This window comes from Neisseria sp. P0022.S009 (assembly GCF_051956675.1).
Lineage (GTDB): Bacteria > Pseudomonadota > Gammaproteobacteria > Burkholderiales > Neisseriaceae > Neisseria.
Window position 1 is genome coordinate 1 of record NZ_JBQCXE010000009.1, and the last position, 57,671, is coordinate 57,671.

At 49.2% G+C, this 57,671-nt stretch carries 53 protein-coding genes (1 of these 53 running past the window's edge); 31 read left to right on the top strand and 22 right to left on the bottom strand.

What is annotated here, in order from left to right; all coding sequences use genetic code 11:
* The 6 genes from ACTHUG_RS10290 to ACTHUG_RS10315 all read left to right on the top strand — a co-directional run.
* Nucleotides 1–979: DUF2345 domain-containing protein (locus ACTHUG_RS10290; protein ID WP_440422241.1), on the top strand; the 979-nt coding region annotated here is incomplete at its 5' end.
* A gap of 3 nt (nt 980–982) precedes the next feature.
* Nucleotides 983–2,500, top strand: coding sequence for a hypothetical protein (locus ACTHUG_RS10295; protein ID WP_440386667.1), 1,518 nt, complete (start codon nt 983–985; stop codon nt 2,498–2,500).
* A gap of 116 nt (nt 2,501–2,616) precedes the next feature.
* Nucleotides 2,617–3,591: a PoNe immunity protein domain-containing protein gene (locus ACTHUG_RS10300; protein WP_440386666.1), complete on the top strand. Its 975-nt coding sequence runs from the start codon at nt 2,617–2,619 to the stop codon at nt 3,589–3,591.
* Between the two features lie 66 nt (nt 3,592–3,657).
* The gene (locus ACTHUG_RS10305) at nt 3,658–5,358 is read left to right on the top strand and encodes an RHS repeat-associated core domain-containing protein (RefSeq protein WP_440386665.1); all 1,701 of its coding nucleotides are present in this window, start codon (nt 3,658–3,660) and stop codon (nt 5,356–5,358) included.
* Between the two features lie 9 nt (nt 5,359–5,367).
* Nucleotides 5,368–5,730, top strand: a complete 363-nt coding sequence (locus ACTHUG_RS10310) for a hypothetical protein (RefSeq protein ID WP_440386664.1) — start codon at nt 5,368–5,370, stop codon at nt 5,728–5,730.
* A 265-nt stretch (nt 5,731–5,995) separates the two neighbouring features.
* On the top strand, nt 5,996–6,151 hold the full coding sequence (locus tag ACTHUG_RS10315; protein ID WP_440386663.1) for an RHS domain-containing protein: 156 nt from the start codon (nt 5,996–5,998) through the stop codon (nt 6,149–6,151).
* Nucleotides 6,152–6,448: 297 nt separating this feature from the next.
* On the opposite strand, the gene ACTHUG_RS10320 is transcribed toward ACTHUG_RS10315, so the two are convergent.
* Nucleotides 6,449–6,823 (bottom strand): MTH938/NDUFAF3 family protein, encoded by a 375-nt coding sequence (locus ACTHUG_RS10320; RefSeq protein WP_440386662.1) that lies wholly within the window; start codon nt 6,821–6,823, stop codon nt 6,449–6,451.
* Nucleotides 6,824–7,029: 206 nt separating this feature from the next.
* Here ACTHUG_RS10320 and ACTHUG_RS10325 point away from each other — a divergent pair, with 206 nt between their 5' ends.
* The 3 genes from ACTHUG_RS10325 (at nt 7,030) to ACTHUG_RS10335 (ending at nt 9,408) form a co-directional block, all read left to right on the top strand.
* Nucleotides 7,030–8,337: a homoserine dehydrogenase gene (locus ACTHUG_RS10325; RefSeq protein WP_440386661.1), complete on the top strand. Its 1,308-nt coding sequence runs from the start codon at nt 7,030–7,032 to the stop codon at nt 8,335–8,337.
* Nucleotides 8,330–8,764: a hypothetical protein gene (locus ACTHUG_RS10330; RefSeq protein WP_036490891.1), complete on the top strand. Its 435-nt coding sequence runs from the start codon at nt 8,330–8,332 to the stop codon at nt 8,762–8,764. Before ACTHUG_RS10325 ends, ACTHUG_RS10330 begins: the two co-directional genes overlap by 8 nt.
* A gap of 149 nt (nt 8,765–8,913) precedes the next feature.
* Nucleotides 8,914–9,408, top strand: coding sequence for a hypothetical protein (locus ACTHUG_RS10335; RefSeq protein ID WP_070822153.1), 495 nt, complete (start codon nt 8,914–8,916; stop codon nt 9,406–9,408).
* Nucleotides 9,409–9,454: 46 nt separating this feature from the next.
* Here the strand turns inward: ACTHUG_RS10335 and ACTHUG_RS10340 are convergent, their stop codons facing one another.
* Both ACTHUG_RS10340 and ACTHUG_RS10345 read right to left on the bottom strand, forming a co-directional pair.
* Nucleotides 9,455–10,171, bottom strand: a complete 717-nt coding sequence (locus ACTHUG_RS10340; RefSeq protein ID WP_003746659.1) for an S-methyl-5'-thioinosine phosphorylase — start codon at nt 10,169–10,171, stop codon at nt 9,455–9,457.
* Nucleotides 10,172–10,237: 66 nt separating this feature from the next.
* Nucleotides 10,238–11,308: an AI-2E family transporter gene (locus tag ACTHUG_RS10345; RefSeq protein WP_440386660.1), complete on the bottom strand. Its 1,071-nt coding sequence runs from the start codon at nt 11,306–11,308 to the stop codon at nt 10,238–10,240.
* Between the two features lie 203 nt (nt 11,309–11,511).
* On the opposite strand from ACTHUG_RS10345, the gene purM reads away from it, so the two are divergent.
* A complete protein-coding gene (gene purM / locus ACTHUG_RS10350) occupies nt 11,512–12,546 on the top strand; it encodes a phosphoribosylformylglycinamidine cyclo-ligase (RefSeq protein WP_440386659.1) in 1,035 nt (344 codons plus the stop codon).
* A gap of 58 nt (nt 12,547–12,604) precedes the next feature.
* Here purM and ACTHUG_RS10355 read toward each other — a convergent pair whose 3' ends face one another.
* The 10 genes from ACTHUG_RS10355 to recO form a co-directional block, all read right to left on the bottom strand.
* The gene (locus ACTHUG_RS10355; RefSeq protein ID WP_440386658.1) at nt 12,605–13,816 is read right to left on the bottom strand and encodes an acetate kinase; all 1,212 of its coding nucleotides are present in this window, start codon (nt 13,814–13,816) and stop codon (nt 12,605–12,607) included.
* A gap of 213 nt (nt 13,817–14,029) precedes the next feature.
* Nucleotides 14,030–15,199, bottom strand: a complete 1,170-nt coding sequence (gene prpF / locus ACTHUG_RS10360; protein WP_440386657.1) for a 2-methylaconitate cis-trans isomerase PrpF — start codon at nt 15,197–15,199, stop codon at nt 14,030–14,032.
* Nucleotides 15,200–15,313: 114 nt separating this feature from the next.
* Entirely contained in the window at nt 15,314–17,920 is a 2,607-nt protein-coding gene (gene acnD, locus ACTHUG_RS10365) for a Fe/S-dependent 2-methylisocitrate dehydratase AcnD (RefSeq protein WP_440386656.1), read from the bottom strand.
* Between the two features lie 400 nt (nt 17,921–18,320).
* Nucleotides 18,321–19,475, bottom strand: coding sequence for a bifunctional 2-methylcitrate synthase/citrate synthase (prpC, locus tag ACTHUG_RS10370; protein ID WP_440386655.1), 1,155 nt, complete (start codon nt 19,473–19,475; stop codon nt 18,321–18,323).
* Nucleotides 19,476–19,560: 85 nt separating this feature from the next.
* Complete coding sequence (gene prpB, locus ACTHUG_RS10375; protein ID WP_036490908.1) at nt 19,561–20,436, bottom strand: methylisocitrate lyase; 876 nt, start codon at nt 20,434–20,436, stop codon at nt 19,561–19,563.
* 764 nt (nt 20,437–21,200) lie between these two features.
* Complete coding sequence (locus ACTHUG_RS10380; RefSeq protein WP_440386654.1) at nt 21,201–21,623, bottom strand: hypothetical protein; 423 nt, start codon at nt 21,621–21,623, stop codon at nt 21,201–21,203.
* A gap of 1 nt (nt 21,624) precedes the next feature.
* Complete coding sequence (locus tag ACTHUG_RS10385; RefSeq protein WP_440386669.1) at nt 21,625–22,425, bottom strand: NUDIX domain-containing protein; 801 nt, start codon at nt 22,423–22,425, stop codon at nt 21,625–21,627.
* A gap of 154 nt (nt 22,426–22,579) precedes the next feature.
* Nucleotides 22,580–22,957 carry a holo-ACP synthase gene (acpS, locus tag ACTHUG_RS10390; RefSeq protein WP_036490916.1) on the bottom strand — a complete coding sequence of 126 codons (378 nt, stop codon included), beginning with the start codon at nt 22,955–22,957 and terminating at the stop codon, nt 22,580–22,582.
* Between the two features lie 88 nt (nt 22,958–23,045).
* Nucleotides 23,046–23,774 carry a pyridoxine 5'-phosphate synthase gene (pdxJ, locus tag ACTHUG_RS10395; protein ID WP_311477782.1) on the bottom strand — a complete coding sequence of 243 codons (729 nt, stop codon included), beginning with the start codon at nt 23,772–23,774 and terminating at the stop codon, nt 23,046–23,048.
* A 68-nt stretch (nt 23,775–23,842) separates the two neighbouring features.
* Nucleotides 23,843–24,586: a DNA repair protein RecO gene (gene recO / locus ACTHUG_RS10400; protein WP_440386652.1), complete on the bottom strand. Its 744-nt coding sequence runs from the start codon at nt 24,584–24,586 to the stop codon at nt 23,843–23,845.
* A 139-nt stretch (nt 24,587–24,725) separates the two neighbouring features.
* On the opposite strand from recO, the gene ACTHUG_RS10405 reads away from it, so the two are divergent.
* Both ACTHUG_RS10405 and ACTHUG_RS10410 read left to right on the top strand, forming a co-directional pair.
* Nucleotides 24,726–26,183, top strand: a complete 1,458-nt coding sequence (locus tag ACTHUG_RS10405) for a patatin-like phospholipase family protein (RefSeq protein ID WP_440386651.1) — start codon at nt 24,726–24,728, stop codon at nt 26,181–26,183.
* A gap of 100 nt (nt 26,184–26,283) precedes the next feature.
* Nucleotides 26,284–27,018 (top strand): epoxyqueuosine reductase QueH, encoded by a 735-nt coding sequence (locus ACTHUG_RS10410; protein ID WP_049331023.1) that lies wholly within the window; start codon nt 26,284–26,286, stop codon nt 27,016–27,018.
* A 51-nt stretch (nt 27,019–27,069) separates the two neighbouring features.
* Here ACTHUG_RS10410 and ACTHUG_RS10415 read toward each other — a convergent pair whose 3' ends face one another.
* Entirely contained in the window at nt 27,070–27,402 is a 333-nt protein-coding gene (locus ACTHUG_RS10415; protein ID WP_440386650.1) for a stress response protein, read from the bottom strand.
* Between the two features lie 392 nt (nt 27,403–27,794).
* Here ACTHUG_RS10415 and nrdA point away from each other — a divergent pair, with 392 nt between their 5' ends.
* The 5 genes from nrdA (at nt 27,795) to yfaE (ending at nt 32,305) form a co-directional block, all read left to right on the top strand.
* Nucleotides 27,795–30,074, top strand: a complete 2,280-nt coding sequence (nrdA, locus tag ACTHUG_RS10420; RefSeq protein ID WP_440386649.1) for a class 1a ribonucleoside-diphosphate reductase subunit alpha — start codon at nt 27,795–27,797, stop codon at nt 30,072–30,074.
* 97 nt (nt 30,075–30,171) lie between these two features.
* Complete coding sequence (locus ACTHUG_RS10425; RefSeq protein ID WP_161799802.1) at nt 30,172–30,336, top strand: hypothetical protein; 165 nt, start codon at nt 30,172–30,174, stop codon at nt 30,334–30,336.
* 21 nt (nt 30,337–30,357) lie between these two features.
* A complete protein-coding gene (nrdB, locus tag ACTHUG_RS10430) occupies nt 30,358–31,491 on the top strand; it encodes a class Ia ribonucleoside-diphosphate reductase subunit beta (protein WP_155811698.1) in 1,134 nt (377 codons plus the stop codon).
* A gap of 75 nt (nt 31,492–31,566) precedes the next feature.
* Nucleotides 31,567–31,944, top strand: coding sequence for a DUF6979 family protein (locus ACTHUG_RS10435; protein WP_440386648.1), 378 nt, complete (start codon nt 31,567–31,569; stop codon nt 31,942–31,944).
* 61 nt (nt 31,945–32,005) lie between these two features.
* Nucleotides 32,006–32,305, top strand: a complete 300-nt coding sequence (gene yfaE / locus ACTHUG_RS10440; protein ID WP_003686421.1) for a class I ribonucleotide reductase maintenance protein YfaE — start codon at nt 32,006–32,008, stop codon at nt 32,303–32,305.
* A 77-nt stretch (nt 32,306–32,382) separates the two neighbouring features.
* Here yfaE and ACTHUG_RS10445 read toward each other — a convergent pair whose 3' ends face one another.
* From ACTHUG_RS10445 to gshA, 7 genes are all read right to left on the bottom strand, one after another.
* A complete protein-coding gene (locus ACTHUG_RS10445; RefSeq protein ID WP_440386647.1) occupies nt 32,383–32,952 on the bottom strand; it encodes an acetate uptake transporter in 570 nt (189 codons plus the stop codon).
* Nucleotides 32,953–33,087: 135 nt separating this feature from the next.
* Nucleotides 33,088–33,837 carry a type I 3-dehydroquinate dehydratase gene (gene aroD, locus ACTHUG_RS10450; protein WP_440386646.1) on the bottom strand — a complete coding sequence of 250 codons (750 nt, stop codon included), beginning with the start codon at nt 33,835–33,837 and terminating at the stop codon, nt 33,088–33,090.
* 27 nt (nt 33,838–33,864) lie between these two features.
* On the bottom strand, nt 33,865–35,706 hold the full coding sequence (uvrC, locus tag ACTHUG_RS10455) for an excinuclease ABC subunit UvrC (RefSeq protein WP_440386645.1): 1,842 nt from the start codon (nt 35,704–35,706) through the stop codon (nt 33,865–33,867).
* A gap of 64 nt (nt 35,707–35,770) precedes the next feature.
* A complete protein-coding gene (gyrA, locus tag ACTHUG_RS10460) occupies nt 35,771–38,542 on the bottom strand; it encodes a DNA gyrase subunit A (RefSeq protein WP_440386644.1) in 2,772 nt (923 codons plus the stop codon).
* 127 nt (nt 38,543–38,669) lie between these two features.
* A complete protein-coding gene (locus ACTHUG_RS10465; RefSeq protein WP_003746615.1) occupies nt 38,670–39,152 on the bottom strand; it encodes an acyl-CoA thioesterase in 483 nt (160 codons plus the stop codon).
* A gap of 117 nt (nt 39,153–39,269) precedes the next feature.
* On the bottom strand, nt 39,270–40,340 hold the full coding sequence (gene corA / locus ACTHUG_RS10470; RefSeq protein ID WP_440386643.1) for a magnesium/cobalt transporter CorA: 1,071 nt from the start codon (nt 40,338–40,340) through the stop codon (nt 39,270–39,272).
* Nucleotides 40,341–40,441: 101 nt separating this feature from the next.
* Nucleotides 40,442–41,800: a glutamate--cysteine ligase gene (gene gshA, locus ACTHUG_RS10475; RefSeq protein WP_440386642.1), complete on the bottom strand. Its 1,359-nt coding sequence runs from the start codon at nt 41,798–41,800 to the stop codon at nt 40,442–40,444.
* 264 nt (nt 41,801–42,064) lie between these two features.
* Here gshA and leuC point away from each other — a divergent pair, with 264 nt between their 5' ends.
* From leuC to leuB, 7 genes are all read left to right on the top strand, one after another.
* Entirely contained in the window at nt 42,065–43,474 is a 1,410-nt protein-coding gene (gene leuC / locus ACTHUG_RS10480; protein ID WP_188212001.1) for a 3-isopropylmalate dehydratase large subunit, read from the top strand.
* 125 nt (nt 43,475–43,599) lie between these two features.
* On the top strand, nt 43,600–43,854 hold the full coding sequence (locus ACTHUG_RS10485; protein WP_222571518.1) for a hypothetical protein: 255 nt from the start codon (nt 43,600–43,602) through the stop codon (nt 43,852–43,854).
* A gap of 113 nt (nt 43,855–43,967) precedes the next feature.
* Complete coding sequence (locus ACTHUG_RS10490; RefSeq protein WP_003686332.1) at nt 43,968–44,333, top strand: VOC family protein; 366 nt, start codon at nt 43,968–43,970, stop codon at nt 44,331–44,333.
* Between the two features lie 45 nt (nt 44,334–44,378).
* Nucleotides 44,379–45,020: a 3-isopropylmalate dehydratase small subunit gene (leuD, locus tag ACTHUG_RS10495; protein WP_049322418.1), complete on the top strand. Its 642-nt coding sequence runs from the start codon at nt 44,379–44,381 to the stop codon at nt 45,018–45,020.
* Between the two features lie 64 nt (nt 45,021–45,084).
* On the top strand, nt 45,085–45,546 hold the full coding sequence (locus tag ACTHUG_RS10500) for a YhcH/YjgK/YiaL family protein (protein ID WP_440386641.1): 462 nt from the start codon (nt 45,085–45,087) through the stop codon (nt 45,544–45,546).
* Nucleotides 45,547–45,584: 38 nt separating this feature from the next.
* Nucleotides 45,585–46,448: a DUF1444 family protein gene (locus ACTHUG_RS10505; protein ID WP_440386640.1), complete on the top strand. Its 864-nt coding sequence runs from the start codon at nt 45,585–45,587 to the stop codon at nt 46,446–46,448.
* A gap of 66 nt (nt 46,449–46,514) precedes the next feature.
* Nucleotides 46,515–47,585, top strand: a complete 1,071-nt coding sequence (gene leuB, locus ACTHUG_RS10510) for a 3-isopropylmalate dehydrogenase (RefSeq protein ID WP_440386639.1) — start codon at nt 46,515–46,517, stop codon at nt 47,583–47,585.
* Nucleotides 47,586–47,710: 125 nt separating this feature from the next.
* Here leuB and ACTHUG_RS10515 read toward each other — a convergent pair whose 3' ends face one another.
* Nucleotides 47,711–49,120 (bottom strand): DEAD/DEAH box helicase, encoded by a 1,410-nt coding sequence (locus tag ACTHUG_RS10515; protein ID WP_440386638.1) that lies wholly within the window; start codon nt 49,118–49,120, stop codon nt 47,711–47,713.
* A 340-nt stretch (nt 49,121–49,460) separates the two neighbouring features.
* Here ACTHUG_RS10515 and ACTHUG_RS10520 point away from each other — a divergent pair, with 340 nt between their 5' ends.
* From ACTHUG_RS10520 to purL, 7 genes are all read left to right on the top strand, one after another.
* Nucleotides 49,461–49,856: a glycosyl transferase gene (locus tag ACTHUG_RS10520; protein ID WP_070849955.1), complete on the top strand. Its 396-nt coding sequence runs from the start codon at nt 49,461–49,463 to the stop codon at nt 49,854–49,856.
* 14 nt (nt 49,857–49,870) lie between these two features.
* Nucleotides 49,871–50,815, top strand: coding sequence for a class I SAM-dependent methyltransferase (locus tag ACTHUG_RS10525; RefSeq protein WP_440386636.1), 945 nt, complete (start codon nt 49,871–49,873; stop codon nt 50,813–50,815).
* 112 nt (nt 50,816–50,927) lie between these two features.
* Entirely contained in the window at nt 50,928–52,109 is a 1,182-nt protein-coding gene (locus tag ACTHUG_RS10530; RefSeq protein WP_440386635.1) for an aspartate aminotransferase family protein, read from the top strand.
* 265 nt (nt 52,110–52,374) lie between these two features.
* Complete coding sequence (locus ACTHUG_RS10535) at nt 52,375–53,046, top strand: hypothetical protein (RefSeq protein WP_440386634.1); 672 nt, start codon at nt 52,375–52,377, stop codon at nt 53,044–53,046.
* A gap of 265 nt (nt 53,047–53,311) precedes the next feature.
* A complete protein-coding gene (locus ACTHUG_RS10540; RefSeq protein ID WP_440386633.1) occupies nt 53,312–54,247 on the top strand; it encodes a dihydroorotate oxidase in 936 nt (311 codons plus the stop codon).
* Nucleotides 54,248–54,338: 91 nt separating this feature from the next.
* A complete protein-coding gene (rep, locus tag ACTHUG_RS10545; protein ID WP_440386632.1) occupies nt 54,339–56,339 on the top strand; it encodes a DNA helicase Rep in 2,001 nt (666 codons plus the stop codon).
* Nucleotides 56,340–56,645: 306 nt separating this feature from the next.
* Nucleotides 56,646–57,671, top strand: partial view of a phosphoribosylformylglycinamidine synthase gene (purL, locus tag ACTHUG_RS10550; protein WP_440386631.1) — the beginning only. 2,871 nt of this gene lie beyond the right edge of the window; only the first 1,026 of its 3,897 coding nucleotides appear in the window; the start codon lies at nt 56,646–56,648; the stop codon falls past the right edge of the window.

Sequence of the window (57,671 nt, forward strand, 5' to 3'; positions counted from 1 at the left end):
TGTCAGTGCACAAAACCAGGATGCCAACGGCAAAGTGCTGGATATGGACGATGCCGTCGCCCAACTCGAACAGGCACTCTCCCTGGCCAAAAGCCTGAACAAAGCCGCCCAAACCGCCAACAACCACCACACCGATGAAGAAACCCAAAGGGGCCGTCTGAAAGACGCCCTCAAAGACCTGAAAGAGGCCGGTTTGATCCAAACCGCCCCGGCCGGTATAGCCACCGCAACAGAGCAAAGCCAACTGCATACCGCCAATGAAAACATCCACCTTATCAGCGGCAACCATACCGACATTACCGCCGGCCAAAGCCTGACCGCCCATGCGGCAGAGAGCCTTAACCTGTTTGCGCAAAGCAACGGCATCAAGATGCAGGCCAATCAGGGTGCAGTCACTGTACAGGCACAGAATGACGAATTGCAGCTGAATGCTTTGAAGGACGCAGCGTTAACCAGCAGCGCAGGGAAAGTCACCATTGCGGCGAAGGAAGAGATTCTGATCACCTGCAAAGGGGCGTATATCAAGTTGAGTAACGGGGAAGTTGAGATCGGAAGTCCGAAGGTGGTGCGGGTGAGGGCGCCGTTGGTGGTGGGTGGGGCGAATGCATGGGATTTGGATTTAGCTGGGTTTTCCATGCATAAAAACGACTTTGAGATTTTTTATCACGATGCGAACTTGATGCCTATCGGTAACGCCCCTTATAGAGTGGTGCTGGCAAATGGAAAGGAATATACGGGTAAGCTGGATACAAATGGAAGGGCAGTATTGAAAGATATCAATATCAGTCCCGCCAACGTTTATTTCGGCTATTCCGAAGATCCTGTCGATTTGCCTTCCATCGAAGATTTTGAACAGGATTTCTCCGCAAAGGCGGTTATTGGTCAATTGGCGGAGTTTGATTTGCAAATACCGGAGGATAAACTTTCAGAAGTGATTGATTTGCTTCTAGACTCCGATCTAGATTACGAGGATGATTAAACTATGAGTATCACATTGACCAGACAGGAAGAAGAGGCAGTTAAAAACCTGCTTCTAGATATGGCGACAGCCATCCCGCCGTTGAATGTGGTTGCGGGCATTCGGGACATTACATCGACAGGATGGGACTTATATCGTCAAAACTATAAAACCCCGGAAGAAGAAAATGAACTCAAACTACAGCTTATTCTGGGCATAGTCTGCCTGATACCCGGAGCAGGTGCGCCGGTTAGAACGACGTTCAGACAGTTGATACGTAATCCTGACTTTTACGGTCCGTTGATGTTTGAAATCATCACAAGGATTATTGAGAAGGCCAATGTATTGATGGTGAGAAACAATTTTCGTCCAATTCCCGTCAATCCCGAAGCCTTTTTGATGCAGCTTATCGATATCAGTAGGTTGGAGCGGGAGTTGGAAAGTGCGAGAAAAGCGGCATTGACTTCGGCAAAAGATAGTGTATTTGGGCGCTGGTTCGATGTATCCGGCACCATCAATGCCTGTTTTGATTTTGTAAAAAGGAATCTGTCTAGTTGCCTGATTCTACTTTCCCGCTATATCCGAAAAGCGATTACCAGAAGCAAGGATCGAAGCAACAATAGCGGTGCGCGACAAATACAGCCAAAGATTTCGCCGCAACCCAAGAATCTGCCGCCGAACCATCCTGCAGCAAAATCGCATCCGCCCAAGCCACCTAGATCAAACAAACCGAAGACAAATGGAGGAAAGGAAAACAACCGACCTTCTAAACATACTACTTCCGGAAAAATGGCGGAACAAGTGAAAGCAAGAGAACCCTCAAGATGGAAGGCATTCGGCGGCGGGGTCGGCGAGCACATCGCCGACTACTACTGTTTGGAAAAACTTGGTTGGGGTAAAGGAAATTGGATAGCACACGACAAACATACGGCGGGAAGTTGGAAACCCGATGCGAAAGAGAGGAAGCTTAACGACAAGGGCAAACTGAAAAAGCTGGCGATAGCAGGTAGCGACAAAGGCATAGACAGCTTTTGGCAGGCAAATCCGGCAACCAACGGCGGCAAACCCTATGCCGTAATCGAAGCGAAAGGGTCATTTACTGCATTGGGTACGGACTCCCAGATTGCCAAGAGGCTGGGCGTATTGTCGGAGAAGGAAGGCGGAAGGCACGTGGTGCAAATGGATCATGTGTGGATTCAGGAACGGATTAATGATTTGTTTAAGAAAGGACAATTGCCAATATCAGTACAGGTCGATTTTCAAAAAATTATTGTTAGATCAAAATGGAAAGTTTTATACCGTCGCCACATCATCTATACTGCCCTGAATATCCCAGATACCGTCGGCTGGCAGCATGCAGACGCGTTATTGAACGGATACGAAGAAACCAAACACCGAAATCATAACGATATATCGGTTAGACATATCGACAACGAAAGGCATATCGACCGCATCATCGCCATCCGTCGGCGCGATGCCCGAAATGAGGAAAAACGCCATAACCAATCCAAACCCACCAACCGACCGAGAGGTAGAAAATGACAGAAAACACAATACAGTACGACCGCAATAAAGACCGCCAGGGATTGTTTAAAGAAGAGTTTTTTAGACAGTCATATCAAAATAATCTGTGGTTACTTAATGTAGCATTAGAAGGAATGCATGAATTTCCAACGTCACCACCAGAAACGGTTGTCGATTCATTATATGTATTGACCATAGCAGAATACACCGCAGGTTATCCGATAGAGATCGTCCGCGAACGCTTTGCCCAGGCAATCGAATACAGCCGCCTGTGTTTGGAAATCGATGAAAAATATCCCGTGGACGATCCCGAACTGATCGAAGAAGGTTGGACAATGTCCGTTTGGGGCGGAGGGGCGAGTGGCAGAGATTTTCTGGTGAACGCCATCGGCTTGTGCCTTCTGTTTGAACAGGCTGACTGGCTGGAAATTATCAAACGGTGCTATGAATTGGACGGCTTTATTGATACATCTTTTAATGCCTTGATCAATATGGTTATTCCGATGGATTTTGATCCGAAAGCCAAATTCCGGCGCGGTGGTCATAATTTCCGCAAACCCCTGCTACAAGCAATCATGGCGGAGAGCAAGGAAGAAACCCTGAAACACCTCAACGCCTATCTCGCCGGTTGGTACGACGGCAACCGAAAAATCGGCAATCCCCTCATCGACACTCATTTGGAGCAAGATCCCGAATACGGTGGCTATATCGGCTACTGGAGCTTCGAATCCGCTGCCATCGCCTATTTGAAAGACTTGGACGATACCTCCTTGCGGCAATACCTGTACTACCCCAAAGATATGGTGGATTGGGCTCGGGAGCAGAAACTCAAACGGGAACAGGAACAAGACTGTGACGGTAATCTCCCCCTGTTGCTCAATGCAGGCACACACGCCCCGTTTTCAGGAAGATACGGTATAAACAATTTCATTGGGCATGAGATCCAAATCAAGCAGGGCGAGCTTCTGCCTGCCGGACAAGTCAGTGCGAAGAGGGATGAGAAGGGTAATCCTATTTTTCGGGAAGATACCGTTTGGAGATTGCTCAAACGCGAAGACAAAGGCAAAGTCCGTTTCAGCGAAAAAGAATTGGAAGAGCTTCAAAAGTAAAATATAAACGAAACGATAAAAAGGTCGTCTGAAATCATATCGGGTTTTCAGACGGCCTTTTGCATAATGCACAAGAGTAGCCGCCACCAATACTTCTACGACAAACTCGGCAACCTCATCAGGGAATACCGCCACGACAGTCTGGACGGCACAGCCCGAAGCCACGTCTGGCATCACCGCTACGACGCATTGGGCAACCGTACCGAAACCATCCGTCCCGACGGGCAGCGTATCGGTTATCTCCACTATGGCAGCGGCCACCTGCACGGTATCACCCTCAACCGTAACGAAATAGCCGCCTTCGAGCGCGACAAACTACACCGCAAAACCGAACGCACCTTTGGCAAACATATCCGCCAACAAACACAATACGACCCCATGGGCAGAATCCTGCAGCAAATCCACAACCGCAGCCGGCGCGAATACGGCTACGATGCCGCCGGACAACTGACCCATATCCAAAGCAAAGGAGGCCAAACCCAATACCGCTACGATCCCATCGGCAGACTGATCGCCGCCGTCACGCCCGATTTTAGCGAAACCTTTGCCTTTGATCCCGCAGGCAACCGTCTTGACCTAAGCGGCAACAAACAAGATCAGGCAGACCAAACAAACAGCCAAGAAAAACCATCCCTAAACAAAGTCTGGGGCAACCTGCTTAAAGAGTACGCAGGCGTACACTACGACTACGACCAACGCGGCAACTTGATCCGCAAAACCCGCAATGGAGAAACTACAGACTACCATTGGAACGGCTACAACCAACTCATCAAAATAGAAAACCGCAACGGCAGTACCGAATACCGCTACGATCCGTTGGGCAGGCGTACTACCAAAATCCGCACCGGGGAAACCACCGTCTACCACTGGCAGGAAGACACCCTTGCCATCGAAAGCACAAACGGACAAAACACCCATTATCTGTTCGAACCCGGTACATTCGAACCGCTGGCGCAATTTCAGACGGCCTCGCCGATAGGCATAGAAAGGGAAGACAAACCCGCCGAACCGTACAGCTACGACCCCGAAACCGATCCGCTGCTGAAAATCCCGCCCGAACCCCAAGAGCAGTCCGAAACGCAGCCCGACTTGATTTATTACCAACTCGACCATCTCGGCACGCCGATTGCCGCACACAATGCAAAAGGCGAAGCCGTATGGACGGTCGAATACGAAGCATGGGGCAGAATCCGTAACGAAACCGTTTCAGACGGCCTCAAAGCCAACATCCCGTTCCGCTTCCAAGGTCAGTATTACGATGAAGAAAGCGGGCTGCACTACAACCGTTTCCGCTATTACGACCCTGAAATCGGGCGGTTTGTAAGTCAGGACCCGATTGGATTATGGGGTGGGGTGAATCTGTTTGAGTATGCGCCGAATCCGACGTTATGGGTCGATCCACTGGGGCTAAAATATCGCTCAATAGGAAGAAGTCAAAATGTTTTGTCAGGTAAGGATAGAACCAATAAAAGTACACAAAATTTAAGTGAATGGAGAAGAAAAATCTGTAGAAGTAAAATAGCAGAAGAAAGACTTAAATTTCTTGGAGATAATTTTGTGAAAATTGCTCCCGGTAAATGGAGAAGCATAGATGGAAATAGGCAATTTAGAATAAAACCTGATGATTATCTAGGTACTCATGGCATGGGAAAACCAGTAATACCAAATACGCCACATGTACATTTTGAGTTTTTGCAACCAAAAGGAAGTAGTATTCACTTCAATGTAGTGAAAAATATACATGTTCCATTAGACTGTTGTTGTTAAGAGGAAATTATGAATCTAGAAATTAGGCGTGATACCATCTATTGGTATATCAAGGCTATTTATTTGCAAGAATTAATTTTTGCTTTAAATAAAGAGGGAAATTATTGGAGTACAAATGTTTGTCTAACAAAGAAAAAAAGAGACTATCATTTGTTATTGCGGATTTTTCTAAATCCAAATGATGAGGATGAATTTAATATAACTGATAGTTGTTTTACTATTTCAATATCTGAAGATACTTTTTCTTTGTTACAAGAATATAATTTATTACTTACCAAGTATGGTACTCCGTTTTCACATGAATTAAATGATTTATGTTTTATCCAATCTGGGAAATGGTTTAGTTGTTATATCTATATTGAAAATGATTAGAAATTTATTGTATGTTACAGGTTAATCTGTAAGCCGCAAACTCAAAAAGTTATATGAAATATTTAAGTTAGAAACTCATAACTATTATTAAGGCCGTCTGAAAAATTCCTCCTCTTTTCAGACGGCCTTTTCAGTTAAAAATATCGGATCGCCATGAAGTAAAGACATTCGGGCGTCCACCGAACTGTACGGCTACGACCCCGAAACCGATCCGCTGCTGAAAATCCCGCCCGAACCCCAAGGGCAGTCTGAAGCGCAGCCTGAATTGGTTTATTACCAACTCGACCATCTCGGCACACCGATTGCCGCACACAATGCCAAAGGCGAAGCCGTATGGACGGCGGAATACGAAGCATGGGGCAGAATCCGTAACGAAATCGTTCAGCCGGCCTCAAAGTCCACGTTCTGTTCAGTATCATGATGAAAAGAACAGGCTGCACTACAACCGTTTTGTTATTACAACCAAAAGAATGCTGGATGAAATTGAAAAAAACCGGGGATTTAACAACAAGGGATTTGTTGAGAAAAGGCTGGGGGGATATAAACAAAGAGGCCGTCTGAAAAACCTTTCAGACGGCCTTTTATATTTAAATTCTGTAAGTATTTGTACTAATGAGAGAAAAAGGAGTTAGCAGACTAAAATACTAGCATTATGAATTTAACATAATATAAATTATGCGAACTTGGACTAGCGTGATGCAATAGTCTTTTCTACAAATTATGGCCACAACCAAGCCCATGTGCTTCGGCCTTCGCCTTGCAGTAAAACTAAAGTTCGGCAAGCTGAGGCTGTATTCATGCATTCGAGGCCGACTCCGTAAGTTGATAAGGCTACGGCAATTTTGGGATGCATGAATTGTTGTTTTGCTCCGGTACCGATAATGATGACTTCAGGACGGTTTTCTGCTGCCTCAATTGCTGATACAAAAATTTGTTCGTTTAATTCTCCGATGGTCGCTTGAGGAATGATGCTAATTTTGCCACCTTGCCAGCAAATGGGTTTTGAGTATGTTTGTTCACCAATTTGCAATATGCCTTGCGAGGGTGAAAAAAATGATGTGGCTTCGGCGATATGATTTTCTGTAATTTTCATGGTAATTCCTGTTTTTATGGCGGAACAATTTTTCAGACGGCCTCTGGAAACTTGCAAAAAAAGGTGCAAAATCAAGCAATATCAGGTAGGATTCAATGTTTGACCTTGTGCATTGATGCTTTGCTCTGAATTGACGATTGCAAGCGATTATAACAAGCCTTGGTTTTTCGTGATTATTTTAAAGTATCGGCTCAAAAGGAGACACAATGAAGCCAGTAAATATCGGTCTTTTAGGTTTGGGTACAGTCGGTGGCGGTACGGCTACTGTATTGCAGGACAATGCTGCGGAAATCAGCCGCCGTTTGGGACGTGAAGTCCGTATTTCTGCTGTTTGCGATTTGAGCGAAGAAAAAGCCAAACAAATTTGCCCGAATGCTGCTTTTATCAAAGATCCGTTTGAGCTGGTTCAGCATCAAGATGTTGATGTTGTTGTTGAATTGTTTGGCGGTACCGGTATTGCCAAAGATGCGGTATTGAAGGCGATTGAAAACGGCAAACATATTGTTACTGCCAATAAAAAACTGCTGGCTGAATACGGCAATGAAATTTTCCCTTTGGCGGAAGAAAAAAATGTGATGGTGCAGTTTGAAGCTGCTGTTGCCGGCGGTATCCCTATTATCAAGGCTTTGCGTGAAGGTTTGGCTGCGAACCAAATCCGCAGTATCGCCGGTATCATTAATGGCACCAGCAACTTCATTCTGACTGAAATGCGCGAAAAAGGCAGTGCATTTGCAGACGTACTGAAAGAAGCTCAGGCTTTGGGCTATGCTGAAGCTGATCCTACTTTTGATATCGAAGGTCATGATGCCGGCCATAAAATTACGATTATGAGTGCATTGGCATTTGGTACGCCGATGAACTTTTCTGCCTGCTATCTGGAGGGCATCAGCAAACTCGATAGCCGCGACATCAAATACGCTGAAGAGCTTGGCTACCGTATCAAATTGTTGGGTATTACCCGTAAAACCGACAAAGGCATCGAGTTGCGTGTACACCCTACTCTGATTCCTGAAAGCCGTCTGTTGGCTAACGTTAACGGCGTGATGAATGCTGTCCGCGTCAATGCCGATATGGTTGGTGAAACCTTGTATTACGGTGCAGGCGCCGGTGCATTGCCGACTGCTTCTGCCGTGGTTGCCGACATCATTGATATTGCCCGCCTGATTGAAGCGGAAACTGACCATCGTGTCCCTCACTTGGCATTCCAACCTTCGCAAGTTCAAGCGCAAAATATTCTGCCTATGGATGAAATCACCAGCAGCTACTATCTGCGCGTTCAAGCAACTGACGAGCCGGGTACTTTGGGTCAGATTGCCGCCCTCTTGGCCAAAGAAAATGTTTCTATCGAGGCTTTGATTCAAAAAGGTGTGATTGATCAAAGTACTGCCGAAATCGTGATTTTGACTCACACAACTGTGGAACGTAATGTCAAACGCGCTATCGCAGCGATTGAAGCATTGAGCTGCGTAGATGCTCCGATCACCATGATCCGCATGGAAAGCCTGCATGACTGAGCAACAAACAGACAGGCCGTCTGAAGAACAATTGGCGGCCAGAAAGAAAGCCAAGGCAAAAATCCGTACCATCCGCATTTGGGCATGGGTAATTTTGTCTTTGCTGGCGCTGACCGCCCTGCTCTCGCAATGCGCCATGAACAAGCCGCAGATGAAACAAAATGTGGTGGAGTCTTGCGTGAAAAACATTCCTTTCGCTGAAAAATGGCAAGCTGATTTGAAGGCAAAAGGTTTGGATGCGCAAAACGAGAAATTGGCTCAAGACTATTGTGTCTGCATGTGGGATCAGCCTTTAAGCAAACTCTCTGACGAGCAAATCCGAACCTTCGGTAAAATCAGCCCTGAGGAGCAACTCAAACTTTTGGGTGGCGCGGAAGCTTTTGAAGCACGCGATAAGCAATGCGTGGCTGATTTAAAGGCTGAGTAAACCAATATCTATTTAATTAAACCAAAGCTACAAGGCCGTCTGGAATTTCAGACGGCCTTTCTTATATTAAATTAATAGTAATAAGAATTGATTTCATTATATTTTAAGTTTAAGATAGCTTGGTTAATTGCTTTTCTATGGTTGTTGCCATGCGTTACCACTTTCCTATTGCCGTTGATATTTATGATTTTTTGTATACTGGCCGGTTTGATTATTTGGAAATCGGACAATCGGCAGAGTCTATTTTGCAGATGTTCCCTGCGCCTGATTGCGTCCCTAAAGGCTTGTTGGTACAAAAAGGCTGGAATATTTGGCTTTATGGCGACATCGAGCTGCATTTCTCCGACAATCGACTGACTCAGATTCGTGCTGATTTTCAGCCTGATGCGGCCTTAAGTGGCGGCCGTTGGGTAAAGTTAAATCCGTGGTTTTTCGCAAATGGCTGCCTTGATGTGTATGCCGTCATTCAACGTTTGGTGCAACGAAATATTGATTTTATTAAAACGGAAACGCATACTAATTTAATTTTGCACTTGCAAAGCGGGGTTGAATTGATTTTTGAAAAATGTCGGGGCATGCAACTTGCCTCGTTCCGCAAACAAAAAGCCTCCCTGCCCTACTGGGCGCGTGAAACAGCTTCTTAAATAAAACAATGCCGTCTGAAAACCTCATTTCGGACGGCATTATCAGTTACAAACCATTCAATAATTGTCGGATTTTGGTCATTGTCATAGAAACCTGTTCGTTACAGCCTTCATTCCCTTTCCCATTATCAAAACAATCAATGCTGCTGACGCTGCAAAAGTGGGCATAGGCCATTTTCAACTCCCTGGCCAAAACGGCTTCTGGCATACCGGTCATCCCGAGTACATCTACCCCGTCACGGCGATAACGGGCGATTTCGGCATGGGTCGGGCGGCGCGGGCCTTGTAGACAACCATAAACGGCAGCGTCGTAAATCGGCACATTGTGCGCTTTCGTGATATTCAATAATTCTTGCCGCAACTCATTGCTATAAGGGTTGAAAAAATCGGTATGGACAACCGGGCATTCTTGGCCTTCAAAAAAGGTATCTTTGCGGCCATAAGTATAGTCGATCAAATCGTCCGGCAACACCAGGCTGCCGTTTTCAAAATCAGGATTGATGCCGACGACTGAAGAAATGGCAATGATGTTTTCAACGCCTAAAGAATGTAACGCCCAGATATTGGCGCGATAGTTAATTTCATGCGGCGCGATGGTATGGCTGAAGCCGTGTCGTGCAAGGAAAACAATGTCCAAACGCCCCAACCTGCCGAATAAAATAGGACTGCTGGTTAAGCCGTAAGGGGTGCGGACGATTTTTCGTTCGGTAATTTCGAGCTCCGGCAGTTTGGTCAAGCCGCTGCCGCCGATAATGGCTAACATATAAACTTCCTTTATTATCAATGGCCGTCTGAAACTTGGATTTCAGACGGCCTTAATATCATCGATTTATTTATGTTTGTAGAAATGGCTGCCGAAATAAGCAGATGCGCCTTCACGCAACAGAACCAGCGTCACAGCAGCAAGCGGCAGACCGGCAAGCATACCGACAAAACCCATCAGTTGCCCGAAAGCCATCAACGAGAAAATCACCCAGAAAGGCGACAGGCCGATGCGGTCGCCGACGATTTTAGGCGTAATGAAAAAGCTTTCCAAGAATTGTCCGACACCGAATACAGCCCAGACCATCAATAAGCCCTGCCATGAGCCATATTGCAAAAGCGCGGCAACTGTCGCCAGCAAAAGGCCGGTAAATGCACCCAAATACGGGATAAATACCAAAATACCGGCAATCATACCGATGGCAAAGCCGGAATCCAAACCGACCAGCATCAAGCCCAAGCCATAGACCAAGCCCATAATCATCATAACCATCAGCTGACCGCGCAGAAATTCGCCCAAAACTTCGTCCATATTACTGCTGATACGCGTGTAGGTTTCGATAAAACGGCGTGGAACCAGTTTACTGATTCCAGAAGACCAACGTTTCCAGTCCAACAAGAAGTAATACAGCAACAAAGGCAGCAACACCAAATTGCTGATGCCGCTGATGACGTTACCGCTCTGACGCATCAAGGTAGGAATCCACGCTTTGAGCGTATTGCTCAACTCATCCGTATGCGACTGCAACCATGCGATGATTGATTCTTGATCGATTTGAATATAATCCCCGCTGACACTGTTGAGCCACGGCAGCAATTTGTTTTGAACAAAGCCTACGATTTGCGGCAGGCGTTCGGCCAGATTATTAAACTGATTTAACAGCATAGGTATAATAATCAGCATCAACGCCAGTAATATCAGCAAAGCAAGCGCCATAATAATCATAGAGGCCGGTGCGCGGCGGATACGCTTCAATTGCAGCCATTCGACCAAGGGATTCAAAACATAGGCCAAAACGGCAGCCACAATAAACGGCGTCAAAACATCGCCCAAAGCATATAAAAGCCAAATAAAGGCTGCGATGACGCAAGCCATAATAATCCACGGTTTTGCCCCGCGCGCTTTCTTTTGATACATAAAAAGGTATTTCCCAATTGATGTTTAAGGTTTTCGAAATCAATAAGCAGTATAACAGATTCACAAAGGCCGTCTGAAAGCGCGACGGCTATTAAGATAAAATAAAAATTGTTGACAATAATGCCAAAAAATTCAGCCTGAATCCTCCAATTTAAGATAAAATACGCTCCGACAATCTACCCATACCCGAATAAGGAAATCCAATGAGCACTTCTTTGAGCTATCGTGACGCAGGCGTGGATATCGACGCAGGCGATCAACTGGTCGAAAACATCAAACCTTTTGCCAAACGTACTATGCGCCCTGAAGTGTTGGGTGATTTGGGCGGTTTCGGCGCTTTGGTCGAAATCGGCAAGAAATACAAAAATCCGGTATTGGTTTCCGGTACGGACGGCGTCGGCACTAAGCTGAAACTGGCTTTCGACTGGGACAAACACGATACGGTCGGCATCGATTTGGTTGCCATGAGCGTCAACGACATTTTGGTTCAAGGCGCAGAACCTTTGTTCTTCTTGGACTATTTCGCTTGCGGCAAGCTGGATGTTGCCCGCGCGACTGATGTGATTAAAGGTATTGCCCAAGGCTGTGAAGAATCCGGTTGCGCTTTGATTGGCGGTGAAACAGCCGAAATGCCGGGCATGTATCCCGAAGGCGAATACGACTTAGCCGGTTTTGCCGTCGGCGTGGTTGAAAAAGAACGCGTGATTAACGGCCGCGGCATTCAGGCCGGAGACGTTGTTTTGGGCTTGGCCTCCAACGGCGCACACTCCAACGGCTATTCCTTGGTACGCAAAATCATCGAGCGCGACAATCCCGATTTGGACGCGGAATTCGACAACGGCAAAACTTTGCGCGAAGCCATCATTGCCCCTACCCGCCTGTATGTGAAACCTATCCTTGCCGCTTTGGAAAAATTCACCATTAAAGGCATGGCCCATATTACCGGCGGCGGCATTACCGAAAACGTACCTCGCGTTTTGCCTGAAAATACTGTTGCGCAAATCGATGCCAAAGCGTGGGAATTGCCTAAATTGTTCCAATGGCTGCAAAAAGCGGGCAATGTGGAAACCCAAGAAATGTACCGTACGTTCAACTGCGGTATCGGCATGGTCGTTATCATTGCCAAAGAAGATGCCGATGCGGTACAGGCATTCTTGAGCGAACAAGGCGAAACCGTTTATCGTTTGGGCGTTATTCGTGAGCGCAACGGTGACGAACATCAAACCCAAGTGGCTTGATTTGAGATCCAATGAAAAAGTGCGGATGATGAATCCGCACTTTTTTGTTTACACTGCCCTAGCCTACTTCTTCCAAAAAGCCGGCCAATTGCGCCGTATCGTGGGCAATCATCAGCTCTTCATTGGTTGGCACAACCAAAACAGCCGGAGAAGAACCGGTCGGACTGATAATGCCTGAATTGCCGTAACGTTTTTCCATATTGGCTTTGGTGTCGATGTGTAGACCCAAGAAATCAAGATAGGAAACGGTTTTGGCACGGATGTTGCGCGAGTTTTCGCCGATGCCGCCGGTAAATACGAGCGCATCTACGCCGCCGCAAGCCACCGCCATCGAAGCAATATATTTGGCAAGGCGGTAGGTCATGACTTCCAAAGCCAAACGTGCACCTTCATGACCTTCGTCCGCCGCGATTTCCAAAGAACGACAGTCGTTGGAAAGTTCGGAAATACCGAGCAATCCTGATTTTTTGTTCAACATTTCATCAACTTGGGCAACATCCAAACCGGCATGGGAAGTCAGATAGCTGTATACGCCCGGATCGATGTCGCCGCAACGTGTACCCATTACCAAACCTTCGATCGGCGTGAAGCCCATACTGGTGTCAACGGATTTGCCGTTTTTAATGGCGGTAATGGATGCGCCGTTGCCTAAGTGGGCAATAATCATACGGATGTCTTCCAGCGGTTTGCCCAAGATGCGTGCGGCTTCCGGGGCAACATAACGCATACTGGTACCGTGGAAACCGTAGCGGCGGAAAGCGTATTTTTTACGCAATTCGCGTGGAACGGCATAAGTGTAGGCACGCTCCGGCATGGTTTGGTGGAACGAAGTATCCATCACGCCGACATTGGGCAGACCGGGGAAATGTTCTTGCGCGGCCAAAATACCGTTGATATTGGCAGGGTTGTGCAGCGGAGCAAGAGGAATGCAGGCTTTGAGTTCGTCCATGACCGCCTGGTCGATCAAAACAGATTCATTGTATTTCTCGCCACCGTGGGCAATGCGGTGGCCGATGGCTTTAATGCGGTCGTGCAGGCCGTGTTTTTCAAGCTCTTTCAACAGCATACCTACGGCACCGGCATGATCGTTACGGCCGGTCAAAGCTGTTTGGCATTTTTTGCCGTCTTTGCTGAACGTAATCACTGCTTCGGGCGTACCCAAACGTTCGCCGAGACAGCTTAAGAGAACTTTACCGTTTTTACGGTCGATAACGGCACCTTTGAGTGAAGAGCTGCCGCAGTTCAGAACAAGAATGAGTTGGTTGGACATGGTGTTTCTCCTTTGAATTTTTGATTGTTTTTTTGGCCTCAGGCCGTCTGAAAAGAGCAAGAACATTTGAGAGCTTTCCAGATTGCCTTTGGTTTGGTGTTTAGTCAGGCTTTATGCCCAACCCTAATCTCCATTGCAGGTATCGCTACCTGACTAAAATCTGCTTATTTGGTTTTCAGACGGCCTTGTTTAATGCTGCGGCCGTCTGAAAACTTAAAAGCAATCTTCCGGCACTCGGACTTGTCCTTCCATAATCACGCGTGCGCTACGACTCATGACTGCTTTGGTGGCCGTCCATTGTCCGTCCTGACATTCGGCGGCTGCACCGACACGCAGCGTGCCTGAGGGATGGCCGAAACGGACTTCTTTACGCGCTCCGCCTCCGGCTGCAAGGTTGACCAGCGTACCGGGCACGGCGGCGGCGGTAGCGATGGCAACTGAAGCGGTGCCCATCATGGCGTGGTGCAATTTGCCCATGCTCAGTGCGCGTACCAATAAGTCGATGTCGGCAGCTTTGACGGTTTTGCCGCTTGAAGCGGTGTAATCGGCCGCAGGGGCGACAAAAGCGACTTTGGGCGTGTGCGCGCGGGTGGCAGCTTCGGATACATCGCTGATCAAACCCATTTTCAGCGCGCCATACGCGCGGATGGTTTCAAATTTTTCCAAAGCCGCGGCATCGTTGTTGATGTCGTCTTGCAACTCTTTGCCTGTGTAGCCCAAATCCGCAGCATTCAAGAAAATGGTTGGAATGCCGGCATTGATAAGCGTGGCTTTCAGACGGCCTATATTCGGTACATCAATTTCATCGACCAAATTGCCGGTTGGGAACATACTGCCTTCGCCGTCGGCCGGATCAAGAAATTCGATTTGTACTTCGGCTGCAGGGAACGTTACGCCGTCTAGCTCAAAATCACCTGTTTCTAGAACTGAACCATTTTGCATCGGCACATGGGCGATGATGGTTTTGCCAATGTTTTTCTGCCAGATTTTGACGGTACACAGACCGTCTGAAGGGATTTTGGATTTATCGACCAAGCCTTGCTCGATAGCAAATGCGCCCACGGCGGCGGTCAGATTGCCGCAGTTGCCGCTCCAATCGACAAATGGTTTGTCGATGGAAACTTGCCCGAACAAGTAATCGACATCGTGATCGGCGCGTTCGGATTTGTCCAAAATTACGGCTTTGCTGGTGGACGAACTGGCATTACCCAAACCGTCTATCTGCTTACCGTAAGGGTCGGGACTGCCGAGTACGCGCAAGAGGATTTTGTCGCGAGCCTCGCCTGCTTCCTGCGCCGCGGCCGGCAGATCGGTACGTTTGAAGAAAATGCCTTTGGATGTACCGCCGCGGTAGTAAACGGCTGGAATTTTAATTTGCGGCATTTCGAGTTCTCCTTTGTATTTTTAGTATGTTTTTCAGACGGCCTCTCAAACATTCAAGGCCGTCTGAAAACCTTTTGAAGCGTAGCCTGGGCTTTTGACGATGCCCGATTTACCTTACGCCGCGTTCCCTTCCAAAAAATCCTGTGCAAACCGTTGCAGCACGCCGCCGGCTTCATATACCAATACTTCTTCTGCGGTATCGAGGCGGCAGGTCACGGGGACTTCTACGGTTTCGCCGTTTTTGCGGTGGATGACGAGGGTCAGGTCGCCGCGCGGTTTGCGTTCGCCGACCACGTCGTAGGTTTCCGTGCCGTCCAGTTGCAGGGTGTGGCGGTTGGTTCCGGGTTTGAATTGCAGCGGCAACACGCCCATGCCGATGAGGTTGGTGCGGTGGATGCGCTCGAAACCTTCGGCGGCAATGGCTTCCACGCCCGCCAGCCGCACGCCTTTCGCCGCCCAGTCGCGGCTGGAGCCCTGTCCGTAGTCCGCGCCGGCGATGATGATAAGTGGCTGTTTGCGGTTCATATAGGTTTCGATGGCTTCCCACATGCGCATGGTTTGGCCTTCGGGTTCAACGCGTGCCAGCGAACCTTGGCGTACGCTGCCGTCTTCGTTTTTCACCATTTCGTTAAACAATTTGGGATTGGCGAAGGTGGCGCGTTGGGCAGTGAGGTGGTCGCCGCGGTGGGTGGCGTAGGAATTGAAGTCTTCTTCGGGCAAACCCATTTTTGCCAGATATTCGCCTGCCGCACTCGCCGCCAGAATCGCGTTGGACGGTGAAATGTGGTCGGTGGTGATGTTGTCGGGCAGAATCGCCAGCGGTCGCATACCTCTTAATGTGCGTTCCCCTGCCAATGCGCCTTCCCAGTAAGGCGGGCGGCGGATGTAGGTGGACATCGGACGCCAGTCGTACAGCGGGCTCGGGGCTTTTTGCGCTTTGCCGGTGTCGAACATCGGTACATACACATCGCGGAACTGCTGCGGTTTCACATATTCGGCAACGACGGCATCGATTTCTTCGTCGGTCGGCCAGATATCTTTCAGGCGGATTTCGCGGCCGTCTGCAACGCCGAGTACGTCGTTTTCAATATCGAAACGGATGCTGCCTGCCAGCGCGTAGGCAACAACCAGCGGAGGCGAAGCGAGGAAAGCCTGTTTCGCATACGGGTGGATGCGGCCGTCGAAGTTGCGGTTGCCCGACAATACAGCGGTGGCGTACAAATCGCGGTCGATGATTTCTTTCTGGATTTTCGGATCCAGCGCGCCGCTCATGCCGTTGCAGGTAGTGCAGGCGAAGGCGACAATGCCGAAGCCGAGTTTTTCCATTTCGGGCAACAAGCCTGCTTCTTTCAAATAGATTTCGGCTACTTTTGAACCCGGGGCAAACGAAGATTTCACCCAAGGTTTGCGTTTCAAGCCGAGACGGTTGGCATTGCGTGCCAACAGCGCGGCGGCGACAACGTTGCGCGGATTGGAAGTATTGGTACACGAAGTAATCGCGGCAATAATCACTGCGCCGTCAGGCATTTGGTCGTCTGAAGGCTCTTCGTAAGGTTTAGCCAAGCCTTTGCTGGCTAAATCGGCGGTCGCAAAACGGGCATGCGGATTACTTGGGCCTGCCATATTGCGCGTTACGCTGCTTAAATCAAATTTCAATACGCGAGGATAAACGGCGGTTTTCAAGGCATCTGCCCACAAGCCTGCGGTTTTGGCGTAGGTTTCCACCAATTTCACCTGCGCATCGTCGCGACCGGTCAGTTTCAAATAATCAATGGTTTGCTCGTCGATGGCGAACATGGCGGCAGTCGCGCCGAACTCAGGCGTCATGTTGGAAATGGTGGCACGGTCGCCGATCGACAGGCTTCTTGCACCTTCACCGAAGAATTCGACAAATGCACCAACCACGCGCTCTTTACGCAAGAATTCGGTCAGTGCCAACACGATATCGGTGGCAGTAATGCCCGGCTGGCGTTTGCCGGTCAGCTCAACGCCGACAATATCGGGCAGACGCATCATGGACGCGCGCCCCAGCATCACGGTTTCCGCTTCCAAACCGCCCACGCCTACGGAAATCACGCCTAATGAATCGACGTGCGGCGTGTGCGAGTCTGTGCCGACGCAGGTGTCAGGGAATGCCACGCCGTTTTTGACTTGGACGACGGGCGACATTTTTTCCAAGTTGATTTGGTGCATAATGCCGTTGCCAGCAGGAATCACATCCACATTTTCAAAGGCGGTTTTTGTCCAGTTGATGAAGTGGAAACGGTCTTCGTTGCGCCGGTCTTCGATTTCTCGGTTTTTGCGGAAAGCATCAGGATCGTAGCCGCCGCATTCAACGGCCAAAGAGTGGTCGACGATGAGCTGGGTTTGCACCACCGGATTCACTTTGGCAGGATCGCCGCCTTTTTCGGCAATTGCATCGCGCAGACCTGCCAAATCCACCAACGCTGTCTGACCCAGAATATCGTGACACACCACGCGCGCCGGATACCAAGGGAAGTCGATTTCCTGTTTTCCCTCAATCAGCTGGCCCAGCCAGCTTTGCAGCGTAGGCAGGTCGACTTTGTCTGCGCGGTTGACCAAGTTCTCAGCCAAGATGCGGCTTGTATAAGGCAACTTGTCGTAAGAGCCTGGTTTGATGTCTTCACACGCCTGACGCGCGTCGTAATATTCCAAATCCGTACCGGGCAAAGCTTTACGGTAGCGTTGGTTGGCAGTCATGTCGGTTCTCCTAAATCTATTCTTTTTTTGGTTTTGGGGTTTCAGACGGCCTGTTGATTCGGACCTTCAGGCCGTCTGAAACCATAAATTCGGTTTTATTGCTTGTGATTTGAAATCTATTCGCGGTATGAAAAAAAATTGCCGCTCTGCTACCATCATTCCCGTATAGACGGAAATCCAAACTTAAATCTTTCAGCACTCTTTACAGCAGAACATTTCAATTGTTGAATTTCTGCCTGTATGGGAATGACGACAGCAGAGCAGCATGTTTTCCAAACGGCCGGCTCTCTCTCTCGCATACTGCACTAGGCCGTCGAAAAACGAAAACATCATCTATTCATTGTTTTCAAAAGGCATTTCGAGATGGGCGGGCAGGCGGCCCACCCTGCTGTTACGCGTATCAGCGGTTTTCAATCTCCACGAATGCCAAATCTTCAGGGCCTGTGTAGTTTGCGCTCGGACGGATGATTTTGCCGTCTTTGCGTTGCTCGAGAACGTGTGCGCTCCAACCGGTTGTACGGGAAATTACGAACAGCGGTGTGAACATAGCGGTCGGTACGCCCAATTTTTGGTAGGAAACGGCTGAGAACCAGTCCAGATTCGGGAACATTTTTTTCTCTTCCCACATCACGCTCTCCAAGCGTTCGGCAATGTCAAAGAGGCGCATATCGCCGGTTTCTTTACTCAAACCGCGTGCCACTTCTTTGATGACAACGTTGCGCGGGTCGGAGATGGTGTACACCGGATGACCGAAACCGATCACGATTTCCTTGCGGCCGATGCGTTCGCGGATGTCTGCTTCGGCTTCGTCGGCATTGCGGTAGCGTTTTTGAATATCGTAAGCCACCTCGTTCGCACCGCCGTGTTTCGGACCTTTCAACGCGCCGATTGCGCCGGTAATGCTGGAGTACATATCAGAGCCTGTACCGGCAATCACGCGGGCGGTAAAGGTAGAAGCGTTGAACTCATGCTCCGCATACAGAATCAGTGAAACGTGCATGGCTTTGATGTGTGATTCGCTTGGGCGTTTGCCGTGCAACAGGTGCAGGAAATGGCCGCCGATGGTGTCTTCGTCGCTTTCGACGTCAATGCGTCTTCCGTTGTGCGAATATTGATACCAATACAACAAGATGCTGCCGAGGCTGGCGATCAGTTTGTCGGCGATGTCGCGCGCTTCACTTTCCGGATGGCTTTCACGTTCGGGATGAACACAGCCCAGCATGGATACACCGGTACGCATCACATCCATCGGATGGGTATGTGCAGGCAGGCTTTCCAACACTTTAATCACACGGATAGGCAGGCCGCGCATGGATTTGAGCTTGGTTTTATAAGCGGCCAGCTCGAATTTGTTGGGCAGATGGCCGTGAATCAGCAGGTGGGCGACTTCTTCAAACTCGCATTTTTGTGCCAAGTCCAAGATGTCGTAACCGCGATAGCTCAAATCGTTGCCGGTACGGCCGACGGTACACAATGCGGTATTACCGGCCGCAACGCCGGAAAGCGCAACGGATTTTTTCGGTTTGAAAGTCGGGGTTTGCGTAGTTGCAGTCATGGTATTTCTCCTTTGTATTTTTATGGGTTTTATTTTTTCAGACGGCCAATGCGGATTTGCTGAAAGGCCGTCTGAAAGCGGTTAATCATTTTTGAAACAATTTATCCAGTTTTTGCTCGAATGCGTGATAGTTCAGATGCTCGTACAGCTCGGCACGGGTTTGCATACTGTCAACCACCGCCGCCTGAGTGCCGTCGCGCATAATCGCCTCATAAACATTCAGTGCGGCTTTGCTTGCGGCGCGGAACGATGACAGCGGATACAGCACCAGCGATACGCCGTTTTCAGCCAGCTCGCTTTGGGTATAAAGCGGAGTCGCGCCGAATTCGGTAATGTTCGCCAACACAGGGACTTTCACCGCGTCCGCAAATTGGCGGTACATGTTCAAATCGGTCATGGCCTCAGGGAAAATCATGTCCGCACCGGCTTCCACGCAAGCTTGGGCGCGTTCGATGGCGGCATCCAAACCTTCCACCGCCAGCGCATCGGTACGCGCCATAATCACGAAGTTCTCATCAACGCGCGCATCGACGGCAGCTTTGATACGGTCGACCATTTCATCTTTAGAAACAATGGCTTTGTTCGGACGGTGGCCGCAGCGTTTTTGTGCTACCTGATCTTCGATGTGAACCGCTGCAACACCGGCGCGTTCAAAGTTGCGAATCGTACGCGCGATATTGAATGCTCCGCCCCAACCCACATCGATGTCCACCAGCAAAGGCGTATCCACGTTGTCCGTAATGCGTCGCGCATCGATCAGCACATCTTCCATTGTGGTGATGCCCAAATCAGGGATACCGCAAGAGCAGGCTGCCACGCCGCCGCCGGACAGATAAATCGCCTTGAAACCGCTTTGGGTGGCCAATCGCGCAAAATAAGCATTGACGCAACCGACGACGGCAAGAGGATTCGATTCTTTCACGGCTTGACGGAAACGCGCTCCGGCAGAGTGTTGGCTCATCATATTTCTCCTTTATAGACTTTTATCAGTATCAATCGGCCGGTTCGGTTTTCTCTAAACCAGAAACGAACCGTTTAAAAAGAAACAATCGTTTCAAAAACTGTTTTCAGACGGCCTATAAAATTTCCATTACCAACCATCTAAAAATTTAAAATTAATAAAAACAAATAGTTATCAAAACCATTGAATACAATAAGGCTGAAGCGGAGGTATTTGTTTTTTAAATATTATTAATCAGTATATGAATGCAACAGAGGAAAGAAGTTTTAAAACCCGAAGTGTTTGTGGGAATGCGGAAACTGGATTCGGGTTGAGAGCCTTCAGACCGCCGCGACTGGCAATAAGCAGACGACGACGGGATCGGCGGAGAGAGGGGAAAATCTATAACAAGAGAGAGTGGTTTGATACAGATTCATGATGATGTTCCTTTGTAGTGCGATGTAGTTTTTATTTATGGAAACAAATTTAAAAAATAAAACCAGACTTGTCAAACACTTTTTTCAAAAATTTTATAAAAAATTCAGTTACTAATAAATGATTCTTTAGCAACAAACATAAAAAGCGGACAGTTCCTGCCACATCAAACCCTGATGTAGCCTGGCTTCTGTCCGTTTTGTATTTTTAGTTTATAGTCAGAATGATTGTAAACAATCCACCAAAAAATAATTTATAATTGATTCATTTATAAGGAATTTTTAAATACGCCATCTAAAAAATTAGATTTTTTTTAGCCTATGGCCGTTCAGACGGCCTCTATCGGATGGCTACTTCGCGCTAAATGCCGTCTGAAAAGTCTGTTTGCCAACGGTAATATCGGCAGTGTAATCATGGCGGCCCTCGACACAAAACGGCAAGCGGATTTGCAAAGCCTGCCAGCTTCGCGGAGATTGTTTAGTCAGATTATAGCGGTTGAAGCCCATATCCATGTTTTTCATACTGAAACTGATACTGACCGCGCCCGTATTTCGCGGAACATTCTCTATCACGATATCAAACGGTTCATGCGTATTGATGGATGTTGCGCGTACTTTTGAACCGTCAGGCAATATGCAGCCTTGTATTAAATTACATTCGACTACTTTCGTTTTTGATTGCTGTTGCTGCCACCAATCCAAGAGCAGCAGTTTGGCCGCCGCAAACACAATCAGTAAAACAGCGGCAATCAAAAGCTTTTGATTTTTACTCATTTCAGACGGCCTCAATGTCATTATCGGTCAAAACGGCATGCGCACCCATGCTCTGCCACTGTTCGCGATAAATGGAAAACAGACTTTCCGGAGCTGCCACAATCAGCGGCATCGCCACGCCTTGCGCCAAAATATCTGCAACTTGTCTGGCAGCCGCTTCATTCGCCACTTTCCAAACAACGGTATCCGCATTTTGCACCTGCCGCCATTGTTCGGCATTTTCAATGATTGGCCACACGCCGGACGCTTCTTGCAGCTTGTCTTGCTGCCAATCGGCAAACTCCAGTAATACCGCCGATGCGGTTTGATGAGCCAATCCATATGGCGCAACATGATATTCGCCCATGCTGTTTTGACCGCTGAAGCCGCTTTTCAGACGGCCTTGAAGCTGGCGCGGAATGGATAGGGAGCGTAACAATGCGCTATTGGCTGGCAGCATCGGTGCAACGGTAAAATCCCCTGCTTTTTGCCATGCCCATTTCTGCCCTTCCCTCGATTGGATTTCGCCCGCCCATTGGTCGGCTTCCACCCATAAAAAATGCAGGCGTACATGTGCGTGTTCGTAGGAATGGACTTTGGTCAGCCACGGCGTAGCGGCAAGGATACGGATGCCGAGTTCTTCTTCAAATTCACGTTGCAAAGCTTGAAAATCGCTTTCGCCGGCTTCCACCTTGCCGCCGGCAAATTCCCAATAGCCGGCATAGGGCTTGCCCTCCGGGCGGGAACTGAGCAGGTAGCGGCCGTTTTTGTCGAGCAAAATCCCGGCAACCACTTGCACCAATGGACGTGTGTCTTCAGTCATCATGAGATTATTCTTAATATGCGGCAGGCGGCGACACCTGCCAATTTATGCGTAAAAAAACGATGTCGGGCCTATACGCCCGACCTTCAACAAATACCTAACCCTTCAGGCCGTCTGAAAAGGATGCTCTATTTCAGAATACTTAAATCCGGCCTTATTTTTCCGCAATGACAAAAGCCATGACGGTATCCTCTTCATCGCTCATGCTCAGATGACAGCTTCGGATCCCCTGTTCTTCCAGCCATTTGCTCAAAGCCGGTGCAAAAAACAATTCAGGCTTGCCCAATGCGTCGTGTCCGACACCGATATTGCGGAAGGACACCACGCCGCGTATGCCCGTCCCGACGGCTTTGGCAAAAGCCTCCTTGGCGGCAAAGCGTTTGGCAAGATAGTTGACCGGTTTGCCTGCCTGCGGAAATTCCAACAGCTCTTCCGGACTGAGAATGCGTTGCGCAAATGCCAGTCCGAATTTTTTGTTCAGGCGGATAATGCGTTTGAGGGAAACAATATCCGTGCCTATTCCGTAAATCATGGGTCTGCTCCTTGTTTAAATAGTCAGGCCGTCTGAAAATGCGGCTACCGGCCAAAGCAAACCGCTTTAGCCGGTATGGCTGATGCCCTTAAGGCAGCATTCTGGCCCTGAACATGACTTCCTTCATTTGGCGGACCGCTTCAGGCAGGCCGAGGAAGAGTGCTTGGGAAATCAGCGAATGGCCGATGTTCAGCTCGCGGATGGCGAGAATTTGGGCAATCGGCGTTACGTTGTGAATGGTCAGGCCGTGTCCGGCGTTGACGACCAAGCCCAAATCGCTGGCGTAATGCGCACCGTTTTGAATGCGCTCGAATTGTTTCATCTGCTCGGCGTGGCCGTGTGCATCGGCATACGCACCGGTGTGCAATTCGATAACGGGCGCTCCGACATCATGGGCGGCTTGGATTTGCGCGTTGTCGGCATCGATAAACAAGGACACTCGGATGCCTGCATCGGTCAGGATTTTGGTGAACTCGGCCACTTTATCCTGTTGCGCCAATACGTCCAAACCGCCTTCTGTGGTTACTTCTTGGCGTTTTTCAGGCACGATGCACACATCTTCCGGCATCACGTTGAGCGCGTTTTCCAGCATTTCTTCCGTCAGCGCCATTTCCAAATTCAGGCGCGTGCGGATGGCGTTTTTAACGGCAAACACGTCCGCATCTTTAATATGGCGGCGGTCTTCACGCAAGTGCATGGTAATCAAATCTGCGCCGTGGGTTTCCGCAATCAGCGCCGCTTCGACAGGGCTGGGATAAATCGTACCGCGCGCATTGCGGACGGTGGCAATATGGTCGATGTTTACGCCTAACAACATAATAATGTCCTTTCTTTAAAGTTTCAGACGGTCTGAGCCTGCTCATATTCACAGGCCGTCTGAAAAATTCAACTGCCCCAACCAAACTGCTGCAACTGCTGCAAAACCTGCCGAGACTTGATGCCCTCGGGCAGAAGGTTGTCAATCAAAAGCCGCGTTACTTTCAAAGCCTGCCCCAGACTTTCCTGATGAACGAAACTGCCTTCCCTCAAATCGATTAACGTCGCACCCGATACGGCAACGCCTTTATTGAGCGCGTGAAAGCGGTCGGCCTCGGTCAAGGGTACCACAGCCTCTTCCGGCGTGAGCCAATACGTTTCTTCGCCGTTGATTTCCTTACCGTTGCCGTCATGGAACAAATCGGGGGCAAAGCCCAAGCGTGTCAGCAGCGTCCATTCAAAACGGCGCAAAGCGGCAATGTGGTTGGCCTCGCAGCAGATGGTTTTCATGGTCTCCACCAAAACATCGTAAAGCTCGGGCAACGGGTCTTCACGGACGGTCAATTTCAGCATCAACTCGTTTACATACAATCCGCTGAACAAAGCCCTGCCCTGCGGCTGCGGCCAACCGCCTATCCATTCGGCGCGATGTAAGGTCTTCAACTCTTGCGAACCATACCAAGACGCGCTCACCGGCACAAACGACACCAACACGCCGCGCAATTCGCTCTGCCGTTTGCGTGCGCTTCTGGCCAATAAAGCCACACGCCCATAACGGCGGCTGAAGGCCTCCACCCACAAGCTGCTCTCACGCCAAGGAGCGGAAGCAAGCAGAAAGACGGGTTCGTGGTTGATGCGGTTCGGTTGCGCCATAAGGGTTTGGAAAGATAAAGATTGTGTCGATTATAACGGAAAATCGACACAAAAGGCCGTCTGAAAGGCCTGCTTCTGTAAACAACGCCTGAAAACCTTTATAATCCGTTTTCAATAATTTTCCGATTTTGTTGACTTTATGCCGAAATTCCAGCTCAAATCCACGCTTTCCATACTTTCTCTCGCCCTGTTATCCGCCTGCTCCTTGGTGAAATACCAACCCGTTGCCGGTATTGATGCAGTCGATTTGAAGCAAGGCTACCGCTTTGAAACCAGCAAACTCCAGCGGGAAGACGATGACGATACCTTAATTGTCGTCATGTTTTCAGGCGGTGGAACGCGTGCGGCGGCCTTGGGTTACGGCGTTTTAGAACAGCTCAACCAGCAGCAGGTAACCATCGGCGGCAAAAGAAAATCCTTGCTGGCCAACGTCGATGTCGTCGTCGGCGTATCCGGCGGATCGGTTTTAGCCGCCTATTTTGCATTAAAAGGCGAAGAAACCATCCCATTGTTTTACAAGCGTTTCCTGCATCAAAACTTCCAACGCCAAGTCATCAAACAAGCCTTTTCCATGTCCAATCTGCCCCGACTGGCCTCGCCTGAATACGGACGCGGAGATTTGTTGCAGGAGCAGTTTGAAAACTATCTTTTCGGCAAGGCCACTTTCCGCGATTTGGAAAAACACGGTAAAGGCCCGTTTGCCATCATTTCCGCCACCGATATGGGCATAGGCGAACGCTTCAACTTCACGCAGGAATACTTTGATCCGATGTGTATCGACCTGGGCAACCTCCGCATCGCCCGCGCCGTCGCCGCATCCAGTTCCGTCCCCATGGTCTTTGCACCGATTACCCTAAACAACAACGGCGGACGCTGCAACTACACGCCGCCGATCAAAATCGAAGACGCGGACGACAGCGAAACAGGCAGACAACAAAGCCGCACCATAAAAGAATTTTACGAGCGCTTCCAAAAATACGCAGACGGGAAAAACCGACCCTACATCCACCTGATAGACGGCGGCCTGACCGATAATCTGGGCATGCGCAGCCTTTTGGATATGACGGAAATGTATCCGGAAAAAATCCTGACAAACAAAATCCTGCAAAACAACATCCGCCATATCGTCGTCATCAACGTCAATGCGCAAAACCAAGTCAGCAGCAATTTGGACAAAACTGCGGCCGTTCCCGGTTTCCGCGATGTTGTCTCCTCCATCGTTAATATCCCCATCGACCAAAACTCGCAAGAATCCCTGCGCCGTTTCCGCGCCTTCGTCGATCAGTGGAATAAAGACAAACAGACCGACGGCATCAGCTTCTCCTTCGTCAGCCTCAACCTCAAAGACCTCCCTCCTTCCGAGTTAAGGGAAAAAGTATTGAACATTCCGACCAGTTTTTATCTGCCGCCGGAAGATGTGGACAACCTGCGTACCGCCGCTGCCGAACTGATGAAGCAATCGTTGGACTACCGCAACCTGCTGACAGAATTTGCAGCACACCACAATCCCGACGCCATCTTTGCCGAACCGCCGCCGGACGCTAAAGATTTCAAACCGTTAAACGAAAAAGAAACACAGAAACAATCTGTTCCATAAAGTATTGCTCTGTTAAAATAGAAAAATAGATCTCAACCCCTTCAGACGGCCTCAGAGATAAAGGCCGTCTGAAACAAAATATCAAAAACAGAATACAACCATGACCGAAAAAAACAAGCCTATCGTTACCGATATCGACCGCCCCATCCTCGTTCCGCCCGGCGGCCATAAAAAAGTCCTGCTGCATTCCTGCTGCGCCCCGTGCAGCGGCGAAGTAATGGAAGCCCTGCTTGCCAGCGGCATCGACTACACCATTTATTTTTACAACCCCAATATCCATCCGCACAAAGAATATATGCTGCGCAAAGAAGAAAACATGCGCTTTGCGGATAAATTCGGCATTCCCTTCATCGACAAAGACGACGACTACGAAAACGACCGCAAAGAATGGTTTGCCAAAGCCAAAGGCATGGAATTTGAACCCGAACGCGGTATCCGTTGCACCATGTGTTTCGATATGCGTTTTGAAAAAGCAGCCCAATACGCCCATGAAAACGGCTTCCATGTATTCACCAGCTCACTGGGCATTTCACGCTGGAAAGACATGAAACAGATCAACGGCTGCGGCCATCGCGCTGCTGAGCCTTACGATGACCTGGTTTATTGGGATTTCAACTGGCGCAAAGGCGGCGGCAGCGCACGCATGATTGAAATCAGCAAACGCGAACATTTCTACCAACAAGAATACTGCGGTTGCGCCTATTCCCTGCGCGACTCCAATGCCCACCGCAAATCACAAGGCCGCATCCCCATCAAGCTGGGCGTGTTGTATTACGGCGATGAATCCACCCAATACGAGCCTCAAGCCGAAAACAAAATCATCGTTGAGAAATAAAAATTAAAGGCTGTCTGAAACATTCAGACGGTCTTTATTCAAATCAGCCGATTAACGGCGGCGGAATTTGCCGTGATCAAAATCATCAAATGCCTGATAAGCGGCTTGGCATTGAATTTTTTGCTCGGCATAAGGCAAACCGCGGAACGCTTTTGCCGCTTTATGGTTTTCCCTCAACTCGGCCTTGTTGCCTTTGTAGCGATACCAAGCGGCACGGCGCTCAAGGTATTGCTTGCAGGCAGGATGCAATTTGTTTTTCTTCGCTGGCTGGTGTTTGCTCACATGAGAGCCATGCGGCTTGGCCGCCACCTCGGCAGAATAAGCACCCAAACTCAATATGGCAACCGCCGCCAGTGCGGAACCTAAATTTTTCAGCATTAACATGATTCTTTTCCTAAATAGTTTTTCCATTATATGTTTCGCCTGGGTACCGGCAAAACGCCCATTTTTTATATGACAAAAAATGTGGTTAATTACTACATCATACTACTTGCTTTGCAAAATTTAACACACCTTCCATTTAGACGAAATCTGAATATAAATCTCTTTATTTCATAAGCCTCTAGAAAAATTTTGAACAAATGTGATGCAAACACAAAATAATGCCTGACCGCCACAAACCCACATAAAACCTAGCCTGAGCCATTCCCCTCTTTAATCAACCCCCGAAAAAAGCGCATTGTCAAGTCTAGTTAAACAAAGAAAAATACATTATATTGTGCCGTTCAAAGCAATCAAATACCGTATCTTGTGTTTTTTAATGGGAAGACTGAATAATGAATGCAGCAACGAATATTAAAGTAACCAAACGCGACGGACGCTTGGAAGATATCGATTTAGACAAAATCCACCGTGTTGTTACTTGGGCGGCGGAAGGCTTACAAAACGTCTCCGTATCGCAAGTCGAGCTCAAATCACATATTCAGTTTTACAACGGTATCCGTACTGACGACATCCATGAGACCATCATCAAGGCCGCGGCCGACCTGATCTCACAAGACACGCCAGATTATCAATATCTGGCCGCCCGCCTCGCCATTTTCCACCTGCGCAAAATCGCTTACGGCGAATTCGAACCGCCCCACCTCTACGACCACGTTAAAAAACTGACCGATGCGGGCAAATACGACCGCCACATCATCGAAGATTACAGCCGCGAAGAGTTTGACGAGCTGAATGCCTATATCGACCACAGCCGCGATATGACCTTCTCTTATGCTGCCGTAAAACAGCTGGAAGGCAAATATCTGGTTCAAAACCGTGTTACCCGCCAAATTTATGAAACGCCGCAGTTCTTATACATTTTGGTGGCCATGTGTCTCTTCAGCAAATATCCGAAAGAGACCCGTTTGGATTACGTCAAACGCTTTTACGACGCCGTTTCCACATTCAAAGTATCGCTGCCTACGCCTATCATGAGCGGCGTGCGTACCCCTACCCGTCAATTCTCAAGCTGCGTATTGATTGAATGCGACGACAGTCTGGATTCCATCAACGCCACCACCAGCGCGATTGTGAAATACGTTTCCCAACGAGCAGGCATCGGCATCAACGCCGGCCGTATCCGCGGCTTGGGCAGCGAAATCCGTGGCGGTGAAGCACAACACACCGGCTGTATCCCATTCTTCAAAATGTTCCAAGCGGCCGTTAAATCCTGCTCGCAAGGCGGCGTACGCGGCGGCGCGGCAACCTTGTTCTACCCATTGTGGCACATTGAAGCTGAAAGCCTGTTGGTATTGAAAAACAACCGTGGCGTAGAAGACAACCGTATCCGCCAGCTGGACTACGGCGTACAAATCAACCGCCTGCTGTACACCCGCTTGATCAAAGGCGGCAACATTACCCTGTTCTCGCCGAATGAAGTTCCGGGTTTGTATGATGCCTTCTTCGCCGATCAAGACGAATTCGAGCGCCTCTACACTCAATACGAGCAAGATCCAAACATCCGAAAACGCACTTTGCCGGCAACAGAACTGTTCTCCACCCTGATGCAGGAGCGCGCTGGTACCGGTCGTATCTACATCCAAAACGTTGACCACTGCAACACGCACAGCCCATTTGATCCACGCGTTGCGCCTGTTCATCAGTCCAACTTGTGCATGGAAATCGCCCTGCCAACCAAACCGCTGGACAACATCAACGACCCGAACGGCGAAATTGCCCTGTGTACTCTGTCTGCTTTCAACTTGGGCGCATTGAACAACTTGGACGAACTGGAAGAACTCGCCGACTTGACCGTACGCGCACTTGATGCCCTGTTGGATTATCAAGACTATCCGGTTGCAGCCGCGCGCACCGCAACCATGAACCGCCGCACACTCGGCATCGGCGTCATCAACTACGCCTACTATCTGGCGAAAAACGGCGTACGTTACAGCGACGACTCTGCCCTCGGCCTGACCCACCGCACCTTTGAAGCCATGCAGTATTACCTGCTCAAAGCATCGGTGAACCTTGCCAAAGAATACGGCGCATGCCCGCTCTTCAACCAAACTGTTTACTCGCAAGGCAAACTGCCTATCGACACCTACAAAAAAGACTTGGACGCCGTGTGCAGCGAGCCTTTGCACTACGACTGGGAAAACCTGCGTGCCGACATCGTCAAATACGGCCTGCGCAACTCTACCCTGACCGCACTCATGCCGTCTGAAACCAGCTCGCAAATTGCCAACGCCACCAACGGCATCGAGCCTCCACGCGGTTTGGTCAGCGTTAAAGCATCGAAAGACGGTATTTTGAAACAAGTCGTACCGGAATTTGAAACCCTGAAAGATGCCTACGAAACCCTGTGGCAGCTTCCTGGCAACGAAGGCTACCTGAAACTTGTCGGCGTGATGCAGAAATTTGTCGATCAATCGATTTCCGCCAACACCGCCTACGACCCGGGTAAATTCGAAGGCAACAAAGTTTCCATGAAACAAATGCTGAAAGATCTGCTGACCGCCTACAAATACGGTGTCAAAACCCTGTACTACCACAACACCCGCGATGGTGCGGACGATACGCAGACTGATATTCAGGATGACGGCTGCGCTGGTGGGGCTTGTAAGATTTAAGGGCTAGAGTTTTATTAACAGAACTTCTTCAGGAAGTCTGTAATTAAAATTTAGGCTTCTTGAGGAGGATATTCATCATTATAACTATATGAGTTTTATGGATATTCCTTCAATTATTGATAGTTTAGGACGTAATAAAGACGTAACATATTTGATTGCGATTGTATTAATTTATTCAGTCAAACAGCTCAAAGATGTTCTGTGTCATAAAAATTTCCGAAAAACCGTCAAAAATTTATATAAAGACAAGGATTTAGAATAAATGTCTTGTGAACACTTAACTATGTCATACAGCACTTTTTCCAAAACCAAAAACGATGCGCTAAAAGAGCCGATGTTTTTTGGTCAGCCGGTAAATGTCGCCCGTTATGACCAGCAGAAATACGAAGTATTTGAAAAACTGATCGAAAAACAATTGTCTTTCTTCTGGCGGCCGGAGGAAATCGACGTGTCGCGCGACCGTATTGACTACGCCAATCTGCCCGAACACGAAAAACATATTTTCATCAGCAATCTGAAATACCAAACCCTGCTCGATTCGATCCAAGGCCGCAGCCCGAATGTTGCGTTCTTGCCTTTGGTGTCTATTCCCGAGCTGGAAACTTGGATTGAAACGTGGAGCTTCAGCGAAACCATCCACTCGCGCAGCTACACTCATATCATCCGTAATATCGTGAATGATCCTTCAGTCGTGTTCGATGATATTGTGCAAAACAAATACATCATCGCCCGCGCCGAAGACATTGCCTGCTATTACGATGATTTGATTGAATACACTCAGTATTACAATCTATTGGGCGAAGGCACGCACAATGTCGGCGGCAAGCTCGTTACCGTATCTTTGCGCGAGTTGAAGAAAAAACTCTATCTCTGCCTGATGTGCGTCAACGTATTGGAAGCCATCCGCTTTTACGTTTCATTCGCCTGCTCGTTTGCCTTTGCCGAGCGCGAATTGATGGAGGGCAACGCCAAAATCATCAAACTGATTGCCCGCGACGAAGCCCTGCACCTGACCAGCACCCAGCATATGCTCAACCTGATGCGTGCTGGTGCCGATGATCCTGAAATGGCTGAAATTGCGAATGAATTGCAGGACGAGTGTTTCAACCTCTTCAAAAAAGCAGCCGAGCAGGAAAAAGAATGGGCGGCCTATCTGTTTAAAGACGGCTCAATGATTGGCCTGAACAAGGAAATTCTGGCTCAATACGTTGAATACATTACCAATCTGCGTATGCAGGCGGTTGGCCTTCCTGCCGGATTTGAAGGTGCGACCCAAAATCCGATTCCTTGGATCAACGCATGGCTGTCTTCTGACAATGTACAGGTTGCGCCGCAGGAAGTGGAAATTTCTTCTTACTTAATCGGTCAGATTGATTCGGAAGTCAGCGCGGACGATTTGGGCGATTTCGAGCTGTAAACCGCGTTTCAGACGGCCTTTGGGCGTAACCGGCCGTCTGAAAATCTCTTTTCAATCCTCAAGGTATAACCAAAAATGAAGATTTATGGCGACATTGCGGTAAAAGCAGCTGAATCATATTCTAAATATGAAGATATGGAACAAACTTGGACAGAGATTGCGGCATCATTTCCCATCAAGGAGTCAATTAGAAAAAAAGGATGCCCAAAGAATGCATTTTTGGGATTGTGTCGTGCGGGGTTGGTTAAAGGAATCAACCCGGAAAAAGTCAAAACCAAACATTCCAAAAACGGAGAATATGCCGTTGCAGCGGTCAGCCTTTTAAAAAATGATCCCGAATGGGCAAATCAGAAAAAATCCGTTTTCTGGCGCGAAATTGTGGGTAATGAAAAAAAATATAACAGCCAGCTTCATGTCGTTTTGGCCTTGTGGGAAAAAGGCTTGATTATTTGAATTTATATATTTAAGGCCGTCTGAAACATTGTTCAGACGGCCTCTATGCCCTAAAACACACATGGCACTCATTAGCACACACGACAAAACCTTCCAACTCCAACAAGGCGAAACCTTATTGGAGGGCTTGGAGCGCACTGGACACGAAGTTGAATACCAATGTCGCAGCGGTTATTGCGGTTCATGCCGGGTTAAAATCTTGGATGGGAAAGTCTCTTATGATAATTTTCCGCTCGCTTTTGTCGCGCCCGGAGAAATTTTGCCGTGCTGCTGTCGGGTTACTGAAGACATCAAACTCGATTGTCGGGAGCGCATCAAAGAGCCGGATTTATTTGATGTCGATTTATTTGAAGACAAATAAAAAATGCCGTCTGAACATTGTGGCTGAAATCCTTGATTTCATGTCCACTGTTCAGACGGCATTTTGTATGGTTAAGCTTATTTACGCTCACCAACCGGCAAAACAGTACGGCCGAAAGATTCGTTGATGACCTCTGCCGCTGCCAAGTAGAACGCACCAAGTGCAGTTACCAAGCCTAAGCAACCGCCGATATGGACGATGCTGTGGTTTTGCATACCGTCGCCAATACCCAAAGCAAAGAAAGTCAGCGTCAAGCAAAAGAAAATACCGCTCAATACTTTAGGCTTGGTCAAGGTGGCCACAAACATCATCAGTGAAAACATACCCCATGCGCAGAGATACCAGCCGATAAACGCGGCAGCAGTTTCACCTTTAAAAAAGATGGTAAACAAAGCCCATGTCCACCAGAAGGCGCCATAGCTGATAAAAGCGGTAAAGCCGAACGTATTGCCTTTCTTGAACTCAAACATACCGGCAATAACTTGGGCGATACCACCAAAGGCGAGAGCCATGCCCAAAACTAAACCGACACCCTCTTGAGCAGTAAAAATGCCGCCGTTAATCAGACTGAGCAACCAAGTTGTCAATGCAAAGCCACACAGGCCTACTGGACCTGGGTTCGCCAGGTTTTCTTTAGTAGTAGTCATTTTATTTCTCCTCTAGTTATTAGAAATAGGAAACCCATTGTTACAGGTTTTATTTAAAATTAAAAGAAATAAATTTAAAAAAATCAGGCCATCTGAAAAATATTTTTCAGACGGCCTTAAATATTAATAATTAAACTATCCCAAAATTGCCAAGATTTCCCTTAATTCGTTGGCATCAATTTGGCCGGGGGCCGACGTTTTTTGTGCTGCACCAAAGGTAACAGCCGAGCCGAAAGTCGAGCCGGCCAAGCGGCTGACGGCTCCGATTTTACCCATAGACATAGTAATAATCGGGCGGTCGATAATTTGTGAAACATCATATGTTGCCTGCAATAAAGTCAATACATCTTGCGGCGATTGCGGCATCACGGCAATTTTGCAGATATCCGCGCCCCACTCGGCCATTGTTTTCAGACGGCCTGTAATGTCTGCCAAAGACGGAGTGGCTTGGAAATCGTGATTGCAAAGCAAGGCGGCAGTTTGATACTCATGCGCCAATGCGATGGTTTGTTTTACGCCGCCTTCCTCGGCAAAAAGCTCGATGTCGATAATATCGGCTTGTTTGGAACAGATAATTTTTTCCAATAATTCAAAATAATAGTCGTCCGAACAAGGCGTATTGCCGCCCTCTTGCGCCCTTCTAAACGTAAACAGCAAAGGCTTGTCAGGAAAAGCCTGTCGGGCAATGCCTAATTGCTCGGCAATAAAATCGGCATCAAGCGCTTCTTGAAAAAAATCTGCACGAAATTCAATAATGTCAAAAGCCGTCTCTTTCAATATGCGCAAAGCCTGCGCCAATTCCTGCGTATTGGCAGCCACCAGCGGCACGGCAATTTTAGGCAGACCTTTGCCGATCTCGATATTTTTGATGATGACAGGTTTCATATTGTTCCTTTTTGCTGTTCAAGCCAATCAGTGCAGATGCTCGTAAATGGTTTCCGCCAAGGCTTTGCTGATGCCTTCCACTTTTTCCAAGTCCTCACGGCTGGCGGCAATTACGCCGCGCAGGCCGCCGAATCGGGTGAGCAATGCTTGGCGGCGTTTGCTGCCGATACCGGGGATTTCACTGAGTGAGGAAGTAACGCGTGCTTTGTCGCGTTTTTTGCGGTGGCCTGTAATCGCAAAGCGGTGCGATTCATCGCGTACGGTTTGCAATAAATGTAAAGCCGGGCTGTTGGGCGGTAGGCGGAAAACTTCTCCGGTAAAAGGCAGTATGAGTTCTTCCATGCCGGCTTTGCGCTCTGGGCCTTTGGCGATACCGACCAAAGGAATGTGCAGCCCGAGTTCTTCCCATACGGATACGGCGACGCCGATTTGCCCTTTGCCACCGTCAATCAATACGACATCGGGCCATTTGACGGCCTCGCCGTTGGCTTCGGCTTCCTGCATTTTGCCGTAACGGCGCGTCAACACTTCGCGCATGGCGGCGTAGTCGTCGCCGGGTTTGGCGGTGGTGATGTTGTAGCGGCGGTATTGCGAGGGTTGGATGTTTTGCTCATCGTACACAACACAGGACGCAATCGTGGCCTCGCCTTGCGTGTGGCTGATATCGAAACATTCAAGGCGGTTGAGGCCGTCTGAATCCATGCCGAGGATTTTGGCCAGTTCATCAATACGGTGTTGCTGGCTGCTTTGTTGCAGGCGGCGTTGGGCAATCGCCATTTGTGCGTTTTGTTCCGCCATTTTCAACCAGACTTTGCGTTCGCCTATGGTTTTGGTGACAAATTGCATCTGCTTGCTGTGTTCGCCTTCCAAAGCCTCTTTCAACGGATCGGGAACGGGAAAGTTGCTGATGATGATGTCGGGTTTGCTTTTGCCCAAATAATGTTGGGCGACAAAGGCTTCGGCGTAATCTTGTCCGTTTGGTTCGGGGTCGTTTTTGGTGTCGGGGAAAAAGCTTTTATCGCCGACATGCCGTCCGCCGCGGATGCTGACCCAGTGTACGCAGACCAGGCCGTCTGAAACCGCCAGCGCAAGCAAATCGATATCGTTTGGATTGTTCGGATTTTTGCTGTCGATAAACTGATTACTCTGCATGATACCGAGCGCTTGAATTTGATCACGGTAACGGGCAGCTTCTTCAAATTGCAGATTCGCTGCGGCGGTTTGCATTTTGTGTTGCAAGGTACGCGTCAGTTCGTCGGTTTTGCCATTGAGGAAAGTCGCGGCTTCACGCACGCTGTCGCGATATTCTTCTTTGCTGATGTAGCCGACACAAGGCGCGGTACAGCGTTTGATTTGGTAAAGCAGGCAAGGACGGTCGCGGTGTTCAAACACGCTGTCTTCGCAGGTACGCAACATAAATACTTTTTGCAACACTTGAATGCTGTCGCGCACGGCGTTGCTGTTGGGATACGGACCAAAATATTGGTTGGGTTTCTTCAGCGTGCCGCGGTAATACGCCATTTGCGGATATTGATGGCCGCTGAGCATCAAATAAGGATAGCTTTTGTCATCGCGGAAAAGGATATTGTATTTCGGCGACAGGGCTTTGATGAAGTTGTTTTCGAGAATCAGCGCTTCGGCTTCGGAACGCGTGATGGTGGTTTCGATATGGTGAACCTGTTTTACCATCAATGCGATGCGCGGCGAATGGTCGTTTTTTTGGAAATAGCTGGAAACGCGCCGCTTGAGATTGACCGCTTTGCCGACATACAAAACATTGTTGTCTTCGTCAAAAAAACGGTACACGCCCGGCAGATTGGGCAGATTTTTCAGGAAAAGAGGTAAATCGAACGGTTCGGTTGCGCTCACGGGATTTTCTTTTGGAATAAGCAGGCCGTCTGAAAACTTTTCAGACGGCCTTTTTCATTGACGTTTAAGATTCTTGAGACGGAGTATCTTCAGCTTCTACCACTTGGTTTTCAGCTGCATCGCTTTCTAAAGCGGCTTCATCTTCAGCCTCTTCAGCCACGCGTTCCAAGCTGACCAAGGTTTCGCCTTCATCCAGATTAATCAGACGCACGCCTGCGGCAGCTCGGCCGGTCTCACGGATTTGCTCAACTTTGGTACGAATCAGGACGCCACCGCTGGTAATCAGCATCAGGTCGTCGGTTTCGCTGACCAAAGTGGCGGCAACCAAATCGCCGTTGCGCTCGCCGGTATTGATGGCGATATTGCCTTGGCCGCCTTTATTTTTACGACTGTAATCGGCAATCGGGGTACGTTTGCCATAGCCGTTTGCCGTAGCGGTCAATACTTGTAGATCGCTTTGCTCGGCTTCAGGAGCGAAAGTAATCAGGCTGACAATCTTGCCATCGGCCGGCAGGCGCATACCGCGCAGGCCGCCGCTGCCGCGACCGGACGGACGGACACCGTGTTTGCCGCTTGGCAATGCGTTTTCGGCATTTTCATCATCCAGGCCGTCTGAATCTTCATTTTCGGTTTCGATATCGGCATCTTCTGCTTCGTCGCTGCCAGATTTTTCCCAATATTCGTTAAAGCGGATGGCTTTGCCCAAGTTGGAGAACAACATAATATCGTCCGCACCGCCGGTTTGCGCTGCGCCGACCAAGTAATCGCCTTCTTTAAGTGCGATGGCTTTAATACCTTGGCTGCGGACGTTTTTAAACGCAGACAGCTGGACTTTTTTCACCATGCCTTGTGCAGTGGCGAAGAAGACGTATTGGTCTTCCGGGAACTCGCGGACGGCCAAAATCGCGCTGACTTTTTCGCCTTCTTCCAATTGGATAACGTTGTTAATCGGACGACCACGGCTGTTGCGGCCGCCTTCCGGCAGTTTGTACACTTTAATCCAATGGCACTTGCCCAAATTGGTAAAGCACATCAAATAATCATGCGTATTGGCAACAAACAGGGTTTCGATAAAGTCTTCGTCTTTGGTGGCCGCTGCCTGCTTACCGCGGCCGCCGCGACGCTGCGCCTGATAATCGGTGGTCGGCTGGGTTTTAATGTAGCCACCATGAGTCAGGGTAACGACCATTTCGCGTTGCGGAATCAGGTCTTCATCGGCAATGTCGCCACCGAATGGATTGATTTCGCTGCGACGCTCGTCACCGAAGTTGGCTTTAATGTCTGCCAATTCTTCGCGGATGATTTGGGTAACGCGTTCAGGTTTGGAAAGAATATCCACGAAATCAATGATTTTACTCATCAGATTTTTATATTCGCCGACAATTTCTTCCTGATCGAGGCCGGTCAGGTTGCGCAGGCTCATGCGCAGGATGGCATCGGCTTGTAATTCGCTCAGGTAATACCCTTGGCTGTGCAGGCCCAAATTCTCTGGCAAGCCTTCCGGGCGCATCATTTGCAGGTCTAAATCCGTGCGGCTGAGCATATCTTCAACCAAGCTGCTGCGCCATGGGCGGGACAGCAATTTTTCTTTAGCTTCCGGCGCATTGGCAGATTCTTTAATCAGACGGATGATTTCGTCGATATTGGACAAGGCCACCGCTTTACCTTCGGCAATATGACCTTCATGACGCGCTTTTTTCAGGCGGAACAGGGTACGGCGGGTAACGACTTCGCGACGGTGGCGCAGGAATTCGGACAGGATTTGTTTCAGGTTCAGCAAACGCGGCTGGCCGTCAACCAAGGCCACCATGTTGATACCGAAGCTGTCTTGCAGCTGGGTCAGTTTGTAGAGTTGGTTCAAAACGACTTCGGCATTTTCATTGCGTTTCAATTCGATTACGACACGCATACCGGATTTGTCGGACTCGTCGCGCAGGTCGGATACGCCTTCCAGCGTTTTTTCGCGTACCAATTCGCCGATTTTCTCAACCAGCTTGGCTTTGTTTACTTGATATGGGATTTCATCGATTACAATGGCTTCGCGCTCGCCGTTTTTGCCGATAGGCTCGATATGGGTTTTACCGCGCATGACCACGCGGCCGCGGCCGGTTTTATAGCCTTCGCGCACGCCGCTCAAGCCGTAAATAGTCGCGCCGGTCGGGAAATCGGGCGCTTGGATAATGTTGATCAGCTCGTCGATTTCTGTTTCAGGCTCGTCCAACAAGCGCAGGCAGGCATTGATGGTATCGCCCAAATTGTGCGGCGGGATATTGGTTGCCATACCGACGGCAATACCGGACGAACCATTGACTAGCAGCGCGGGGAAACGGGTCGGCAATACCAGCGGCTCATGTTCGCTGCCGTCATAGTTGGGGCCGAAATTGACGGTTTCTTCTTCAATATCCGCCAACATTTCATGGGAAATTTTTTCCATGCGGATTTCGGTATAACGCATGGCCGCCGCGGCCAATCCGTCAACGGAACCGAAGTTGCCCTGACCGTCGATCAACACATAACGCATGGAGAAGTCTTGCGCCATGCGGACGATGGTGTCGTAAACGGCCGTATCGCCGTGGGGATGGTATTTACCGATAACGTCGCCGACGATACGCGCCGATTTTTTATAGGCGGAATTCCAGTTGTTTTTCAACTCGTGCATCGCGTACAACACGCGGCGGTGTACTGGCTTGAGACCGTCGCGGACATCCGGCAGGGCTCGACCCACAATCACGCTCATGGCGTAATCGAGGTAGCTCTTGCGCATTTCGTCTTCAAGGCTGACAGGCAGGGTTTCAAGTGCAAATTTATGGTCGTTGCGGATGGTTGCGTCGGTCATGATTATCTGTAATTTCGTATGGCAAAAATCTTGTTGATTCTACCACAAAACAAGCAGTTTATGGCTTTTGCGTGAAGGCCGTCTGAAACAGGGTTTCAGACGGCCTTTATTCTTTCTAAGCAATCATTTAAAGGCTGCAAGAAACTTCATTGGAAGCCTGAAGGCTCAACGCTTTGCGTTTTTTGGCCTTTTCATAACGGCAACGTTGGCGCGGTGTATTGATTTCCAATGGCGGCACGGCAACCGGCTTGCCGTCTTCAACGGCAACCATGGTGAAGTAGCAGCTGTTGGTATGGCGAACTTCGCCGGTGCGGATGTTTTGCGCTTCAACGCGGATGCCGACTTCCATAGAAGTGCGTCCGGTGTAATTGATGCTGGCGTAAAAGGTTACCAGTTCACCGACATGGATAGGCTCTTTAAACAAAACTTTATCGACAGACAAGGTAACGCAGTAGTTGCCGCTGTATCGGCTGGCGCAGGAATAAGCGACTTGGTCGAGCAGGCGCAATAATTCGCCGCCGTGGACGTTGCCGCTGAAGTTTGCCGTATCCGGCATCATCAGCTCGGACATGATAAGTTCGTGAGAAGGAAGTTGGCGTGCTTGTTCCATGGTTTGACCTCTTGAAGTGGTTTGTTTTTAAGGCCGCCTGTTATTTCAGACGGCATGTTTTGTAGGAATTTTGATTCTACCGTTTTTGAGTGGAAAAATTCAATCTGCCGCACCTGGTCATAGCCATTTTCTACGAGAGAAGAAAATCAACAGGCAGATAATGATGCACAGCATCACACCCAAAACCATGAAATAGCCGTGATGCCAATGCAGCTCGGGCATATTGTCGAAGTTCATGCCGTAGATGCCGGTGATGACGGTCAGCGGCATGAAGATGATGGTAATAACCGTCAACACGCGCATTTGCTGGTTCATGCGGTTGGATTGGAAGGAAAGATAAATGTCCATCATGCTCAACACCATATCTCGAGAGGCATCAAGCGATTCGATAAGCTGCATATTGTGGTCGTACACGTCGCGCAGATAAACGGTTGATTCTCCTTTGAAAATGGCGAAATCGCCGCGTACGGCCAGCTGGTAAAACACATCGCGCAATGGCAAAAGCGTGCGCCGTAGACGAACGGCATCGCGCTTGAGTCGGTGGATTTTGCCGAGAATGTCGCTGTTTTCGTTTTTAAACAAGGATTTGTCTATGACTTCGACGCGGTTGTTGTACTCTTCCAGGACGATAAAATAGTCGTCCACAATACGGTCGAGCAGGCAATAAGCAAGAAACGCCGTATTTTTGTTCAAAATATTGTGCGGATTTTCATGCATCTGCCGGCGGAGATGGCTGAACAAGCCCAGCGGTTTTTGTTGGAAAGACAACACAAAATCTTTGCCGATAATCACATACACTTGGTCGGAATGGAGCTTGCCTGTGGTGGTGTAATGGTAAACCTGTGCGGCAGTAAACACATAGTTGCCGTAGTCTTCGATTTTCGGGCGCTGCTTGCGGCTGAGAATGTCTTCAATAACCAGCTCATGGATGCCGTAAGGCTCAAGCGCGTGTTTGAGCAAAGCAGCATCATTGATGCCGACAAAATGCAGCCAGTTGATTTGGCCTTCTTGTGGGCGTGCAATATCGGGCAAAGCCTTTCCGGCAAGATAATCATGCTGAACAAAGGTATCGGCGGAATATAAGGTTTGGTGGATGGCGGAACGCGGCGCATTGTCCGTGTTGCTGCGCTGCATGGCCTGCTCTTGCAGATTGTCGTTTGTCTCAACAGGATTGGCTGGTTTATTCATAAAAAGAAATCATGTTTATTGGTTTGAATGGATTGTACAGACATAAAAGGCCGTCTGAAAACTGATTTTCAGACGGCCTGATGACATTGATTAATGCTTTATTAGGCTTGAGGCGCTGTTTGTTCCAACTCTAATGCGGCGGCGAGCAAGGATAAGCGTGCCATTACGCCGTAAACGTAAAGGCGGTTGTGTTCGTTATCCACGTCGCAGTCTTTTTCGGAGCGCGGCATACCGAGCGAGTCCCATTGTTCGAATACGCGTTTGCAGGCTTCGGGGGCTTCTTGGGAGTTGTCGCCGCTGCCGGTGGGAATGCTGTTGGACAGCGGGACGAACACCATGCCGCCGGCGTTGAGGTTTTCGTCCGCTCCGCGTCCTTCGTGCACACGGAAGAAACCGCCGATAACGAAACGGTCCATCATATACACGACAGGTTCACTGACGGCGCCGTTTATGGTTTCATAGGTATAAATACCTTCTTGGACAATGACTTCGCTGACTTCCAAACCTTCTTTGACTTTTGCCATTTTATTGCGGTTTTTACGGTTCAATCCGCGCACTTCATCGGCGGATTTAACACTCATCACGCCCATGCCGTAAGTGCCTGCGTCGGCTTTGACGATCACAAAAGGCTGGTCGGAAATACCCAATTCATCGTATTTGGCTTGAATTTTCGCCAATACGCGCTCTACCGCGCCTGCCAATGCGTCCTCGCCTTCGCGCTCTTGGAAATCCAAACCGCCGATTTTTTCAAAATAAGGATTGATTTGCCATTCGTCGATGTCAATCAGCTTGGCAAATTCGGCGGCAACTTGGTTGTATGCGCCGAAATGCTCAGTTTTACGGCGCGTCGTCCAACCGCCGTGCAATGGAGGCAATACGGTTTGGCTGATGCCTTTGAGAATATCGGGAACGCCGGCGGACAAGTCGTTATTCAACAAAACAACGCAAGGCGAAAAACCGTCGGCAAGGTGGACACGCTCGCGGGTACGCAATAAAGGTTCCAGCAGGATTTTATCGCCCAACGCGGTTTCAAACTCAGTCGGCTCGGTAACTTCCGGATTCAGGCTGCCCAAACGGACTTCATACCCTGCCGAACGCAAAATCTCGCTAAGCGCGTAAACGTTTTGCAGATAGAATGTGTTGCGTGTGTGGTTTTCAGGAATAATCAATACGGATTTTGCCGTTTCACAGGCGCGCTGTACCGCATCTTGCGCGGCAACCGCCGCCAGCGGGATAAAATTTGGATTCAAATTATTGAAGCCACCCGGAAACAAATTCATATCGATAGATGAAATTTTGTAACCGGCATTGCGGATGTCAACCGAACCATAAAACGGCGGACGGTGTTCGTTCCAGTGCGAACGAAACCATGCTTCGATTTTGGCATGATTGGCAAGAATTTTTCTCTCGAATTCCTGAAATTGAGTCAGGTACTCAGGAGCCAGAACCGGTAATTTCATTCTCTATACCTCTTGGTAAATGTGGATATTAAGTGAGAATGATAGAACTTTTTAGTGCATTTCGACAAGCATTCTTTCAGATAAAATGCATCTTTTTGTCAACAATTCTACAATTTGTCTAATTTTTAATAAGAAATTTTGAAACTTTACAACAAATTTTAAAAATTGGACAAATTTCTATTGCACAGCCCCTATAAAAAGCCTAAAATCCGCCCATAAACACAAACCATCATTCATACTTACCAATTAGCAAAGAAACTCATCATGAGCGCACAAACCCTTTACGATAAACTTTGGAACAGCCACGTCGTCCGCGAAGAAGAAGACGGCACTGTCCTGCTTTACATCGACCGTCATTTGGTTCACGAAGTTACCAGCCCGCAGGCATTTGAAGGCTTGAAAATGGCCGGCCGCAAACTCTGGCGTATCGACAGCGTAGTCTCCACAGCTGACCACAACACCCCGACCGGCGACTGGGACAAAGGCATCCAAGACCCGATTTCCAAACTGCAAGTCGATACTTTGGACAAAAACATCAAAGAGTTTGGCGCACTCGCCTACTTCCCATTCATGGATAAAGGCCAAGGCATTGTGCACGTTATGGGCCCGGAACAAGGTGCCACCCTGCCCGGCATGACCGTCGTTTGCGGCGACTCGCACACCTCCACCCACGGCGCATTCGGTGCATTGGCTCACGGTATCGGTACTTCCGAAGTCGAACATACCATGGCAACCCAGTGCATTACCGCAAAAAAATCCAAATCCATGCTGATTTCAGTTGAAGGCCGTCTGAAACCCGGTGTTACCGCTAAAGACGTAGCGCTTTATATCATCGGCCAAATCGGTACGGCCGGCGGTACAGGTTACGCCATCGAGTTTGGCGGCGAAGCCATCCGCAGCCTTTCTATGGAAGGCCGCATGACCTTGTGCAATATGGCGATTGAAGCCGGTGCGCGCTCAGGCATGGTTGCCGTCGACCAAACCACCATCGACTATGTAAAAGGCAAACCTTTCGCACCTAAAGGCGAAGCATGGGACAAAGCCGTCGAATACTGGCGCACGCTGGTGTCTGACGAAGGCGCAGTTTTTGATAAAGAATACCACTTCAAAGCCGAAGACATCGAGCCTCAAGTAACCTGGGGTACATCGCCCGAAATGGTTTTGGACATCAACGGCAAAGTGCCAAACCCTGCCGAAGAAACCGATCCGGTCAAACGCAGCGGCATGGAACGCGCCCTTGAATACATGGGCTTGGAAGCGGGTACGCCATTGAACGAAATCCCTGTCGATATCGTCTTTATCGGTTCTTGTACCAACAGCCGTATCGAAGATTTGCGTGAAGCCGCCGCTATCGCCAAAGGCCGCAAAAAAGCGGACAATGTACAACGCGTGTTAATCGTTCCCGGCTCCGGCTTGGTTAAAGAACAAGCCGAAAAAGAAGGTTTGGACAAAATTTTTATCGATGCCGGCTTCGAATGGCGCGAACCGGGCTGCTCGATGTGCCTCGCCATGAATGCCGACCGCCTGACCCCGGGACAACGTTGCGCCTCCACTTCCAACCGTAACTTCGAAGGCCGTCAAGGCAATGGCGGACGCACCCATCTCGTCAGCCCGGCTATGGCAGCCGCAGCCGCGGTAACCGGCCGTTTTACCGACATCCGCACTATGGCTTAAAACATGTTCAGACGGCCTTTATTTATCAGGCCGTCTGAAACAATACATTGCCCAATTAAGTTTTCCCATTGCGCAAAACGTTTGAAAACCTTCTCAATCAATCGATACCTTGAAAGGAATCTACTATGAAAAAACTGTTTGCATTGGCTGCCGCAGCCTTCATCCTGACCGCTTGTTCCAGCACTTGGTTCGGCGCAAAAGAAGACACCAACCGCAACTGGGATAAAACCAAAGAAACTGCAGAACGTGTAGCCGACAAAACCAAAGAAACCGCTGAACGCGTAGCTGATAAAACTGAAGAAGCCGTTAAAAAAGGCGGCAATGCAGTAGGCCGCGGCGTCAGCCATGTCGGCAACAAAATTGAAGCAGCTACCGAATAATTTGGTAAGGTGGGCCGTCTGAAGCTCCTGACTCCGTTTCAGACGGCCTGATACCTTATTATTACTTTTTATTTGTTCAGACAGTTTCACGATTCCAAGCAAAGGAAGAAACAATGAGTAATCCGTCAAGCTGGTTTGGTATTCACGCTCATGATTTGGATCGAGCCAAAGCATTTTACGAATCCGTATTCGACAAGCCCCTGCAAGACGTTGGCGGCAACGGATTCCGTTTCATCATTTTTCCGGCCGATTACACACAACACGGCACGGCGGGCATGATTTGGCACGACAGCAATGCCCAACCCGGCCACGGTGGAACAACCATTTTCTTCAATTGCCCGGATTGTGCCGAAACCGCAGAAAAAGCCGTTGCAGCAGGCGGCAAACTGTTACAAGAGAAATTTCGCATTGCCAATGGCTTTGCCGCATTTATCGAAGATACAGAAGGCAACCGAATCGGTTTGCACAGCACACGCTAACCCGAATAGCCATAAAATTTCCCATTATTACTATAAGAATCTGACATGAAAGCCTTTACCAAAATTACCGCCATCGTCGCCCCGCTCGACCGCAGCAATGTCGATACCGACGCCATCATCCCCAAACAATTTTTAAAATCCATCAAACGCAGCGGCTTCGGCCCTAATGCCTTTGACGAATGGCGTTACCTCGACCACGGCGAACCGGGCATGGATAACAGCAAACGCCCGCTGAACCCCGATTTCTCCCTGAACCAACCACGCTATCAAGGCGCGCAAATCCTGTTGACGCGCAAAAACTTCGGCTGCGGCTCTTCACGCGAACACGCCCCTTGGGCATTGGACGACTACGGCTTCCGCGCCATCATTGCCCCTAGCTTTGCCGACATCTTCTTCAACAACTGCTACAAAAACGGCCTTTTACCCATCGTTTTGACCGAAGAACAGGTTGACCAGCTTTTCAAAGAAGTTGAAGCCAACGAAGGCTATCAACTCTCCATCGACCTTGCCGAACAAACCCTGACCACCCCTAGCGGCGAAACATTCACATTCGACATTACCGAACACCGCAAACACTGCCTCTTAAACGGCTTGGACGAAATCGGCCTGACCCTTCAACACGCCGACGAAATCCGCGATTTCGAAGAAAAACGCCGCCAAAGCCAGCCTTGGCTGTTTAACGGTTGATATACAAAAGGCCGTCTGAAAAATTTAAGCGTTTCAGACGGCCTTTAATCTACACAAATATATTATGATTACCGACACCATCGCCAACGCCGCCCGCTACGCCGCACTGCATCCTGACTTTGCCGAGGCCTTCCATCTGTTGCAGACCCTAGATTTTGCCAAGCTGCCGGACGGCCAATTGCCGTGCGAAAATCCCAATATCCGTATTTTTATCGGCAGCGAGCCGATGAGGACTCAAGGCGAAGCCCGGCCTGAAGCGCACTTAAAACACATTGATATTCAAACACCGATTGATGGCAGCGAAACATATGGCTGGATAGACAGAAGCCGTCTGAAAAACGGTTTGGGCTACAACGAAAAGCGCGATATTGAGTTTTTCGACTGCGAGCCGGAAACTTGGTTGACCTTGGAGCCCGGCGAATTTGCGCTATTTTTCCCGAATGATGCGCATGCCCCATTGGTCGGCGACAGAGCAAACATACGCAAAGTTGTTTTTAAAATCCGTGTTGAAACCGAATGCCTATAATTTTTCAGACGGCCTTATTTCCTTATCCAGGACACAATATGTCTTTTTTCAGCAGGTTGTTCCGCTCCAAACCTAAATTAATGACTTGGCAGGAATTTGTCGAATACTTTGCCCGTCGTATCCAAGAAGAATTGGATCTTGAGGCGAAAATCGACTGGGGCGAAAACATTGCTTCTTCGCCTATCATCGTCCAGTTGTCCGAAGATGATGAAGCATCGTTCAGCACATATTTGAGCAACCATTACACAAGTTATCTGCAGAATCCCGAGGCCTTGGAAGCTATTGTTGCTGCCAATTTAGCGGTTATCGATAAGATTCAAGACACTGATGCCAGTGTTTCAGCACAACAAATTCTTCCGACGATTAAAAATACGATTTATCTGGAAAACGTCAGACTGATTACAAATACGGACGAAGACGAGCCTGCCGATTACCTGGTATACAAACCGATTGCAGGCGATATCATGTTGCTTTATATGGTGGATACGGAAGAATCCATGCATACGCTTAATCGTGAGCATATGAAAGAGGCCGGTATTGAAGATGAAGACGCCTTGTATCGTACCGCCATGGATAATTTGCGCCAACGGATGAATGGACGTGTCCAAATTCATCATGCCGAAGGTTGGTCATTGACCCAAATCCATTTGGACAACGACTATGATGCTTCCCTGATTTTGCTTTTGGACGCAGTACTTAAAGACGATCCTATGCTGCCGGCCAACCCCGTTTTTGCAGTCCCGGCACGCAACGCCCTGCTCGTTTGCAGCCCGTCCGATGAAGAAGCTTTACAGGCGATGGCGAATATTGCCCTGCAGGCATTTGAAGACTCTGCCTACGCGATTTCTACCCAGCTTTACCAGTACCATAATGGTACAATCAGCGTTTTCAGAGCAAATTGATTTAAGGCCGTCTGAAAAACAGGCGACCTGCCCTTTACCTAAAACCTTCCCATAAGGAAATCCGAAATGACCAAACATATCGCTATCTTGCGCGGCGACGGCATCGGCCCTGAAATCGTTGCAGAAACCGTCCGTGTACTCGACAAACTCATCGAACAAGGTTTGGATGTCAGCTACGAATATGCGCCTTTGGGCGGCGAAGCCTATGACGAATACGGCCATCCTTATCCAGAATTCACGCAAAACCTTTGCCGCAAAGCCGATGCGGTCCTGCTTGGTGCAGTTGGTTCTCCTCAATACGACAATCTCGACCGTCCGTTGCGCCCTGAGCGCGGCTTGTTGGCCATCCGTAAAGACTTGAATCTGTTTGCCAACCTGCGCCCTGCCATCCTTTATCCCGAGCTGGCCAACGCTTCCACTCTGAAACCGGAAATCGTAGCCGGCCTCGACATCCTTATCGTACGCGAACTGACCGGCGATATTTACTTTGGCGAGCCGCGCGGCATCCGTGTTTTGGAAAACGGCGAACGCGAAGGCTATAACACCATGAAATACAGCGAAAGCGAAATCCGCCGTATTGCCCATGTTGCCTTCCAATCCGCCCAAAAACGCAGCAAAAAAGTCTGCTCCGTAGGCAAAGCCAACGTTTTGGAAACCACCGAACTGTGGCGCGAAATTTTTGAAGAAATCGGCAAACAATACCCTGATGTCGAGCTTTCCCATATGTACGTGGACAACGCCGCCATGCAGTTGGTACGTGCGCCCAAACAATTTGACGTGATTGCCACCGGCAACATCTTCGGCGACATCCTCTCTGACGAGGCCTCCATGCTGACCGGCTCCATCGGTATGCTGCCTTCCGCTTCATTGGACGAAAACGGCAAAGGCCTGTACGAACCGTCTCACGGCTCCGCACCCGACATCGCCGGTCAAAACAAAGCCAATCCGCTGGCGACCGTATTGTCTCTTGCCATGCTGCTGCGTTACAGCCTGAACGACGAAACACGCGCGCAACAAGTTGAAAACGCCGTACAAAAAGTACTGCAACAAGGCTTGCGTACCGGCGATATTTACGAAGAAGGTACCAAACTGGTTTTCTGCTCCGAAATGGGCGATGCCGTATTGGCCGCTTTGTAAGAGGCCGTCTGAAAAAGCGTGGGACCAATCCCACGCTTTTTTATATGCGAAAACTCGAAACCATAAAAAAGGCGTGTCTTCACACGCCCTTTCGTCTTATTCAGACGGCCTTAATATTGAAGCAATCAACCTTTTTTATGTTTGCCGCCAAAGCCGTCGTTAGCCTTACGTTTGCCTTTAAAACCTTCGCCGCCTTTTTTGAAACCGTCAGACTTCTTGAAACCGTCTTTCTTAAAGCCATCTTTTTTGAAACCGTCTTTTTTATGGCCTTCGCCGCGTGATTTGCCGCCGAAGCCTTCTTTGCCCGGTTTCTTATCACCGCGCCAGCCGCCGGATTTACGATCGCCCCAGCCGCCTTTGCCTTTCGGCTTGCCGCCTGCGGATTTACGTTTGCGTGTCGGCTCCATACCTTCGATGGTCAGTTCAGGCAATTTACGGCCGATGTATTTTTCGATTTTGTGTACTTTGACGTATTCGTTCACTTCGGCAAAAGTAATCGCAATACCGGTACGGCCTGCGCGACCGGTACGGCCGATGCGGTGGACGTAGTCTTCCGCCTGTTTCGGCAGATCGTAGTTGATAACGTGGGTAATGGTCGGTACGTCGATACCGCGTGCAGCGACGTCGGTGGCAACCAAAATTTTGCAGCGACCTTTGCGCAAGTCCATCAGCGTGCGGTTGCGCCAGCCTTGCGGCATATCGCCGTGCAGACAGTTGGCGGCAAAACCTTTTTCGTACAAATCGTCGGCGATGACTTCGGTCATGGCTTTAGTGGACGTAAAAATCACGCATTGGTCGATATTGGCATCGCGCAAGATGTGGTCGAGCAGACGGTTCTTGTGGCGCATATCGTCGCAGTACAGCAGTTGCTCTTCGATTTTGCCTTGGTCGTCCACACGCTCGACTTCGATGATTTCAGGGTCTTTGGTTAGTTTGCGCGCCAGTTTGCCGACTGCGCCGTCCCAAGTGGCGGAGAATAACAAAGTCTGACGGTCGGTCGGGGTGGCTTCGACGATGGTTTCGATGTCGTCGATAAAACCCATGTCCAACATACGGTCGGCTTCGTCCAGAATCAGCACTTCCAAACGGGCGAAATCAACTTTGCCGCTTTGCATCAAGTCCATCAGACGGCCCGGCGTAGCGACAATCAGGTCGACCGGTTTGCTCAAGGCGCGGGTTTGGTAGCCGAAAGATGCGCCGCCGACAATGCTGACGGTGCGGAACCAACGCATATTTTTGGCATACGCCAGCGCATTTTTTTCCACTTGAGCCGCCAGTTCGCGGGTCGGCGTCAACACCAATGCGCGCGGGCCTTTGCCCGGTTTTTCGCTGCGCTTGGTCAGTTTTTGCAAAGTCGGCAGCAAGAAGGCTGCGGTTTTGCCTGAACCGGTTTGTGCCGAAGCCATAATATCGCGGCCGTCCAAAGCAAACGGAATCGCTTGCGCCTGAATCGGGGTCGGGCTTTCATAACCCTCGCTGCGTACGGCAGACAAAATGTTTTTATCAAGGTTCAAATCGGCAAATTTAATAGACATATCTATCCTAAGAGACAACAACGCGCACGCCTGAACAATTTCAGACGACCTGAAGCAAAGGAAAGTAACGATACGGGAAATGTGAAGTTACAGGGTTGTCGCAAGCATCTTGCTTGTGGTTAACATCGACGACAACCTGCACAGAAAAGGCTTTGCCAATAAGTAAGCAATAAAAGAAACGCGCCCGGAACGGCGGTTTAGGTTGGAAGACGATGGCTTCGTATCAAAAGGCGAACGGCGGATAATAAAGGAGAAAACTGCCCAGGTCAAGCAAAACAGGCTGCAACTGCAAAATCAAGCTATAATGCCGTTTTATTGAATCAGCACGGATGAAGCCGACATGAAGTTTTTCAAAACCGCCGCCTTATTACCTGCACTTGCTACCGCCCTGTTGATCGGCGCGTGCAGCGGATCGGAGAGTTATCGCGGCGAATGGAAGGCCGTTGCGTCCGACGGTAGCAAAGCCGAAATCACCTTTGCCGAAAAAAGCTTTACCGTCAAAGACGAAAAAGGCAAAGAAACCGTTTACGAATACACTCAAAACCAATACAAACTAGAAAGCGGCAGAACCAGCTACGGTATCGACATCAAAAACGCCTCAGAAGCACGAATCGTGTTCCCCTTTAAAGGCAAGACTGACCGCGCCACCATGGTTGCGCCTGACGATACAATTCTCTATATGCTTGACCGCCACGCCTACGTCCCTGCTGATCAATTCTGGAAACTTCCCCAATAAGGCCGTCTGAAACCATGACCGACATTACCCCCTTTGCCAACCGCTTGGGCAAAAACATCAAACATCTTATGAAATGGGCCAAACGCAACAATATCGAAGCCTGGCGCATTTACGACCGCGATATTCCCCAATTTCCCTTTGCCGTCGATGTTTACGGCGACCAAATCCATCTTCAGGAATATGATACCGGCTGGCTGATGCAGCCCGAAGAATACGAAGCATGGCTTGCCGATGTATTGGAAGCCATCGGTTTTGTGACCGGTTTTGCGCCCGAACAAATCCACCTCAAACGTCGCGAACGCCAAAAAGGCTTACAGCAATACGAGAAAACCGGCAAAACCGGCGACGATTTCGTCATTAACGAAAACGGCCGCAAGTTTTGGGTCAACCTCGACAAATACCTCGACACCGGCCTCTTTCTCGACCACCGCAACACGCGCAAAAAAGTCGGCGAAACCGCAGCGGGCAAACACTTCCTCAACCTGTTTTCCTACACCGGCAGCTTCACCGTCTATGCCGCCACCGGCGGCGCGGTATCCAGTGAAACCGTCGATTTGTCCAACACTTATCTCGATTGGGCGAAACGCAATTTCGAACTCAACGGCATCGACACCGAACAACATAAAATCGTCCGCGCCGACGTGTTCCAATATCTGCAAAATGCCGCCGCCGAAGGCAAACAGTTCGACCTGATCGTCATGGATCCGCCCAGCTTTTCCAACAGCAAAAAGATGCTCGATATCCTCGACATCCAGCGCGACCACAAAAAGCTGATTGACGGCGCAATGAGCCTGCTCGCTTCAGACGGCATTCTGTATTTCTCCAACAACCTGCGCAGCTTTGTGTTGGACGATTCGGTCGCGGAACAATACGCCGTCAAAGATATTTCCAAGCAGTCCGTTCCCGATGATTTCCGCAACAAAAAAATCCATCAATGCTGGGAAATCAAGCATAAATAAGCTTCAGGCCGTCTGAAATCCAGTTTTCAGATGGCCTGATTGCCATATTGAATCTCTCAACCAATAGGCGCATAATTCAAGAAATTGTTGACAATATCAAAAGGAAAAGAACATGCAAAACTACCTGACGCCCAATTTCTCATTCGCCCCCATGATTCCGGAACGCGCGCTCGGCAGCCGGGTTTGGGATACCGAAGGACGAGAATACATTGACCTGTCAGGCGGTATTGCAGTAAACGCGCTGGGCCATTGCCATCCCGATTTGGTCGCAGCCTTGGCCGAACAATCACAAAAACTTTGGCACATTTCTAATATCTATACTACCCAACCGGCGCAAGAATTGGCCAAAAAATTGGTCGAAAACACCTTCGCCGACAAAGTATTTTTCTGCAACTCCGGCGCAGAAGCCAATGAAGCTGCGCTGAAACTGGCGCGCAAATACGCTCGCGATCATTTTGGCGAACACAAAACCGAAATCATCTCCTGCCTCAACAGCTTCCATGGCCGCACCCTGTTTACCGTATCCGTCGGCGGCCAGCCCAAATACAGCAAAGACTACGCGCCGCTGCCGTCAGATATTACCCATGTTCCATTTAATGATATTGCCGCATTGGAAGCCGCCGTCGGCGATAAAACCTGTGCCGTGATTATCGAGCCGATTCAAGGTGAAAGCGGCATTCTGCCTGCCACTAAAGAATACCTGCAAGCCGCGCGCCGTTTGTGCGACAAACACGGCGCCTTGCTGATTTTGGACGAAGTACAAACCGGCATGGGCCATACAGGCAAACTGTTTGCCTACGAGCATTACGGCATCACACCCGACATCATCAGCTCTGCCAAAGCCTTGGGTTGCGGCTTCCCGATTGGCGCGATACTGACCACTGATAAAATCGCCCCAACCTTCGGCCCTGGAACACATGGTTCAACCTTTGGCGGCAATCCGATGGCATGCGCGGTCGGCAGCCGTGCGTTTGACATCATCAATGCGCCCGAAACATTGGCACACGTTGAAAAACAAGGCCAAAAACTTCAGACGGCCTTGCGTGAAATAGGAGAAAAGACCGGCGTATTTAAAGAAGTCCGCGGCATGGGCTTGCTGCTTGGCTGCGTGTTGGCAGACGAATACGCAGCCAAGGCATCGGAAATCACCGCCGCCGCTTTGAAACACGGCCTGATGGTACTGGTTGCCGGCGCCAATGTCGTGCGCTTCGCCCCCAGCCTGCTGCTGAACGATGAAGATATGGCCGAAGGCTTGAAACGTTTTGAAGCGGCGTTAAAAGAGTGGACAGCCTAACCTAGCAAGATAATGAGCTAAGGTTATTGCACTTCAAATCCCAATCCGCTGACCTTTCTTATTCATAAAAGTGTTCAAACTCTTGGATTCTTGCCTGAGACCAGTATGAAAACAAGCATATAAAAGATTCAAAATAAAACTTATTATTAACTTCGAAAATATCAGCCATAATACAAAACTTATTAATTTTTCACACATTTTTTCTTTGTTTGTTATAATGTGAAATATATGCAATGTCGCATATTTTCAAAGTTAGGATTGATAAATGAAAATGAAATGGCTTGCCCTCGTAACCGCTGCTGCATTGAGTTTGACTGCTTGTGGTGATAAAAACAAACAGGCTTCCGATGAGCCTGTAAAAGCTGCTGCAGGTAATACGGCAGAAGCCCCTAAAGATACTGAAAAACCTGCTGAAGAAGCAAAACCTGAGGTAAAACCTGTGGTTTCTTCAGGCAATTTCTTGGCGGATGCGACCGCTCTGCAAGCTGCTGAAGATGCGCTGAAAGCACTGCCGCAATTCGGTGGCAAACCACTCAATATTTTCCAAAACATCCATTTCTACGGTGGCAAACGTCCGCGCATTACCGTGGAAATTCAAGACCCTAACAAACCCGAAAATATCGACCACTACGAATTTGAAGACGGTAAATGGAGCGAGCCTCAACCTGTCCGCATTTCCGGCAACGGAAATATGAAAGACAACGTTTTCCCGTTGGATGAAATCAAATTTGCCGATATCGCGAAAATCGCTCAAGCCTACGGTGAAAAAGCCAAAGAAGTAGAAGCCAAAGAAACAGACTTGCCTCATGTGTATTACTCCTTGTTCGTATCGACCGGTAAGAAAGAGTGGATCACCGGTTTCCTCAAAACCGATCGTGCGGAATACGAATTTGAATTTAACAATGACGGTACTCTGAAAAGCTTCAAAAAGCGTTGATAGCTTGGTCAGTTGGAAACTAATGGCCGACTGACTTTATTTGATTGAGACAGCCATGTTTGTCTTGATAGAGGTTGTCTGAAAAACATTTAGGTTTTAACTTTGTTGAAACCTTGCTTTCAGACGACCTTTTTACGTCTTTACTTTATTCTATAAAACAACATATTCCTACATTCCCTGTCATTTGATGTTTGTTAAAAATCGTACTGCCTCTTCGTGCTACGCTTGGCAAACAATTTGATTTTACGAAGAAAAGGAGCAGGAGATGGTATCGTTGAAAACCCAAATCGCCGGTTTTTCCTTTGACAACTGCCTGATGAACGCAGCAGGCGTGGCGTGTATGACTGTTGAGGAATTGGAAGCCGTCAGACAATCTTCGGCAGGCACTTTCGTTACCAAGACCGCAACGCTTGCCTCCCGTCAAGGCAACCCCGACCCGCGCTATCATGATGTCCCTCTCGGCAGCATTAATTCGATGGGCCTGCCAAACCAAGGCATTGATTACTATCTGGATTACCTGCTTTCACTCCAAGAGGCTCGTCCGGAAAGGGCTTTTTTCCTCTCGCTGGTCGGTATATCGCCCGATGAAACGCATATGTTGTTAAAAAAAGTGCAAAACAGCGGATTCAACGGCATTACCGAACTCAATCTTTCCTGCCCAAATGTCCCCGGCAAGCCGCAAATCGCCTATGACTTTGAAACCACCGAGTGTATTTTGAGCGAAGCCTTCAGCTACTTCGATAAACCTTTAGGCATCAAATTACCGCCATATTTCGATATCGTCCATTTCGATCAAGCGGCGGAATTGTTCAACCGTCATCCCCTAAAATTCGTCAACTGTGTCAACTCCATCGGCAACGGCATGTATATCGAAGACGAATCCGTCGTGATCCGCCCGAAAAACGGCTTCGGCGGCATAGGCGGCCAATACATCAAACCGACCGCTCTTGCCAATGTCCACGCGTTCTATCAAAGACTGGATCCGTCTATCCAAATCATCGGGACAGGCGGCATTTATAGCGGCCGTGATGCGTTTGAACACATCTTGTGCGGCGCAAGCATGGTGCAGATCGGCACGGCGCTACACCAGCAAGGCGTAGGCATTTTCGAACGGATTTCCCTTGAATTAAAAGCCATCATGGCGCAAAAAGGCTACGAAAAACTGGAAGACTTCAAAGGCAAATTGAAATATTTGGCATAAGGTTTACGCTAAAAAACGCCCAAGGCCGTCTGAAAATTTCAGACGGCCTTGTTGTATAATTGCTCCCCACATTACCCGTCTTCCTCCTTCAATGAAACTCAACCCTCAACAGCAAGCCGCAGTCCAATATCTTGGCGGCCCCCTGCTCGTCCTTGCCGGCGCAGGCAGTGGTAAAACCGGCGTAATTACGCAAAAAATCAAGCATTTGATTGTCAATGTCGGCTATCTGCCGCATACCGTCGCCGCGATTACCTTCACCAACAAAGCCGCTACGGAAATGCAGGAGCGCGTCGCCAAAATGCTGCCCAAATCGCAAACGCGCGGGTTGACGATTTGCACGTTCCACTCTTTGGGCATGAAGATTTTGCGCGAAGAGGCGAACCAAATCGGTTACAAAAAAAACTTCTCCATCCTCGACTCTACCGACAGCGCGAAAATCATCGGCGAACTTTTGGGCGGTACGGGCAAAGAAGCTGTATTCAAAGCGCAGCACCAGATTTCCCTGTGGAAAAACGATTTAAAAACGCCCGAAGTTGCCGTTCAGACGGCATCCAATGTGTGGGAGCAACAAACAGCGCGCGTCTATGCGAGTTATCAGGAAACCCTGCAAAGCTATCAGGCGGTGGATTTCGACGACTTAATCCGCCTGCCTGCCGTGCTGTTGCAGCAAAACAGCGAAGTGCGCAACAAATGGCAGCGGCGGCTGCGTTATCTGTTGGTTGACGAATGTCAGGACACCAATACCTGCCAATTTACGCTGATGAAGCTCTTGACCGGCGCAGAAGGGATGTTTACCGCCGTCGGCGATGACGATCAGTCCATCTACGCTTGGCGCGGCGCGAACATGGAAAACCTGCGTAAAATGCAGGAAGACTATCCACAGATGAAGGTCATCAAGCTGGAGCAAAACTACCGCTCCACCGCGCGGATTCTCAAAATCGCCAACAAAGTGATTGAAAACAACCCCAAGCTGTTCACGAAAAAACTTTGGTCGCAGTTCGGCGAAGGTGAAATCGTCAAAGTCGTCGCCTGCCAAAGCGAGCAGCACGAAGCCGACTGGGTCGTCAGCCAAATCGTCAAGCAGAAACTGGTCGGCGGCGACAAAACCCAATACGCCGATTTCGCCGTGTTATACCGCGGCAACCATCAGGCGCGGATTTTTGAAGAAGCCCTGCGCAGCGCACGCGTTCCCTACCAACTCTCCGGCGGGCAAAGCTTTTTCGACAAAGCCGAAATCAAAGACGTTTTGTCCTATTTGCGTCTGCTTGCCAACCCCAACGACGATCCCGCCTTCTTGCGTGCCGTGACCACGCCCAAACGCGGCATCGGCGATGTAACGCTGGGCAAGCTCAACACCTACGCGCACGAACACGAATGCAGCCTGTATGAAGCCGCGCAAACCGAAGAAGCCCTTGCCCTGTTGAACAATACCAACCGCCAACATCTGCAAGCCTTCATGGATATGATGGAAAGTTACCGCACCAAAGCCGAAACCCACGAAGCGGGCGAGCTTATCCATAATCTGCTGAATGAAATCGACTACGAAAACCACCTGTTGGCCAACGAGGAAGGCAAAGCAGGCGAGATCAAATGGCGCAACGTTACCGACCTGACCGGCTGGCTGGAACGCAAAGGCGAGCAAGACGGCAAAAACATCATCGAGCTTGCCCAAACCATCGCCCTGATGACGCTTTTGGAAGGTAAAGGTGAAGAAGAAGTCGATGCCGTCAAACTCTCCACCCTGCACGCTTCCAAAGGATTGGAATACCCCTACGTCTTCCTCGTCGGCTGCGAAGAAGGCATCCTGCCGCACAACGACAGCATCGAAGAAGACAATGTCGAAGAAGAACGCCGCCTGATGTACGTCGGCATCACCCGCGCCAAACGCCAGCTTACACTGACCCACTGCCTCAAACGCAAAAAGCAAGGTACATGGCAGTTCCCCGAGCCAAGCCGTTTCATAGACGAAATGCCGCAGGAAGACATCAAGATTTTAGGACGCAAAGGCGGCGATCCGATTGTGAGCAAGGAAGAAGGAAAAAGTCATTTGGCAGGATTGCTGGATATGCTGGGGAATAAAAAGAAAGGATAACGCAAGGCCGTCTGAAAACAAGGTTTCAGACGGCCTTATTGTCAGCAAAAAATCACAAACAACCATACAATAATCCTCACTTTATGTCGTCGCACCTATCCGACTCCATTTCGCCCAATCCTTCAAAAATAAATAAAAATAACTGAATAATCAGATATAAAATAAACAAAAGGACAGAAAGACGGCTTCTTCCGTCTTCTGTTCACAAGTAAAAATTGTCAACATTTCAAGTATAAATTCACAAGCAAAATCGCATTTTTCAGGTATAATAATGGATTCCCCAACTGCATTTTGTGAGCTGAATCCATGTCTGTTGTTCTGCCCTTGCGCGGTGTAACCGCCCTTTCCGATTTCCGTGTTGAAAAACTCTTTCAAAAAGCAGCCGCACTCGGCCTGCCCGAAGTCAAATTAAGCAGCGAATTTTGGTATTTTGTCGGTAGCGAAAAAGCACTTGATGCCGCGACAGTCGAAAAACTGCAAGCCTTACTGGCGGCGCAAAGCGTTGAACAAACGCCCAAAGCGCGCGAGGGCTTGCATTTATTTTTGGTAACGCCCCGTTTGGGCACCATTTCGCCTTGGGCTTCCAAAGCAACCAATATCGCCGAAAACTGCGGTTTGGAAGGCATTGAGCGCATCGAGCGCGGCATGGCCGTATGGCTGGAAGGTGCGCTTACCGACGGGCAAAAACAACAATGGGCAGCCCTGTTGCACGACCGCATGACCGAAAGCGTGTTGACTGACATCGATGCAGCGGCGCAACTGTTCCACCACATCCAATCGGAAACCTTCTCCAGCGTAGATGTATTGGGCGGCGGTAAAGAGGCTTTGGTCAAAGCCAATACCGAAATGGGCTTGGCGCTTTCAGCCGACGAAATCGATTATCTGGTTGAAAACTATCAGGCTTTAAACCGTAATCCGTCCGATGTGGAGCTGATGATGTTTGCTCAGGCAAACAGCGAACACTGCCGCCACAAAATCTTCAACGCTGATTTCATCCTCAACGGCGAAAAACAACCGAAATCCCTTTTCGGCATGATTCGCGACACACATAATGCGCATCCTGAAGGTACAGTCGTTGCCTATAAAGACAATTCGTCCGTGATCGAAGGCGCAAAAATCGAGCGTTTCTATCCGAATGCGGCGGAAAACCAAGGCTACCGTTTCCACGAAGAAGACACGCATATCATCATGAAAGTGGAAACACACAACCATCCGACCGCCATCGCACCGTTTGCGGGTGCGGCAACGGGTGCGGGCGGTGAAATCCGCGATGAAGGCGCAACGGGCAAAGGTTCGCGTCCGAAAGCGGGCTTGACCGGCTTTACCGTCTCC

Bases quoted from the DNA above. Each gene is read 5' to 3' on its own strand.
- ACTHUG_RS10540 (WP_440386633.1), top strand. From the start codon at position 53,312: ATGGTATCGTTGAAAACCCAAATCGCCGGTTTTTCCTTTGACAACTGC.
- prpC (WP_440386655.1), bottom strand. From the start codon at position 19,475: ATGACTGCAACTACGCAAACCCCGACTTTCAAACCGAAAAAATCCGTT.
- prpB (WP_036490908.1), bottom strand. From the start codon at position 20,436: ATGAGCCAACACTCTGCCGGAGCGCGTTTCCGTCAAGCCGTGAAAGAA.
- pdxJ (WP_311477782.1), bottom strand. From the start codon at position 23,774: ATGTTGTTAGGCGTAAACATCGACCATATTGCCACCGTCCGCAATGCG.
- ACTHUG_RS10445 (WP_440386647.1), bottom strand. From the start codon at position 32,952: ATGACTACTACTAAAGAAAACCTGGCGAACCCAGGTCCAGTAGGCCTG.
- corA (WP_440386643.1), bottom strand. From the start codon at position 40,340: ATGAATAAACCAGCCAATCCTGTTGAGACAAACGACAATCTGCAAGAG.
- yfaE (WP_003686421.1), top strand. From the start codon at position 32,006: ATGGCACTCATTAGCACACACGACAAAACCTTCCAACTCCAACAAGGC.
- ACTHUG_RS10505 (WP_440386640.1), top strand. From the start codon at position 45,585: ATGTCTTTTTTCAGCAGGTTGTTCCGCTCCAAACCTAAATTAATGACT.
- ACTHUG_RS10295 (WP_440386667.1), top strand. From the start codon at position 983: ATGAGTATCACATTGACCAGACAGGAAGAAGAGGCAGTTAAAAACCTG.
- ACTHUG_RS10520 (WP_070849955.1), top strand. From the start codon at position 49,461: ATGAAGTTTTTCAAAACCGCCGCCTTATTACCTGCACTTGCTACCGCC.
- ACTHUG_RS10525 (WP_440386636.1), top strand. From the start codon at position 49,871: ATGACCGACATTACCCCCTTTGCCAACCGCTTGGGCAAAAACATCAAA.
- ACTHUG_RS10385 (WP_440386669.1), bottom strand. From the start codon at position 22,425: ATGACTGAAGACACACGTCCATTGGTGCAAGTGGTTGCCGGGATTTTG.
- acnD (WP_440386656.1), bottom strand. From the start codon at position 17,920: ATGACTGCCAACCAACGCTACCGTAAAGCTTTGCCCGGTACGGATTTG.
- purM (WP_440386659.1), top strand. From the start codon at position 11,512: ATGAGCACTTCTTTGAGCTATCGTGACGCAGGCGTGGATATCGACGCA.
- ACTHUG_RS10485 (WP_222571518.1), top strand. From the start codon at position 43,600: ATGAAAAAACTGTTTGCATTGGCTGCCGCAGCCTTCATCCTGACCGCT.
- ACTHUG_RS10345 (WP_440386660.1), bottom strand. From the start codon at position 11,308: ATGTATCAAAAGAAAGCGCGCGGGGCAAAACCGTGGATTATTATGGCT.
- ACTHUG_RS10380 (WP_440386654.1), bottom strand. From the start codon at position 21,623: ATGAGTAAAAATCAAAAGCTTTTGATTGCCGCTGTTTTACTGATTGTG.
- aroD (WP_440386646.1), bottom strand. From the start codon at position 33,837: ATGAAACCTGTCATCATCAAAAATATCGAGATCGGCAAAGGTCTGCCT.
- prpF (WP_440386657.1), bottom strand. From the start codon at position 15,199: ATGCCGCAAATTAAAATTCCAGCCGTTTACTACCGCGGCGGTACATCC.
- rep (WP_440386632.1), top strand. From the start codon at position 54,339: ATGAAACTCAACCCTCAACAGCAAGCCGCAGTCCAATATCTTGGCGGC.
- recO (WP_440386652.1), bottom strand. From the start codon at position 24,586: ATGGCGCAACCGAACCGCATCAACCACGAACCCGTCTTTCTGCTTGCT.
- ACTHUG_RS10435 (WP_440386648.1), top strand. From the start codon at position 31,567: ATGAAGATTTATGGCGACATTGCGGTAAAAGCAGCTGAATCATATTCT.
- leuC (WP_188212001.1), top strand. From the start codon at position 42,065: ATGAGCGCACAAACCCTTTACGATAAACTTTGGAACAGCCACGTCGTC.
- gyrA (WP_440386644.1), bottom strand. From the start codon at position 38,542: ATGACCGACGCAACCATCCGCAACGACCATAAATTTGCACTTGAAACC.
- ACTHUG_RS10490 (WP_003686332.1), top strand. From the start codon at position 43,968: ATGAGTAATCCGTCAAGCTGGTTTGGTATTCACGCTCATGATTTGGAT.
- ACTHUG_RS10415 (WP_440386650.1), bottom strand. From the start codon at position 27,402: ATGTTAATGCTGAAAAATTTAGGTTCCGCACTGGCGGCGGTTGCCATA.
- nrdB (WP_155811698.1), top strand. From the start codon at position 30,358: ATGTCATACAGCACTTTTTCCAAAACCAAAAACGATGCGCTAAAAGAG.
- ACTHUG_RS10355 (WP_440386658.1), bottom strand. From the start codon at position 13,816: ATGTCCAACCAACTCATTCTTGTTCTGAACTGCGGCAGCTCTTCACTC.
- ACTHUG_RS10410 (WP_049331023.1), top strand. From the start codon at position 26,284: ATGACCGAAAAAAACAAGCCTATCGTTACCGATATCGACCGCCCCATC.
- ACTHUG_RS10300 (WP_440386666.1), top strand. From the start codon at position 2,617: ATGCATGAATTTCCAACGTCACCACCAGAAACGGTTGTCGATTCATTA.
- ACTHUG_RS10335 (WP_070822153.1), top strand. From the start codon at position 8,914: ATGCGTTACCACTTTCCTATTGCCGTTGATATTTATGATTTTTTGTAT.
- gshA (WP_440386642.1), bottom strand. From the start codon at position 41,800: ATGAAATTACCGGTTCTGGCTCCTGAGTACCTGACTCAATTTCAGGAA.
- ACTHUG_RS10325 (WP_440386661.1), top strand. From the start codon at position 7,030: ATGAAGCCAGTAAATATCGGTCTTTTAGGTTTGGGTACAGTCGGTGGC.
- ACTHUG_RS10310 (WP_440386664.1), top strand. From the start codon at position 5,368: ATGAATCTAGAAATTAGGCGTGATACCATCTATTGGTATATCAAGGCT.
- ACTHUG_RS10515 (WP_440386638.1), bottom strand. From the start codon at position 49,120: ATGTCTATTAAATTTGCCGATTTGAACCTTGATAAAAACATTTTGTCT.
- nrdA (WP_440386649.1), top strand. From the start codon at position 27,795: ATGAATGCAGCAACGAATATTAAAGTAACCAAACGCGACGGACGCTTG.
- ACTHUG_RS10465 (WP_003746615.1), bottom strand. From the start codon at position 39,152: ATGGAACAAGCACGCCAACTTCCTTCTCACGAACTTATCATGTCCGAG.
- leuB (WP_440386639.1), top strand. From the start codon at position 46,515: ATGACCAAACATATCGCTATCTTGCGCGGCGACGGCATCGGCCCTGAA.
- ACTHUG_RS10425 (WP_161799802.1), top strand. From the start codon at position 30,172: ATGGATATTCCTTCAATTATTGATAGTTTAGGACGTAATAAAGACGTA.
- ACTHUG_RS10405 (WP_440386651.1), top strand. From the start codon at position 24,726: ATGCCGAAATTCCAGCTCAAATCCACGCTTTCCATACTTTCTCTCGCC.
- ACTHUG_RS10535 (WP_440386634.1), top strand. From the start codon at position 52,375: ATGAAAATGAAATGGCTTGCCCTCGTAACCGCTGCTGCATTGAGTTTG.
- ACTHUG_RS10320 (WP_440386662.1), bottom strand. From the start codon at position 6,823: ATGAAAATTACAGAAAATCATATCGCCGAAGCCACATCATTTTTTTCA.
- ACTHUG_RS10500 (WP_440386641.1), top strand. From the start codon at position 45,085: ATGATTACCGACACCATCGCCAACGCCGCCCGCTACGCCGCACTGCAT.
- leuD (WP_049322418.1), top strand. From the start codon at position 44,379: ATGAAAGCCTTTACCAAAATTACCGCCATCGTCGCCCCGCTCGACCGC.
- ACTHUG_RS10340 (WP_003746659.1), bottom strand. From the start codon at position 10,171: ATGTTAGCCATTATCGGCGGCAGCGGCTTGACCAAACTGCCGGAGCTC.
- ACTHUG_RS10305 (WP_440386665.1), top strand. From the start codon at position 3,658: ATGCACAAGAGTAGCCGCCACCAATACTTCTACGACAAACTCGGCAAC.
- ACTHUG_RS10530 (WP_440386635.1), top strand. From the start codon at position 50,928: ATGCAAAACTACCTGACGCCCAATTTCTCATTCGCCCCCATGATTCCG.
- ACTHUG_RS10330 (WP_036490891.1), top strand. From the start codon at position 8,330: ATGACTGAGCAACAAACAGACAGGCCGTCTGAAGAACAATTGGCGGCC.
- acpS (WP_036490916.1), bottom strand. From the start codon at position 22,957: ATGATTTACGGAATAGGCACGGATATTGTTTCCCTCAAACGCATTATC.